Here is a 53,867-nt window from a genome sequence, read left to right on the forward strand (position 1 = left end):
GGCCGTGGTGAACCACCACGCCGCCGCCTTGGGCTTTGTGGAGTGAACACAGCGCATGCCACCCGCGTGCATTGCGTTCAATCCGACAAGGAGCATCCATGGCCATCTCATCACCCGGTCTTGCCAGCGGCCTCGACATCAAGGGCATCGTCTCCCAGCTCGTGGCGCTGGAGCGCGCGCCCCTGGCGCCCCTGCAGCAACAGGCCGCCGGCCTGCAGAGCAAGCTCTCCATCTACGGCACCATCAAGTCGATGGTGTCGGCCCTGGGTGACGCTGCGAAAAAACTCGCCGACCCCAAGGCCTGGGACCTCGTCAAGGGCGGCTCCACCGCACCCGACAAGGTCGGCATCTCCGTCACCGCCGGCACGGCGCCGACGTCCATGAGCATCGAGGTGCAGGCGTTGGCCCGGGCGCAGTCCACGGCTTCTTCGGCCTTGCCCACCGGCTCGACTGTCGGCGCGGGCACGCTGAACATCCAGGTGGGCAGCTGGGCTACGGGCGACTTCGTGGCAGGCACCGCCGCAGCGATCAATGTGGAAGTGACCGCCCAGGACACGCTCAGCAGCATCGCCACCAAGATCAACGCGGGCAACGGCGGCGTCTCGGCCACGGTGTTGCGCGACGCTTCCGGCGAGCGCCTGCTGGTGCGCTCCACACGCACCGGCGAAGACCTGGGCTTTCGCATCCAGGCCACCGACGGCGATGGCAACAACACCGATGCCGCGGGCCTGTCCCGCCTCGCCTACGACGGCACCGGCGGCAACTTCCACGGCATGACGCTCAGCCAGGCCGGCAGCAACGCCCGCGCCACGGTGAACAACGTGCCGATCACCTCGGCCAGCAACACGGTGTCGGACGCCCTGCCCGGCATCACGCTCAACCTGTCCGCGGTCACGACCACGCCGGTGGATCTCACCGTGTTCAACGACAAGGACGGGATGCGCAAGAACGTCCAGGCGTTTGTGGATGCCTACAACGCCATCAACTCCATGCTGTCCACCGCCACCAAGTACGACCCGGACACCAAGGTGGCCGGCTCCCTGCAGGGCGACAGCACCGCCGTGGGTCTGCAAAACGCGCTGCGCGGCATGATGCGCTCGGTCACACCGGGGGGCGATTTCACCCGCCTGCTCGACATCGGCATCGAGATCAAGAGCGGCGGCGTGATGAGCGTGGACGGCACCAAGCTCGACGCCGCGATGTCCGACCCGGCGGAGCTGAAGAACCTCTTTACCGCCGCCAGCACCGACCCCAGCGCCCAGGGCTTCGGCCTGAAGATGAGCGCCTTTGCCACGGGTTTGCTGGGCGTGAACGGCACGCTCACGGGGCGCTCCGAGGCGCTGCAGAACTCTGTGAAACGCAACACCAAGGAGCAGGACAAGGTGGTGGACCGCGCGGCCCGCGCCGAAGTGCGGTACCTGGCGCAGTACAACGCCATGGACAACGCCGTGGGCAAGCTCAGCGGCCTCAACGCCTTTGTGTCGCAACAGGTCACGCTCTGGAACAAGAGCACCGGCTGACCTTGTCCGGCCACACCAAGAGCCCGGGCACGGTGAACCCTGCCCGGCTTTTTCACGTCTGGAGTCCTAGATGAACCACAAGACGCCATCCCCCGTTTCGGCCGGTTTTTCACCGCATATCGTCCATTTCGCGCCTACAGTCCCCGCGACGCGTGCCGATACAGAAAGGCATCAGCCACAAGGAACCGATGCCATGTTTACCTCTGTGAATTCCCGCGCCGCCACCGCCTACAAACGCGTGTCCACCGACACCGGTGTGAGCACGGCCGACCCGCACCAGCTCGTCAGCCTGTTGTTTGAAGGTCTCATCCAGTCGCTCAACGCAGCGCGCGGTGCCATGGAGCGTGGCGAGGTGGAGGCCAAGGGCCGTGCCATCGGCAAGTCCGTTCGCATCATCGAAGAAGGCCTCAAGGCCGGTCTGAACCTGTCGCAAGGCGGGGAGATCGCCCACAACCTGCTGGGTGTCTACAGCTACGCGGTGCAGCGCCTGTCGTGGGCCAACCTGCGCAACGACCCCGCAGCTGTCCGCGAGGTGCTCAACCTCATCGAACCGCTGGCCGATTCCTGGAAACAGATCCGCACCGGCGCCCTGCAGGGAGCCTGACATGGAGCACCAACTCTTGGACTACTACAAAGCCATCGAGCGCACGAGCCAGCAGATGCTGGAGGCCGCACAGACCGAAAACTGGGATCAGGTGGTGCGCCTGGAAGGCGCCTGCGCCGTGCTGATCGCGCAGCTGCGCCACAAGTCAAAGACCGACGAACTCGGCCCGGAAGACCGCAAGGAAAAGAACCGGATCATGCAGCGCATCCTGCGCACCGACGCCGAGATCCGCTGCCTGGCCGAACCCTGGCTGAACGACCTGGCACAAATGTTCGACCGAGGTAGCCCCGCCCCCATGCATTGAAAGGCGCCCCCCGCGCCGGCCTGCGGCCGTCACCCCCCAGGGGGCGATGTCTGCGGTCTGGCAGAGCCAGTCCCGCGACATCCTGGACGGGTCACGCGCTCCGGAAAGGGAACTCAGACACTCATGTTCATGATGTCGCTGTAAGCCTGAACCATGCGGTTGCGCACGTGCAGCGTGGCCTGGAAGCCGATCTGGGACTTCTGCATGGCGAGCATGGTTTCTTCCAGGCTCACCTTGGGGTTGCCCAGCTGCACCTGGGTCTGCAGGCGAGAGGCTTCTTCCTGTGAGGCGCTCACTTCCTTCAGGGCGTTCTTGAAGTTCGCGGCAAAGCCGGACTCCACCCCGTTGGCCGCGCCGGGGCGCTTGAGGGCCGACTGGCCGATGCCGTTGAGGGCCTGGCTGGTGAGGGGAGAAATGCGCATGTCCATGGCGGACTCCTTCAACAAAAGATGACGCCCTGATGCTAGGGGGCGCACCGCCTGCAAGGGGCGGGAATAAGGGCACAAACGCCGGCCTTTTCACGGCTATGGCGCGGGCACCCGGACCGAATAATCGAACGCAACAGGGTGTCAATCCCTCTGCCATCGACCTTCTACCGAACCCCGAATGCCATGAGCACCACCGCCGTTGCCGAACTGGATGTCACACCGCCCGCCCGAGAGCGCAGCGCGTTCGGCGACGGGTTCGCCCGCATGGACCAGGCACAGAAGATCAAGCTCGGCCTGGGCGCCCTCGCCCTGCTGGCGATTGCGCTGGCGTTCTTCTTCATGGGCCGCCAGCCCGAGTGGCGCGTGCTCTACGCCAACCTCGGTGACAAAGACGGTGGCGCCATCGTGGCCCAGCTCTCGCAAATGAACGTGCCCTACAAGCACGCCGAGGGCGGCCAGGCCATCATGGTGCCGGCCGACAAGGTGCACGACACGCGCCTGCGCCTGGCCTCGCAAGGCCTGCCCAAAGGCTCGGTCACCGGTTTCGAAATGATGGAAGCCAACCGCTTCGGCATGACGCAGTTCCAGGAGCGCCTGACCTTCCAGCGCGGCCTGGAGGGCGAACTCACCCGTTCGATCCAGTCGCTGTCGTCGGTGCAGAGCGCACGCATTCACCTGGCCCTGCCCAACCAGAACGGTTTCTTTCGCGAACAGCAGAAGCCCAGCGCGTCGGTGCTGCTCACACTGCACCCCGGCCGCACACTGGACCGCGCCCAGGTGGCCGGCATCGTGCACCTGGTGGCCTCCAGCGTGCCCGAGATGAACCCCAAGGCGGTGAGCATCGTGGACGACGCGGGCAACCTGCTCTCCAACCCACCCGATGGCCAGGCCCAGGGCGCAGACACCCAGAAGCTGCAGTACGTGCAGCAGCTCGAACAGCTCTACACCCGCCGCATCATGGAGATGCTGGAGCCGCTGGTGGGCCGCAACAACGTGAAGGCGCAGGTGAGCGCCGAAGTCGACTTCTCGATGGTGGAGTCCACCAGCGAACAGCACCGCCCCAACCAGGGCCCCGACGCACCCGCGACCGTGCGCAGCCAGCAGACCGTGGAAGACGGCAGCGGCCCGCGCGCCCAGCCGTCGGGCGTGCCCGGCGCGGTGAGCAACCAGCCGCCGGCCACCGGCACCGCCCCCATCAACGGCGCCGCCGCACCCGTGGGTGTGAACAGCGCCCAGGGCACCGGCCAGGCCGGCAGCTCGCGCCGCGAGTCGGTGGTGAACTACGAGGTCGACAAAACGGTGAAGGTGGTGCGCGAATCCAGCGGCCAGGTCAAGCGCCTGAGCGCGGCGGTGGTGATCAACCACCGCACCACGGTGGACAAGGCCGGCAAGGAAACCACCACCGCCATTCCGCCGCAGCAGCTCGAACAAATGACCGCGCTGGTGCGCGAAACGATTGGCTTCAACAAGGAACGCGGCGACTCGGTCAACGTGGTCAACGCGGTGTTCAACGTCGAAAAGGCCGGCGAGGACGCTGCGGCCCTGCCCTGGTGGAAAGAGGCCGACAACCAGGAACTCATGCGCAGCCTGGCCTGGCCGCTGGGCATGGTGGGCCTGGGCCTGCTGGTGCTCATGGGCATGGTGCGCCCCGGCCTCAAGCTCATGAAGACGCCGGCCGCGCGCCGCCTGGAAACCACACCGGTGCAACCGCTCAACGCGGTGCTCAACGAATCGCCCGAGCGCCCCGGCCTGCCCATGCCGAGCAACGAACCGACCGCTGAAGCGCAACGCATCGCCGACGCCAAGCGCCTCGCGCTGGAGAACCCGATGGCGGTGGCGAACATCGTCAAGGGCTGGGTGAATGGTGAGGCGCCGGCATGAGCCGGCGCCACCCCCTGCGCCGCTGCGCGGCTTCCCCCTCTCTCGCCTTCGGCGGGAGGGGGACGGCATCTCGGGCCGGCGGAGCCGGACCCTTGATGCCCCTGGATGCGGGCGCGGGCGCTCGAGCGTTTCGTCTGAATTGCGTTGAAGGAATCTGAATCATGGAAGACCAGGGAATCCAGGACGCTGCCATCTTTCTCATGTCGCTGGGCGAAGAGGAAGCGGCCGAGGTGTTCAAGCACCTTTCGCCCAAGGAAGTGCAGAAGCTGGGCGAGACGATTGCCAAGACGCGTTCGGTGTCGCACGAGCGCGTGGACCAGGTGATGCAGAAGTTCACCACCGAGGCGTCTTCGCAGAGCCTGCTGGTGTCCGACACCGACAACTACGTGCGCGCCGTGCTCAAGCGCGCGCTGGGCGATGACAAGGCGTCGCTGCTGATCGACCGCATCTTGCAGGGCGGTGATGTCTCGGGCATTGAAAGCCTGAAGTGGATGGACCCGCTGTCCATTGCCGAGCTGCTGCGCAACGAGCACCCGCAGATCGTGGCCGCCATCCTGGTGCACCTGGAGTCGGACCAGACCGCCGGCGTGCTGAAGAACTTCAACGAGCGCACGCGCAACGAGGTGATGCTGCGCATCGCCACGCTCGAAGGCATCCAGCCCACGGCCCTGAAAGACCTCAACGAGGTGCTCTACAAGGTGCTCGCCGGTGGCGACAAGATCCGCAAGACCTCCATGGGCGGTGTGAAGACGGCCGCTGAAATCATCAACATGATGGGCACGCAGATCGAGACCTCGGTGATCGAGTCGATCCGCGAATTCGACAGCGACCTGGCCCAGAAGATCATGGACAAGATGTTCATCTTCGAAGACCTGCTCAAGCTCGACGGCAAGTCGATCCAGATGGTGCTGAAAGAAGTGGCCACCGATTCGCTGGTGATCGCGCTCAAGGGCGCCACCACCGAGCTGCGCGATCTGGTGCTGGGCAACATGTCCAGCCGCGCCGCCGAAGCGCTGCGCGAAGACCTCGAATCGCGCGGCCCGGTGCGCCTGTCCGAAGTGGAAGGCCAGCAGAAGGAAATCCTGAAGATCGTTCGCCGCCTCTCCGACGAAGGCCAGATCGTGATCATGGGCGGCGGCGAAGAAGAAGCGTTCGTCTGATCGACCGCCCATGCACAGACACACCATGGCCACCTCCAAACCCAACCCCCACTCCCGCTTCATCCCGCGCGAAGAAATCGACGGCGTGGCCGCCTGGCATTTCTCGGCGGTCGACGGCAGCGACGACCACGCCCACGCGGCCACCGCAGACGGCAGCTCCGGCGAAGGCGTGACCTCCGAGGTGCTGCAGGAAGCGCGCCAGCAGGCGTATGCCGATGGTTTTGCACGCGGCCACGACGCCGGCGGCCAGGAAGTGCGCGACGCGATGGAAGCCACGCTGCGCAAGACCGCCGAAGAAACCGCCGTGCGCATGGCGCAGCTGCTGCACAACACGCGCGACCACCTCAAGAAGAGCGAAGACCAGATCTCGCGCCACATCCTGGAGCTGGCCTGCGACCTGGCACGCCAGGTGGTGCGCCAGGAGATCAAGAGCGACCCGGCGCACCTCAGGCCCGTGATCGCCGAAGCGCTGGGCCAGCTCGTGGACGACGGCCAGGCCGCCACCGTGCGCATGAACCCGGGCGACCTCGCCATGATGAAAGGCGCCCTGCTGGAAAACATGGGCAGCCACCCCGCCGAGTTCGTGGCCGATGCCGCCATCAGCCCCGGCGGCTGCCTGATCGAGTCGGCCACCATGACGGTGGACGCCACCATTGAAAAACGCTGGTCGCGCGCCGTGGGCAACCTCGGCATGGACGCGGCCTGGAACCCAAAGGACACCGATGTCTGACAGCACGTTCGGAACGGAAAGCCGCTGGGGCCACTTCATGGAAGACGTGCGCGCCAACGCGGCGGTGAAAACGCCGCTGGAAGTGCGCGGCACGCTCACCCGCCTGGCGGGGCTCGTGCTGGAGGCTGTGGGCCTGAAGGTGCCGGTGGGCTCGCAGTGCCTGATCGAGAACGGCCACAAGGAGCCGGTGCTGGCCGAGGTGGTGGGCTTCTCCAACGACAAGGCCTACCTCATGCCCGCAGGCGACACGCACGGCCTCTCCAGCGGCGCGAGCGTCACGCCGCTGGCGCCCTACCGCACCGTGCCGCGCGTGGGCCATGCCAACAAGCCGCCTTCGCCCGACGACCGCGGCACGCTGCGCCTGCCCCTGGGCGCGGGCCTGCTGGGCCGCGTGGTCGACTCGCACGGCAACCCGCTGGACCACCAGGGCCCCATCACCCACGTGGACATCGAGCCGATGGACCGCGCGCCCCTCAACGCCATGGACCGTGACCCGGTGCGCACGCCGCTGGACACCGGTGTGCGCGCCATCAACGCGCTGCTCACCGTGGGACGCGGCCAGCGCATTGGCCTGTTTGCCGGCTCCGGCGTGGGCAAGAGCGTGCTGCTGGGCATGATGGCCCGCTACACCAAGGCCGACGTGATCGTGGTCGGGCTCATCGGCGAACGTGGCCGCGAGGTAAAGGAATTCATTGAAGACATCCTGGGCGCCGAGGGCCGCAAGCGCTCGGTGGTGGTGGCCGCTCCGGCCGACGCGCCGCCGCTGGTGCGCATGCAGGGCGCCGCGTATGCCACGGCCATTGCCGAGCGCTTCCGCGACGACGGGCTCGACGTGCTGCTGCTCATGGACTCGCTCACCCGCTACGCCATGGCGCAGCGCGAGATCGCGCTGGCCATTGGCGAGCCCCCGGCCACCAAGGGCTACCCGCCTTCGTGCTTTGCCAAGCTGCCGCAACTGGTGGAGCGCAGCGGCAACGGCCTCAATGGCAAGGGTTCGATCACGGCCTTCTATACCGTGCTCTCCGAAGGCGACGACCAGCAGGACCCGATTGCCGACGCGGCCCGCGCCATCCTGGACGGCCACATCGTGCTCTCGCGCGCGCTGGCCGAGTCGGGCCACTTCCCGGCCATCGATGTGGAGGCCTCGGCTTCCCGCGTGATGCACAACGTGGCCGGCGCGGTGCACCTGGAGCTGGCGCGCAAGTTCCGCAGCCTGTACTCGCGCTACCAGAAGAGCCGCGACCTGATCCAGCTGGGCGCCTACGTGGCCGGCAGCGACCCGGAAACCGACCGCGCCATCGTGCTCTACCCCGCCCTGCAGCGCTTCCTGATGCAGGACATGCACGAGGCCGCCACCTTGCCAGAGAGCCTGCGCCAGATGCAGACCGCGCTGCAGGACGACAAGGAAAAAGGCGCGCCGCAGCGCCAGTCCCGCCCGCACCACAACCCGTATGAAGGAAGCGCAGGATGACCGCGATACAGACGCTGCACAAAGTGGTGGATATCGCCGAAAAGCGCCGGGACGAAGCGCTCGGCGTGCTGGCCCAGATGCAGCGCGAGCTGCGCGTGGCGCAAGACCAGATGGACCAGCTGCAGGCCTACGCCCAGGAGGCCGAGGCACGCTGGACCGCACGCAGCGCCGTGGGCGTGGACACCGCGCTGCTCATGCACCACCGCCAGTTCATGCACAAGATTCACCACGCGCTGGAGTTCCAGAACGGCGTGCTCGCCGACCGCCAGCGCCATATCGACAACGCGCAGGAACAGGTGCACACCGCCGAGCGCGACCTGGCCGGCCTGCGCAAGTTCGCCCAGCGCAAGCAGCAGGCCATGGACCACAAGGCGCAACGCCAGGACCAGAAGTACACCGACGAGATGGCCCTGTCCATCCACCTGCGCCACCAGCTGGCCCAGGCGCAGGCCCGCAACTGATCCTTCGAAACTGACCCTTCGACCGCGACCCTCTCATGACCACCACGCACGCCAGCACCCAGGCCCCCAAGCCCACCGAAGCGGCCAAGCCCTCGCAGCACGGCCACGCGGCGCGCCCGCAAGGCGAAAAACCCGTGCCGGCCGACCTGTTTGCCAGCCTCCTGAGCCTGGTGAGCGACACCCACCTGGCGCCCACCGAGACCAGCCCGCTGGAGGGCGAAGCCATCGACGACAAGACGGCAGGCAAAGGGAAAGGCAAAGGCAAGGCCGACGACGCAGAAGCGAACCCGCTGGCTGTTTTGCTGGCCTGGGCCACGCCCGCCACAGCGGCCACATCGGCCACCACCGCCGGAGCCACCGCGCCCGATGCCAAGGCGGTGGCCGGTGCCGACACCCAGGCCGCCCTGCTCAAAACCGCTGGTGCGGAAGGCACGGGCAAAGACAGCGGCGTGGACATCAGCGGCATGACCCGCGTTGACGAACCCGCCCCCGCGCTGAGCGCACAGGCGCGCGCCGCCTCGCGCCCGGCCTTCAGCCCGCTCAGCCCGCAAGCCGCAGCCACGGTGGCCTCCACCGCCCAGAACCAGCGCGCGGGCGCCAGCGACAGCACCACCGCCCCTGGCAACGCACCGGCCCTGGTGTGGCAGCGCGGCGCGGTCTCCAGCACCGAAGCGCTGCAACAGCAGCACAGCGCCCAGTTCGCTCAGGTGCGCGCCACCGCTGCGATCAACGAGCGCCTCGGGCTGGTGGGCGCCCCCGCCGACACACCGGCAGGCCCCGCCCCGCTGCGCGAGTTCGCACTCGGCGCAGGCGGCAGCACCAGCAACGCCGCCCCAGGCGCGGGCACCACACAAGACGCCGGCCTGGCCGGTGCGGCCGGCGCCAGCGGCGCCGACACCGGCAGCAGCGGCGACAACAGCCCATCCAACACCTCGCCCGATGCGCAGCACGGCGACGGCCACCCCCACGCCAACACAGACGCCGACGCCCCGACCGTGAGCCACTGGGGCACCCAGCACCTGCGCCACGCCAGCCTGCGCGTGGGCGGCGAAGGCGGCAGCGACGCCATCGACATCCAGCTCGCCGTCAAAGGCCAGGAAGTGCAGGTCGCGTTCCAGACCGACAACGCCGAAGCCCGTGCCACCCTGCGCGAGAGCGCCGGCGCCTCGCTGGCCGACCTCATGCAGCGCAGCGGCATCCAGCTCGGCGGCGTGTCGGTGGGCTCGCAAGGCACGTCGCAGGGCGATGGCGGGCACTCAACACGCCCCGCAGGCCTGAGCACCGAAGCCCTGGGCCGCACCGCCCGCGCCACCGAACCCGCCAGCCGCCCTGCCCCGGCACCCCGCGCCGACGGCAGCCGTCCGCTGGACGTGTTTGCCTGACGCAGCCCGGCGGCGAAGCCCCGAATAGGCGCCTTTTACGGCGCTTATCTGGCGACCACCCAGGGGGGTGGCGCCCAATAATTCTTTCAACCCCACACGCTTTGGCCCGTGGGAAACGTTGAAGGAAGAACATGTCTGCTGCTGCCGCCACCGCCGATGCCACCGAAGCGCCCAAGAAGAAGAGCAAGAAACTGCTGTTCATCATTCTGGGTGTGGTGGTGCTTGCGCTGATCGGCGCTGGCGCCGCGCTGTTCATCCTGAAGAAGAACACCGCCCACGACGACGAGGAAGACGGCGACGCGCCGGTGGCCGTGGAGCACAGCAAGCCCAAGACGCCTCCCACGTTCCTGCCGCTGGAAAACATGGTCATCAACCTGGCCGATGCCGGTGGCAACCGCTTCGTGCAGGTGGGCCTGACGCTGCAACTGCAGGACACCGCGACCGAGACCGCCGTGAAGTCTTACCTGCCCAAGATCCGCAGCAACGTGCTGGTGCTGATCTCGCAGCGCACCGCCGACGAGATGCTGCAGGCCAAGGGCAAGGAAAAGCTCGCCAACGACATCATTGCCACCATCTCGCACGAGATGGGCTACGAAATGCCCGAGGCCGACGAAGCCGACGACCACGACGCCGCACCGCGCAAGAAGAAGAAAAAGTCGAAGGCGCCGCCCAACCCGGTGCAGGCGGTTCTGTTCTCCAGCTTCATCGTGCAGTAACCGGACGACACGCCATGGCCGAATCGTTTCTGTCCCAGGAAGAGATCGACGCCCTCCTCGAAGGCGTCACGGGCGAGAGCCAGAAGCTGGCAAAAGAGGAAGTGCCCACCGGCGGTGTGCGCGACTACAACCTCTCCAGCCAGGAACGCATTGTTCGTGGGCGCATGCCCACCATGGAAATCGTCAACGAGCGCTTCTCGCGCAACCTGCGCCTGGGCCTGTTCAACTTCATCCGCCGCAGCCCCGAGATTTCGGTGGGCGCCGTGCAGGTGCAGAAATACAGCGCCTTCCTGCGCGAGCTGGTGGTGCCGACCAACTTCAACATCATGGCCATCCGCCCGCTGCGCGGCAACGGGCTGGTGGTGTGCGAGCCCACGCTGCTGTTTGGCGTGATCGACAGCCTGTACGGCGGCAACGGCAAATTCCACACCCGCATTGAAGGCCGCGACTTCTCGCCCACCGAGCAGCGCGTGATCAACCGCCTGGTGGACGTGGTGGCCGAGGAATACAAGAAGGCCTGGCGCGGCGTGTACCCGATCGAGCTGGCCTACCAGCGCTCGGAAATGCAGCCGCAGTTCGCCACCATCGCCACCCCCAGCGAAATCGTGGTGTCCACCAGCTTCACGCTGGAGATTGGCGACATCGCCGGCTCGCTGCACATCTGCATTCCCTACGCCACGCTGGAACCCATTCGCGACGTGCTGTATTCCAGCGTGCAGGGCGATGCCATCGAGGTCGACCGCCGCTGGGTCAAGCTGCTCAGCCACGAGATCCAGGCCGCCGAGGTGACCATGGTCGCCGAGCTGGCGCAGACGGAAGCCACGGTGGAGCAGCTGCTGGCCATGCAGATCGGCGATTTCATCGAGCTGGACCGCCACCCCTCGATCAAGGCCCACGTGGATGGCGTGCCGGTTTTCGAATGCCAGTACGGCACCCACAAAGGCAAATACGCGCTGCGCGTGGAGCGCAACCTTCGCGGCATTGATATGAACTGGCTGGGAGATTCCTATGTCAACTGAGACCCCAAACACCATGAACGACGCTGTTGCAGACGATTGGGCCCAGGCCCTGGAAGAACAGGCCTCCACGGTCAATGTCAACGAGGACGGCGCGCCGGTCTTCGAGTCGGCCACCGCACCGGTGTCCGCTGCGGGCGCCACGGGCAACCCGATGCAGGACATCCAGATGGTGCTGGACATTCCCGTGCAGCTGTCGGTGGAACTGGGTCGCACGCGCGTGCCGATCAAGTACATCCTGCAGCTCGCGCAGGGCTCCATCGTCGAGCTCGACGCGCTGGCCGGCGAACCGATGGATGTGCTCATCAACGGCTACCTGATTGCCCAGGGCGAGGTGGTGGTGGTGAATGACAAGTTCGGCATCCGCCTCACCGACATCGTGACGCCTTCTGAGCGGATGCGCAGGGTCAGTCGGACGTGACCGCAGGTCACGTCACCCCCAGCGCCGCCTTCGGCGTCACCCCCCTGGGAGGGGGGCGATGCCTTGGGCCGGCGTAGCCGGACCCTCGGCATCTCTTGATTGAAGACATCTCACCCTGATACCCATGCTGCAAAACGCCCTCCCTGCCCTTGCGCTGCTGGCCATCATGGTGGCCATGGCGTTTGCCCTCAAATGGGCGCGCCGCCGCCTGCCGGGTGCGGTGGGCCACAGCGGGCCGCCGATGCAGTTGCTCTCGTCGCTGTCGCTGGGCCCGCAGCAACGCGTGGTCACGGTGCAGGTGGGCCAGGGCGATGAGGCGGTGTGCCTGGTGCTCGGTGTCTCGCCGGGTTCCGTGAACGCGCTGCACCACATGCCCCTGCCCGCCCATCTGCCGCAGACCGAGGCCCCCATCGTCACGCCCGCGTCCAGCTTCGCGGCGCGCCTGGCCCAACTCACCAAGGCTCCGAATGCGCCACGCTGACACCTTGCGCCGCGGCCTGCTGCTCGCCGCCGCTGCCTTGCTTGCCACCGGCGCCTGGGCCCAGGGCGCACCCGCTGCCCCCGCCGGCCCCACCCTGCCGCTCATGGTGGGCCAGGGCGCAGGCGGCACCAGCTATTCGGTGCCGATCCAGACGCTGCTCTTCTTCACCGCGCTGTCTTTCCTGCCGGCCGTGCTGCTGCTCATGACGGGCTTCACCCGCATCGTGATCGTGCTCTCGCTGCTGCGCCAGGCGCTGGGCACGCAGTCGGCCCCGCCCAATCAGGTGATCATCGGCCTGTCGCTGTTCCTCACGCTGTTCGTGATGGGCCCCACGCTGGACAAGGTGTACGCCGATGCCTACGAGCCCTACTCGCGCAACGCCATCACCTTCGACCAGGCGCTCGAACGCGGCCAGGCCCCCATGCGCGAGTTCATGCTCAAGCAGACGCGCCAGTCCGACTTCGAACTCTTCGCCAAGCTGGCCAAACTGCCCGCCGACGTGACCGCGCAGAACGCACCGTTTCGCGTGCTCGTGCCGGCCTTCGTCACCAGCGAGCTCAAGACCGCTTTCCAGATCGGCTTCATGATCTTCATCCCCTTCCTGGTGATCGACATGGTGGTGGCCAGCGTGCTGATGTCGCTGGGCATGATGATGCTGTCGCCCGTGCTGGTGGCGCTGCCGTTCAAGCTCATGCTGTTCGTGCTGGCCGATGGCTGGAATCTGCTCATCGGCTCTCTCGCCGCCTCTTTTGCACAGTAGGTAGAACATGGATCCGCAAGCCGCTCTCACGATGGCGCAGAACGCGCTGTTCATGTTGCTCATGATTGCTGCGCCGGTGCTCGGCGTGGTGCTGGCCGTGGGCCTGCTGGTGAGCCTGTTCCAGGCCATCACGCAGATCAACGAAGCCACGCTGGCGTTTGTGCCCAAGCTCATCGCGGCCATTGCGGTGTTTGCCATCGCCGGTCCCTGGATGATGACCACCATGGTCGAGTTCATCCGGAACACGATCCTCTCGATCCCGAACTACGCGATCTAGATGGAACACCCCTGCCGCGCTGCGCGCGACCCCCTCAAGGGGGCGGCACCTGAGGCCCGGCAGAGCCGGTTCCTCGGTGCCCTTGTTGGGGTCATTTCGCATTCGGCCGGCTGACCATGCCCACCTTCACCGAAGCCCAGGTCATGGCGCTGGTCTCGCCGGTGTTCTGGCCGTTCCTGCGCATCCTGGCGGTGTTCTCCAGCGCGCCCATCTTCTCGTCGCGCTCGGTGCCCATGCGCACGCGCGTGGCCCTGGCGATGCTGGTGGCGCTGTGCGCGCAGGCCGGCCTGCCCGACCAGCCCGTGGTCGCGCTCACCGATCCGGCCGCCTTTTCAGTGGTGATGCAACAGGTGGTCGTGGGCATTGCCATCGGCCTGGCGGTACGCATCGTGTTTGCCTCGGTGGAGCTGGCCGGTGAGCTCATCGGCCTGCAGATGGGGCTGAACTTCGCGGGCTTTTTCGACCCGTCGACCAACTCGCAATCGAGCACCGTGGGCCGCTTCTTCGGCAACACCACCATGCTGCTTTTCGTGGTGATGGGCGGGCACCTCATGCTGCTGCAGGCCGTGGTGGCCAGCTTCAACACCTTCCCCATCGGCGGCAGCGCGTTCGAGTCCATCAACCGCATGCAACTGCACGAACTCGGCGCGGTGGTGTTTCGCTACGGGCTGTGGATCGCCCTGCCCATGATCGGCATGCTGCTGTTCATCAACATCGTGCTGGGGTTCATCTCGCGCATTGCGCCGCAGATGAACGCCTTTGCCATCGGCTTTCCGCTCACGCTCTCCGCGGGCCTGGTGGGCATTGCCTTCACGCTGCCCATGCTGGACGCGCCCGTGGCCTCGCTCATGCGCCTGGCCACCGAAATCTTCACCGGCGGCTGAGGCCGCACCCCTGCCGCCCATCTGGCCGCACTACACCGCTGGGGTGTTGCGCCGATACAGGGGCTACGGACTGTTGCCGCTCCCCGGGCACAGCCGTTGTCTGGAGATCCTCATGAAACTTCGCACCCAGATCCTCTGCCTCGGCCTGGCCGGCGCCGCGCTGGTCTCCGCTGCGGGCGGCATCGGCTGGCTGGCCGTCTCGTCCATGGCCACCAAAGTCGAAGCTTCCGCCCGCGCAGGCCAGGCGCTTCAGGCCTCGCAAAGCGCGGACATGATGCACGACGCCGTGCGCGGCGACGCCCAGCGCGCGTTGCTGGCCGCCATGAAGGGCGATGCCGCCACCATCTCCGCGACCCGGACCGACCTGACCGATCACATCACCACCTTCGATGCCGCCCTCAAGAAGATCTCAGAGGCCGGGGTGGAGGCCGAAGCGCAGAAGGCACTCAGCGCCACGCTGCCGGTGGTCGCGCAATACACGCAGGCGGCGCAGGCGGTGATCGCCGCTTCGGCGCAGGGCGTGGCACAGGCCGAAGCCCAGATGCCCGCGCTGGACAAGGCGTTTGCGCAGCTGGAAGACGAACTCGAGAAGCTCTCGGGAATGATCGAGGAAGACGGCACCCGAATTTCGGCGGCGGCCGCAGCCAGTGTGGCGCAGTCGCTCTGGACCATCGCCGTCGCCGTGCTGGTGGCCACTGTGCTGCTGGTGCTCGGTGCCCTGTGGGTGGCCCGCCTCATGGCGGTGGCCATGGAGCAGGCCGTGGCCGCTGCGGACCACCTCGCTGATGGTGACCTCAGCCGCACGATCACACCGGTGGGCAACGACGACACGCGCCAGCTGCTGGGCGCCATGCGCACCATGCAGCAGCGCATGAGCGAAACGGTGAGCCATGTGCAGGACAACGCCGCCCTCGTCTCGGACGCGAGCGTGCAGATCGCCCAGGGCAACAACGACCTGTCCACCCGCACCGAGCAACAGGCCGCCGCACTGGAAGAAACCGCGGCGTCCATGGAAGAGCTGGGCAGCACCGTGCGCCAGACCGCCGACCACGCAGGCAAGGCCAACGAGCTGGCCCGAAGCGCCTCGAAGATCGCAGCCGAAGGGGGCGACGTGGTGGGCAAGGTGGTGCAGACGATGCGCGGCATCAACGACAGCTCGCGGCGCATCGCCGACATCATCGGCGTGATCGACAGCATTGCCTTCCAGACCAACATCCTGGCACTGAACGCCGCGGTGGAAGCCGCCCGCGCAGGCGAACAGGGCCGGGGCTTTGCGGTGGTGGCGGCCGAGGTGCGCAACCTCGCGCAGCGCAGCGCGCAGGCGGCCAAGGAAATCAAGGGACTGATCGACACCAGCGTCGAGCGTGTGGCCAGCGGCACCGTGCTGGCCGATCAGGCGGGTGTGACCATGGAGGGCGTGGTGGAGGCGATCCGCCGCGTGTCCGATCTGGTCAACGAGATCAGCAATGCCACCAGCGAGCAGAGCGCGGGCGTGGGTCAGGTGGGCGAGACCATCAGCCAGATGGACCGCGTGACACAACAGAACGCCGCGCTGGTGGAAGAAAGCGCGGCGGCGGCCGACAGCCTGCGGCAACAGGCCTTGCAACTGGTGCAGGCCGTGGCCGTCTTCAAGCTGGGCCGCTCGCCGAGCCGGGCGGCCCCGATGGCGGCCTGATCGCCGCGGCCCCCTCCAACACGAGCGGGGCGGCCTCGCGCATGGCCGCCACAAACTGCCGCAGGCGCGCCGGGTAAAACCGCGCGTAGGGGTAGATGAGGTACAGCGGCAGCGGTGGCGCCTGCCACTCGGGCGCCAGCCGCAGCAGCCGCCCGGCGGCCAGGTCGTCGGCCACCATCCAGGCCGAGACGATGCCCACGCCCAGGCCCGCCAGCGCGGCATTGCGCACCACATAGAGGCTGTCCGTGCTCAGGCGCGGCTTGATGGAAAACGGGTGCGCCTGCCCGGTGGCCGCGTGCGTGAGCACCACTTCGTTGCGGTAGTAGGTGCGCAGCGCCAGCCACGGCAGGCTCGCGAGTTCGTCGGCGTGCTGCGGCACGGGCGCGCCTTGCAGCACCTCGGGCGAGGCCACCACGATGCGCGGCACATCCACCAGCTTGATCGCCACCGCCGCCGGGTCGCGCACCTCGCCCACGTGCAGTGCGCAGTCAATCCCCTCGCCAATGAGGTCTTGCGTGTCGTCGCGCAGCAGCCACTCGACATTCACCAGCGGGTGGCGCTGCAAGAACGCCGCCAGCGGTCGCACGAACTGCTCCTGCCCGAACGCGTGGGGCGCGAGCACGCGCAGCGCGCCTTTGGGCTCGTCGCCCACGCCGCGCACGTCGGCCTCGAACGACTCCCAGCTCTCCAGCAAGGCCTTGGCCCGCTCGAAGCAGCGCTCGCCGTCTTCCGTCAGGCGCATGGCGCGGGTGGAGCGCTGCAGCAGGCGCAGGCCCAGCGTGCGCTCCAGCGCCTGCAGGCGCCGGCTCACGGTGGGCTGGGTGGTGTTGAGCCGCGCGGCAGCGCCCGAGAGGCTGCCCGCCTCGACGATGCGCACGAAGGTCTGCATCAGGTCCAGGCGGTCGCCGCTGACACCGGCGGCATCGGACGGTACGGCAAGAGGCGCGGGCTTTTTCATGCGCGAATCGTATATCTGAAGTGCTCGGCAGGCCACTACCGCCGCCGCCCCAAGGGTGGGAGACTCGCGGCTCGTTGTCAATTCACAGGGTTTACCCCATGTCAGCCATCCGCTCCACGAATAGCTTGAACACCCCCCACGCGGGCCTGTCGCGCAGCCTCACGCTGCTGCTGGCCACCAGCGCAGGCGTCGGCGTGGCCGCGCTGTATTACAGCCAGCCCATGCTCGGTGTGCTGGGCGAAGACACCGGCGCCAGCACACAGGCCCTGGGCCTGGTGCCCACGCTCACGCAGCTCGGCTACGCGCTGGGCATGCTGTTCACCGCGCCGCTGGGCGACCGCCACGACCGGCGCCAGCTCATCCTGTGGAAGGTGGCCATGCTCGTGGCCAGCCTGCTGGCGGCTGCGTGGGCGCCTTCGGTGGGCCTGCTGCTGGCCGCCAGCCTGGCCATGGGCGTGGCCGCGTCGCTGGCGCAGGACATCGTGCCGGCCGCCGCCACGCTGGCGCCCGAAGCGCAGCGCGGGCAGGTGGTCGGCACCGTCATGACCGGGCTGTTGCTGGGCATCCTGCTCTCGCGCGTGGTGAGCGGCTTCACGGCGGAGCACCTGGGCTGGCGCACGATGTTCATGGCCGCCGCGCTGGCCACGGCCCTGCTGGGTGTGGCCCTGTGGCGCTCGCTGCCGCACTTCAAGCCCACCACCACGCTCGCCTACGGCGCGCTGCTGGGCTCGCTGCTCACGCTCTGGCGCCAGCACCCCGCGCTGCGCCGCGCCATGGTGGCGCAGAGCCTGCTGGGGGTGGGCTTCAGCGCGGTGTGGTCCACGCTGGCCATCTGGCTGCACGGCGCGCCGTTTCACCTGGGGGCGGGCGCGGCGGGTGCCTTCGGGCTGGCCGGGGCGGCTGGCGCCGTGGCCGCGCCCGTGTTTGGCCGCCTGGCCGACCGGCACGGCCCGCACGCCATCACCCTGCTGGGCGCCGGCATCGCTGCCGTGTCGTTTGCGGCCATGCCGCTGGCGCCGTGGCTGCCGCGCGAGCTGCAGCTGTGGTGGCTCGCGGCCACGGTGCTGGGCTTCGACCTGGGCTTTCAGTCGGCGCTGGTCGCCCACCAGACGCTCATCTACAGCATCGACCCCGGCGCGCGCAGCCGCCTCAACGCCATGCTGTTCGTCTCGATGTTCAGCGCCATGGCGCTGGGCGCGGCACTGGCCAGCCTGCTGTTTGCGCACTGGGGCTGGGTGGCGGTGAGCGCCCTGGCCACCGGAGCGGCCTTGCTGGCTGCAGTGGTGCGCTGGCTGCCGGCGCGCGGCGCCGTGCCGCAGCGCGCCTGAGCTTCAGGCCGACAGCAGGCGCGGCACGGCCGACACCAGCATGGCCAGCCCCGAGAGGCCAAGCAGCGCCAGCACCAGGCGGCGAAACGCGACCTCGCTCAAGCCGAAGTAGAGCCGCGCCCCGAGCAGCGAGGGCACGAGCAGGGACACCGCCACCAGCGGCATGAGAGGCCACATGTCGCGCGTCACGGTGCCGGCCCACACATAACCCAGCATCGTGAACGCCAGCGCCGCGAGGTTGAAGTTCTGGACGATGGCGCGCTGCGCGTCTTTCTCCATGCCGCGCAACGTGCACCACAGCGTGGGCATCACACCCGTGAAGCCGCCAATGCCGCCCATGAAGCCGCCGGCTGCGCCCACCACGCCGTCGGCCAGCCGCCCGCCGCGCGTCACCCGGGGCAGGCGCGACGACAGCAGCATCACCGGGCACCACACCACCAGCACACTTCCCAGCACCAGCTTGAACACATCGGGATTGAGGTGCGGCAGCACGGCAATGCCCAGCGGAATGCCAAGCGCACCGCCCGCAAGGAACGGCAGCAGCGCCGACCAGCGCCACGCCCGGCGCACCGAGAACACGGCCACGAGCTGGCCGGTGAGCGAGCCAAACACCGCCATCACCGCCGCCACGCGGGGCTCGATGCCCCAGACCCAGAACGACATGGCCACCATGCCGAACGCAAAGCCCGAGAGCCCCTGCACAAACCCGGCCACCGCTGCGCCCGCCACGAGCAGCCAGAGTTCGGGGCCCATGGGCTTCAGCGCTCCGCGATGTAGTGCGACATGCGGGCGCTTTCGCCGTCGGCCAGAAAGGCGCGCACCTCGGTCTCGATGGCGCGGTCGGCCACGGTGGCGCGGGCGCGCTGGTGCAGGTAGTCGGCCCACGAGGTGACGATGAAGCGCTCCACGTAGCGCGACGGTTCACCCATGTCTTTGTAGACGCGCCAGAAGGTGGCGCCGTCGCGCCGGCGCGGGGCCTTCATCTGCGCGATGGTGTCCAGAAAGGCCTGGTCCACACCGGTGCGAATGCGGTAGCCCACCTCCACCGCGATCGGGCCGGCCTCGGGGTTGGGTTCGGCCTCGATGAACAGCTCGTCCCAGGGCGTGCCCTGCGTGACTTCATGGTCGGCCCCCACGCGCAGCGGAAAGGGCCGCGCCAGCAGCAGCCCCGCCGCCATGAGCACGGCAGCGGCCAGCAGTGCGGCGGTGAGGCCGGCGATGTCGGACACCGCGCCCCAGAACGCCGAGCCGATGGCAAACGCCCCCAGCGCCGAGACGATGTGCAGCGCCACGGCGCGCGAGCGCACCCACGGCGGCGCGCTGGCCTGGGTGGCGGTGTTGAAGGTGGACATGGTGGCCATCCAGGCCGCGCCGCCGAAGGCCATGGCGATGTACACCACCCACGGCACCCGCACCCACGCCGCCAGCCCCATGACGGTGGCAAACACCACGCAGCTCACGGCCACGATGGCGTCCAGCTCGAAGCGCGCGCGCAGCCGCCCGATCACCAGACCCGACGCCACCGCCCCGGTGCCCAGGCAACCCATGAGCAGGCCAAAGCCCTCGGCCCCGGTGCCCAGCTGGCGCTGCGCAATCACCGGCAGCAGCGCCCACAGCGCCGAGCCGGCTGCGCTGAAGGCCATCACCCGCACCAGCTGCGCCAGGATCAGGCGCGAGTGCCACGCAAAGCGCAGGCCGCTGAGCGTGCCGCCCCACAAGCGCTCGGGCGGCAGGCTCGAAGGCGGGTGCGCGCGCGGCGGCCAGCGGCGAATGGACTCCCACATGACCACCGTGGTGAGCACCGTGACCACAAACACCCAGCCCGCGCCCAGCCGCGCAAACAGCAGGCCGGCCAGCGTGGGGCCGATGGCGCGCGCGGCGTTGTAGGCAATGCCGATGGCGGTGATCGCCTGCGGCCATTCGGCGCGCGGCACCGGGTCCACCACCGAGGAGTTCCACGCCGGCGTGAGCACCGCCGTGCAGCAACCGCACACGAACACCAGAAACAGCACCGAAGCCGGCCCACCCCAGCCGCCCAGCACGAGCAACGCGAGCAACACACACGCGCCCACCTGGGCCAGGAGCGCGCCGGAAATCAGGCGGCGGCGGTCGGTGGTGTCGGCCAGCACGCCCGCCGGCAAGGCCAGCAGGAACATGGGCAGGAACACCGCCGTCTGCACCAGCGCGGCGAGAAACGACGAGCCGGTGAGCTCCACCATGAGCCAGGCCGCCGCCATGGTCTGCATGCCGGCGCCAATGAAGAAGATGGCGCCGCAGATCCACAGGCCCCGGAAGGCGGGTTGACGCAGGGGGCTCCAGATGGAGGTGGACGCTGGGGGCATGGCGCATTATTCCGCAGTACCCCCAAGGGGTATGCGGCGCGCAGCGATGGCTCAGCGCGGCGTGAGGCCGTAGGTGATGGAGAGCACCGAGCCCGAGCGCAGGCGCACCGTGGCCCACAGCTGGCCCGGGCCCCGGTCGTACAGCCATTCTTCGGTGGGCTGGCAGGGCACGATGCGGCTGGCGTACGGCTCGGGCACGGGGTAGGCCGACGAACCCTGGTACACCGGCGCGCAGTAGGTGTCGCTCAGCACTGGCGGGCCGCACTTGGCCACCAGCGCCAGGCGCGAGTCGCCTTCCGAGGCAATGCCACCCGTGCAGCGCAGCGACTCCGCCTGCGCGGGCGCGGCACCGCCCAGCCACGATGCCAGCACCAGCGCCGCTCCCCACACCCCCGCGCGAACGGTGGGCCACTGCGCAGGGAAGAAGGCGGCGGGCATGGCGGGCTACACGATGCCGTTGCGGATCGCGTAGACGGTGAGCTCGGCGTTGTTCGCCAGGTGCAGCTTTTCGAGCACGCGCGCGCGGTACACGCTCACGGTCTTGGGGCTGAGCATGAGCTCTTCGGCGATGTCGGAGAGTTTTTTGCCCGAGGCGATCTTCTGCAGCGTCTGCAGCTCGCGCTCGGACAGGCTGGCGTGCAGCTCTTCGGTTTCCGGGGCATTGAGCGTGTCCACCAGCATCTGCGCCACATCGGCCGTGACGTACTTGCGCCCCTGCATCACGGTGCGGATGGCGGCCACCAGCTCGGCCGGCTCACCGGCCTTGTTGAGGTAGCCGCGTGCCCCGGCGCGCAGGCAGCGGATGGCGTACTGGTCTTCCGGGTACATGGACACCACCAGCGTCTTGACGGTGGAGCCCTCTTCCTTGAGCGTGCCCAGCACCTCCAGGCCGCCGCGCCCGGGCATGTTGAGGTCGAGCACGAGCACGTCGCACGAGACCTTGCGCATCAGGTCGCGCAGTTCGGGATAGCTGCTGGCTTCGCCGACCACCTGGATGTCGGTGGCTTCCGAAATGGTGTCGCGGATGCCGCGCCGCACCATGGCGTGGTCGTCACACAAAATCACCTTGATCATGGGGTTCCTCGTCGGCGTTGGCCGCATTGTCCGGGTTGCTGGAAGACGTCAGGGGCACCGACAGAATGACCGATGTGCCCCGGGGAGATGAGCTCACATCGAGCCAGCCGCCGACCTTGGCGGCACGCTCGCGCAGGCCGAGCAGGCCAAACGACTTGGCCTTGCGCAGGGCTTGTGCGTCCAGCCCCTGACCGTTGTCGGAGACTTCGAGCGTCAGCACGCCTTCGCGGTCGCTCAGGTCGATGTCGACCGCGCTGGCCTGCGCATGTTTGCTCACGTTGGTGAGCGCTTCCTGCGCGGTGCGGTACGCCACCAGCTGGATCTCGCGCGGCACGTCCAGCTGCTCGGAAGAGCGGCGCACCACCACGCGCAGGCCGGTGCGCCGCTCGAAGCCGGCGGCCAGCCAGAGCACGGCGGCCACCAGCCCCTGGTCCAGGATGGGGGGGCGCAGGTTCATCATGATCCGCTGGCTCGCGCCCAGCGCGTGCTGCAGCATCTCCATGGCCGACCCGAGGTGGCGCTGGATGTCGTCCTGCTGGGCGTGCCGGCCCACCCAGGCGAGGTCGAGCTTGACCGCCGCCAGCGCGCCGCCAATGTCGTCGTGGATCTCGCGCGCGATGTCGGCGCGCTCCTGCTCGATGCTGGTCTGCAGGTGTTCGGCCAGCTCGGCGAGGCGGCGGCGCGACTCGGCCAGCTCCGCGTCGGCCGCTGCCTTGGCGCGCCGGGTTTCGCTGATCTCGATGGCGCGCTCGATCACGTGCGAGAGCCGGTGCATGCTGTCCTTGAGCAAGTAGTCGCTCACCCCCCGGTGCATCGCATCCACCGCCGCGGTTTCGCCGATGGCGCCCGACAGGATGACGAAGGGAATCTCCATCGGCATCGCCCGCACCATGTCCCAGGCGTCCATGCCGGTGAAGCCGGGCAGGTGGTAGTCGGCCAGCACGATGTCGTAGTGCGCCGTCTCCAGCTCGCGGCGCAGGTCGTCCAGCGTGTCGACCAGCGTCACCTCGCTGGCCAGCTGGCTGCGTTGCAGCGCGAACTTCACCAGGGCATGGTCCACGCGGGAGTCCTCCAGATGGAGGATGCGGACAAAGCGCTTGTCCGTGGTGTCAGGCGGTGCGCTCATGGGCTTGTTGTGTGGGGCTGAAACGCCTTGCGCCCTCGGGCCGGGACCGCAACGCAGAAATTGGTACTGAATTCGGCCCGTTATCTGTCGATACAGAGACGACCAGCTGTCGAAAATTGTAATACCCGAGCAACCGCCGAGCCCCTCTGAGCACCACCATGGAACTACCGACGATGCAGCAGACCCCGCCGTCTGTCTCCCTGCCCGTGAATCTGGTGGCCGACCTCCAGGATTCGCTGTTGATGGCGATGACCGACCTCCAGCGCCTGGAAGGCCTGCTCGACCACGCCACCAGCAACCTGCTGGAGCGCTTCGGCTCGGCCAACCAGGCCCTGGGCCAGCTGGGCGTGACACGCGCCGAAGAGCTCGGCCCCATTCAACACACCTTGCACCAGGCCGTGACGGAATTGCAGTTTCACGACATGGCCACCCAACTCATCGTGCACACCGGCAAGGTGCTGCAGAGCTGCGCCTGGCGCCTGGCCGACCAGGCCATGGAGCCCGATGAAGGCGAAGTACCTCTCAATCTGGACCCGATGCCCGAGCGACCCAGCCCGGTCACGCAAAGCGAGATGGACGCCGGCTCCATCGATCTGTTCTGAGCACGGGCCGATTCAAGCCATCGCCCCAATTGCCGATATTTGACAAAACACGGAGTAAGCCATGCGATCGATTCTTGCCGTAGATGACTCGGCGTCCATGCGGAAAATGGTGGCCTTCACACTCACCGGGGCGGGCTTTCATGTGGTCGAGGCGGTGGACGGGCAAGACGCCTGGGAAAAGGCCCAGACGCACAGCATCGACCTAGTGCTCACCGACCAGAACATGCCCAACCTGGACGGGCTGGGGCTCACGCGCAAGCTGCGCGAGCACTCCAAGTTCAAGACCATTCCCATCCTGATCCTGACCACCGAGTCCAGCGATCAGATGAAGCAGCTCGGCCGCAGTGCCGGTGCGACCGGTTGGCTGGTCAAGCCGTTCGATCCGGGTCGCCTGATCGAAGTCATCCAGAAAGTCATTCGATGAAACCGGCGCCCTGCGCCATTCCCCCAGCAGCCAAGGAGTTTCACCATGGGTGAAATGATGAACGAGGGCCAGAACCTCGGCGACAACATCGACCTGAGCCAGTTCTATCAAATCTTCTTTGAAGAAGCCGGCGAGAACCTCGACCAGATGGAGCAGATGCTGCTCGCGCTGGACCTGGACAAAGCCGACGACGAAGAGCTCAACGCGATCTTCCGTTGCGCACACTCCATCAAGGGCGGCGCCGCCACCTTCGGCTTTGCCGACGTGGCCGAACTCACGCACCAGATGGAGTCGCTGCTGGACAAGCTGCGCCGCCACGAACTGAGCCCCACCTCGGCCATGGTGGACGTGCTGCTCGAATCTTCCGACGCGCTGCGCGGCCTGCTGGGCAACCACCAGGGCCGCGGCGGCGAGCCGCCTGCCACGGGCGATCTCGTGGCCCGCATCAGCGTGCTGGCCAACGGCGAAGATGCCGAACCCGCAGCGCCCGCCCCCGCGCCGGTGGTGGCCGCACCCGTGCCGTCGCCCGCACCGGCACCCGCACGCAAGGCGGCGGCCAAGGCCGAGCGCGACCTCGAAATCCACATCGGTCCGCTGGAGAACCCGGCGCAGGCCGACGGCATCGCCGAGCTGTTCCGCGACATCCCGGGCCTGGGCACGGTGGAAGCCCTGCCCTGCGACCTCAACACCAAGCGCGTCTGGCGCGCCCGCACCAGCGCCAGCGATGGCGACCTGATGGACCTGTTCACCTTCCACGTGGGCAAGGACGACATCCGCATCGTGGACAACACCGTGAGCGAACCGGTGGCCGCCGTTGCGGCCGTGACCCTCGGCGCCGATGGCGGCGAGGTGCTCGTGGGCACAGGCTTCCCGAACCCCACCACCGAAGGCCGCGACTACGGCTTCTTTGAAGGCGCTCCCGGCGTGCCCGAGCGCGCCACGGCCGCCACGGCAGCCACCGACGGCACCCCCGCACCCAAGGCGGCCCCCAAGGCGGAAGCCCGCGCACCGGCCGGCGCTGGCCTGGAATCGAGCACGCTGCGCGTCTCGGTCAGCAAGGTCGACCAGCTCATCAACCTGGTGGGCGAACTCGTCATCACCCAGGCCATGCTCGCGCAGAAGAGCCGCGAACTCGACGACGGCGCCAACCAACCGCTGCTGGCGGGCCTGGCCGACCTGGACCGCAACACCCGCGACCTGCAGGAAGCGGTGATGTCGATCCGCATGATTCCGATGTCGGTGGTGTTCAACCGCTTCCCGCGCATGCTGCGCGACCTCGCCAGCAAGCTGGGCAAGAAGGTCGAGCTCGTCACGCAGGGCGAGTCCACCGAGCTCGACAAGGGCCTGGTGGAGAAGATCACCGATCCGCTCACCCACCTGATCCGCAACAGCTGCGACCACGGCATTGAAATGCCCGAAGACCGCCGCGCCAAAGGCAAGACCGAACACGGCACGATCACGCTGTCGGCCACGCACGAAGGCGGCTCGATCCTGATCGAGGTGCGCGACGACGGCAAAGGCCTCTCGCGCGAGAAGCTGCTGAAAAAGGCCCGCGAGAAAGGCATCGACGCGCCCGACTCGATGACCGACAGCGAGGTCTGGAACCTGATCTTTGCCCCCGGCTTCTCGACCGCCGAAGAGGTCACCGACGTCTCCGGGCGCGGGGTCGGCATGGACGTGGTCAAGAAGAACATCGCCGCGCTCAACGGCACGGTGGAAATCGATTCGGCCGAAGGCTTCGGCATGCGCGTCTCGGTGCGCCTGCCGCTCACGCTGGCCATCATGGACGGCATGTCCGTGCGCGTCAGCGACGAGGTGTACATCCTGCCGCTGTCCAGCGTGATCGAGTCGTTCCAGATCAAACCCACCGACATCAACACCATGGGCCAGGGCGCCCAGGTGGTGAAGGTGCGCGACGAGTACATGCCCGTGGTCGAACTGGAGCGCGTGTTCCAGGTCCCGCGCTTCGAGTTCAACGGCACCAGCCCCATCATGGTGGTGGTGGAAGCCGAAGGCTCTCGCGTGGCGCTCATGGTCGACGAACTGCTCGGCCAGCAACAGGTGGTGATCAAGAACCTGGAGTCCAACTACCGCAAGGTGCCCAACGTCTCGGGCGCCACGATCCTGGGCGACGGCAAGGTGGCGCTGATCCTGGACACGTCTGGACTGGTGCGCCGTTCGCGCCACTGAACACCCGGGTCCACGCCCCTTCCTGGCGCCCCACGCATCTCCACAGTCAGGACACCATGCTGCTGCAAACCCCCTCCCCGAAGCGCTCCAGCCTGCCCACGGGCCGGGTGAGCGCACCCGCTGGCGACGACGGCCCGCTCACCGAAGGTCGCGAGTTCGTCTGGTCCGACGCCGACTTCTCGCGCATCAAGGCCCTCATCTACAAGAAGGCGGGCATCAGCCTGCACGACGGCAAGCACGCCATGGTCTACAGCCGCGTCTCGCGGCGCCTGCGCGAAACCGGCTACGACAGCTTCAAGAGCTACCTCGACTGGCTCGAGCAGCACGACGGCGCCGAGTGGCAGGAATTCATCAACGCGCTGACCACCAACCTCACCGCGTTCTTTCGCGAGCAGCACCACTTCGGCATCCTGCACGACCTGCTGGCCACCAAACGCACGCAGGCCTGGCGCATCTGGTGCTCGGCCGCGTCCACCGGCGAAGAGCCGTACTCGATCGCCATGACGGCCACCGAAGCCCTCGGCACGTCGGGCTCGTTCCAGATCGTCAACAGCGACATCGACACCAAGGTGCTGGCCACCGCGCAGCGCGGCGTCTACAAGGCCGATGGCGTCAAGGGCCTGAGCCCGGAGCGCCTGCAGCGCTTCTTCATGCGCGGCAAGGGCAGCAACTCCGGCCTCATGCGCGTGAAGCCCGAGTTGCAGAAGCACATGGAGTTCCAGAGCGTCAACCTGATCGAGAACCTGCCGTTTCGCGAGCCGTTCGACGTCGTGTTCTGCCGCAACGTGATGATCTATTTCGATGCCGGCACGCAGCGCGCGGTGCTCGAGCGCATCCACCGCGTGATGAAGCCCGGCGGCATGCTGTTTGTGGGCCACGCCGAGAATTTCAGCGACGCCCGCAACCTCTTCGCCCTTCGCGGAAAGACCGTGTATGAGCGCATTTGACGTTGCCCCTGCCCGGGCCCCGGTGCGCACCTCGCGCCTGGACGCCCTCAAGGCGCGCCCACCCAAGCCGGGCGAGGCCAGCTTTTTCTACCACGACCACCACTTCAAGCACGACGCCGTGAAGGTGCTGCCCGGCGAGTACTACGTGACCGCCGAAGACCTGATGGTGATGACCGTGCTGGGCTCGTGCATTGCGGCCTGCATCTGGGACCCGCGCGTGCGCGTGGGTGGCATGAACCACTTCATGCTGCCCGATGGCGGCAGCGACACCAGCGGGCGCTACGGCTCCTACGCCATGGAATTGCTGATCAACGAAATGATCAAGCTCGGTGCGCGGCGCGAGCACATGCAGGCCAAGGTGTTTGGGGGCGGCCAGGTGATGCACACCTTCACCACCATGAACGTGGGCGAACGCAACACCGCCTTTGTGCTGGACTACCTGCAGACCGAGCGCATTGCCGTCATTTCCAAGGACGTGCTCGACATCCATCCGCGCAAGGTCTGCTACTTCCCGGCCACCGGCAAGGCCATGGTCAAGCGCCTGGCGCATTCGCACCCCGAGACACTGGAGACGCAGGAACGCAAGAGCAGCGCCGTGGTGGCTGCGAAGGCCGTGGCAGGTGGCTCGGTCGATCTGTTCTGAGGGAGACAACAACATGGCAAAAATCAAAGTGGTGGTGGTGGACGACTCGGCGCTCGTGCGCAGCCTGCTCACCGAAATCATCAACCGCCAGCACGACATGGTCTGCATCGGCGCGGCCAGCGACCCGCTGGTGGCGCGCGAGATGATCCGCGAGCTCAACCCGGACGTGATCACGCTGGACGTGGAAATGCCGCGCATGGACGGCCTGGAATTCCTGTCGCGCCTGATGCGCCTGCGCCCGATGCCGGTGGTGATGGTCTCCACCCTCACCGAGCAGGGTGCCGAGATCACGCTGCGCGCACTCGAAATGGGCGCGGTCGACTTCGTCGCCAAGCCGCGCATTGGCGTGAGCAGTGGCCTGAACGAGCTCGCGGGCGACATCGTCGACAAGATCCGCGTGGCCGCCGCCGCGCACGTGAAGCGCCTGCCCGGCGGCCCCGCCCCCAGCGCGGCGCCTGTGGCCAGCGGCGCACCCGCTGCACCGCGCGCGCCGCTGCCGCGCGTGTCCACCGAAAAGATCATCTGCATCGGCTCCTCCACCGGCGGCACCGAGGCGATACGCGAAGTGCTGGTGCCCATGCCCGCTGACGCGCCCGCCATCGTGATCACCCAGCACATGCCGCCGGGCTTCACCACCAGCTTTGCCAACCGCCTGGATTCGCTCTGCCGCATCCGGGTGGCCGAGGCGCGCGATGGCGAGCGCATCCTGCCCGGCCACGCCTACATTGCGCCCGGCGGTCGCCAGTTCCGCATCGACCGCAGCGGCTCGAACTACGTGGCGGTGGTGGAAGACACCGAGCCCGTCAACCGCCACCGCCCGTCGGTCGAGGTGCTGTTCAAGTCGGCCGCTCGCATACTGGGTCCCAATGCTTTGGGCATCATGCTCACCGGCATGGGTGCCGATGGCGCCCAGGCCATGCGCGAGATGAAAGACGCCGGCAGCTACAACTACGTCCAGGACGAAGCCAGCTGCGTGGTGTTCGGCATGCCGCGCATGGCCATTCAACACGGGGCTGCCCACGAGGTGCTGCCCCTGAACCAAATTGCGCCGGCGGTGTTGGCCCGCCTCGCCAATGCCCCCGCCGGTGTGAGACACCGGATATGACGCCAACGGTCATCGCTTCGGAGTTTTCATGTCTTTCTCCCTGATCTCCCGCCGCGCGCTCCTGCTGGGCGCGGGCCTGGCACTGTCTGCGCTGTCCCTGTCCGCTGCGGCAGACGGCCTGTCCGCCCCCAAGGGTCGCGTCATCCTCACCGTTTCGGGCCAGCTGGGCGCGACCAACCGGGCCAGCGAAGCCGTGTTCGACATGGCCATGCTCGAAGCCTTGCCACAGCACAGCTTCACCACGCGCACCCCCTGGTACGACCGCCCCGTGAAGTTCACCGGCCCGCTGCTCTCCGACCTGCTGGCCGCCGTCAAGGCGAAGGGCAAGACCATCAACGCCACGGCCATCAACGACTACACCATCCGCATTCCGTTCGACGACGCCCAGGAACACGGTGTGATCGTCGCGCGCCTGCTCGACGACCAGCCCATGGCGGTGCGCGACAAGGGGCCGCTGTTCGTGGTCTATCCCTTTGACAGCAAGGCCGCGCTGCGCTCCTCGGTCTACTACGAACGCTCGATCTGGCAACTCAAGCGCATGAGCATCGAATGAACAAAAAACCCTCCGGCTTCGCCGCCTGGCGTCCCAGACACTGGACGCTGGCGATCACCGTCCTGCTGCTCGTCACGCTCACTCCGCTGGGCTGGCTGCAGTGGCGGCAGTGGCAGATGCTGCAGGACACCGATGCACGGCAGGTGGACTCCATCATGTGGCAGGCCTACCAGCTCGAGCGCGAGCTGGGCCACCTCGAACAGGTGGTGCTGGAAGCGGACAAGCCCAACTCACGCATGGCCCCCGAAGACCTGCAGGAGCGGTATGAAATTTTTCTCAGCCGCATCAACCTGCTGCGGGACATTCCACGCCGCGACCTGCTCGAAGCCTGGGGCGGTTTTGACGCCACGCTGCGGCAGATTGACGAATTCAAGAACCTGACCGACCCGATGTTCCGCGACCCGAGCCGGCTGATGGCCGACCGCGCCGCGCTGGCCAGCGTGCACGCCGCGGCAGATGCCATCGCGCCGGCCTTGAGCGAACTCACCCGCGAGGCCAACCGCGCGGTGGCGCGCTTCGTGGACGAGCGCAACAACCAGCTGCGCCGCCAGGGGATGTTGCTGATCGCGCTGGCGACGATCCAGGTCATCGCCATGCTGCTGTTCGTCACGCTCCTGGTGCGCCAGATCCGCCAGCAATGGCGCCAGTACGCCAACCTGCAGACCCTGAGCAAGGAGCTCGCGCGCGCACGCGACCAGGCCGAAGCCGCCAACCAGGCCAAGAGCGTCTTCCTGGCGAACATGAGCCATGAAATCCGCACGCCATTCCAGGGCATGCTGGGCATGCTCAAGCTGCTGGAAGACACGCGCCTGAGCAGCGAACAGCGCGACTACATCCAGACTGCCAGCGACTCGGCCCAGCACCTGCTGGGTGTGGTCAACGACATCCTGGACGTCTCCACCATCGAGTCCGGCACGCTCACGCCCGGGCCGGTCAACCTGGCGGCCATGGCGCACGAGGTGACCAACGTGCTCGAACCCCTGGCCAGCGACAAGGGCGTGAAGATGAGCTGCCTGTGCGAAGACGGCCTGCCGGCCTGGGTGCTGGCCGACCCGACGCGCGTGCGCCAGATTCTGTACAACCTCGTGAGCAACGCCATGAAGTTCACGCAGCAAGGCAGCATCGAGGTGATCCTGGAGCCCGACCGCGCGCGCAAGGACGGCATCCGCATGACGGTGCAGGACAGCGGCATCGGCATGGACGCGGCCACCGTCGCCAACCTGTTCACCCGCTTCTACCAGGCCGACAACACGCTGCGCCGGCGCATTGGCGGCTCGGGCCTCGGGCTGGAGATTTCGCGCACCCTCGCCCGCATGATGGACGGCGACATCACCGTCTCGAGCACGCCGGGCAAGGGTTCCATTTTTGTGGTGACGCTGCGCCTGCCGCCCACCACCGCGCCCGCGGTCGACGCCATCCTGCAGCTGGACGACGAGGCCTGGGAGCGCCGGCGCACGCCCACGCGCCGGCTGCGCCTGCTGGTGGCCGAAGATCACCCGGTCAACCTCAAGTACCTCAACCTGTTGATCAACCGCATGGGCCACGAGGCCGTGTTCTGCGAGAACGGTTTTGAAGCCCTGCAGATGCTCAACCGCGAGACCTTTGACGCGGTGCTGCTGGACTACCACATGCCCGTGCTGGACGGCATCGCCACGGCCGCCGAGATCCGCCTGCTGCCCTCGCCCGCCGGGCAGGTGCCGATCATCATGGTGACGGCCGATGTGGTGAACGACACCAAGGAAAAAGCCCTGGCCGCCGGTGTCACGCAATTCGCGCCCAAGCCCATGCAGGAAGCCGACCTGCGCCGCGCGCTGCGGCGCTGCGGTCTGCTCGAAGGCAGCGCCGACACCTTGCCCGCGCCGCTGGAAATGCCCGCGCGCCCCACGCGCAACGTGCAGCAGCTCGTCGATGCCCAGGTGCACGCCGAGCTCATGGAAATGATGCCGCGCGAGATGTTCGAGCAGCTGCTGGACATGCTTTTCAAGGGCCCGGAGGGCACCGCGCTGGTGCTGCAACAAGCCCTGGTCGATGAAGACCTGGAGGCCATCGTCTACCAGGCGCACCGCCTGAAGGGTTCGTGCATGTTGATGGGTTTGCGTGCGCTGGTGGCGGTGGCCGCGGACATCGAGAAATCGGGTCAGGCCGGCGACATGCGCACGCTGCGCGACTTGCGCGAAACGCTCAACGTGGACATTCGCGACACCATGGCGGTCTTGCCCGGCCTGCTGCGCAACGCGGCGCCAGCCGCTGCCTGAACGAGGACGGCGGCGCGCCGCCCAGGCGGGCGATCAGACGCGTTCGCTGATCAGGCTGCCGGCTTCCAGGGGTGCCAGGCTGCTGTTGCCATGTTCGTCGTAGGCCACCACCTGTTCGGCGGCCATCGGTTCGGCCATGGCCACGGCATCGGACTGGACGGCCTCGGCACCCCCACCAACTTGCGACTGGCCGGGAAGATCTGGCAGCGGCAACGGCTGTGGTGCGCTGCGCGAGGCCCGCTCGGGCACCGGCAGTTTGCGCGGGATCAGGGAAGCGGCCACGGCCGACAGATCGGGGGCGGTGTCGCTCTGCGTGCCGGGCAGCTCGCTGCCTTTGGGCGGCTCGATGCCCAGCGCATTGCCCACCACGGCCGCGCTGGCTTCCCACATGCGCGAGAGCACGCTCTGCAAGTGCTCCACCGCCTGTTTGTCCTTCGCCCTGGCCTGCTCGGCGGCCTGCGCCGCCTCCTGCTTGAGCTTGCGCTGCGCGACCGGATCTTGCGGCGCGGGCGCGCCGGCCGCTTCAGCGGGCAGGGAAGGCGCTCCGTCGGCCGCCGCGCGCTGCGACGAGCCTGCCGCCGCATCGGGGGTGTGCGGCTGCGCGGCCCGGCCGTCGCGGCCAAAGCCCATCTGGGTCTTGGCGTCGTTGCCACCCGCCTGGACGGGCTGCACGGCAGACACCGGTGACACCGGCGCGACCGCAGTCGACACCGGGGTCGGCCAGGACACGGGCGTGGTGCTTGAGATGTTCAGCATGGGCTTCCCCTTAAGGCAGCCACCGGGCAGAAACAGGCCCGGTGTTCTTGTTCGGGTTTTCGGCGCCCTGCTGGAGAACTTGAGCGCTATTTTTCAACCCCCGCCGCGCGCGGGCAGGCGGTCGGCTTCAGACCCCGCCGGTGGGGTGGGTGGGGTCGACCCAGAGCACCTGCTCGGGCTTCTCGACCGGCTCGATGTCCAGGTTCACGGCCACCGCCTGGCCGTCGCTGCGGCACAGCACGCACTCCAGCACCTCGGTCGGGCTGGCGTTGATTTCCTGGTGGGGCACGAAAGGCGGCACATAAATGAAGTCGCCCGGGCCGGCCTCGGCGGTGAACTCCAGGTGTTCGCCCCAGCGCATGCGCGCGCGGCCTTTCACCACATAGATCACGCTCTCCAGCGGGCCATGGTGGTGGGCTCCCGTCTTGGCGTTGGCGTGGATGGTCACGGTCCCGGCCCAGAGCTTTTGTGCACCCACGCGCGCGAAGTTGATGGCGGCCTTGCGGTCCATGCCGGGGGTGGATGGCACGTTGCCATCGAGCTGGTTGCCGGGGACCACGCGCACGCCGTCGTGCTTCCAGGCGGGCGCAGGCCCGTGCCCTTCGTGGTGGTGGTCGTCGTCGTGATGCGGGTGGTCGTGGGCCATGTGGTCGGTCTCCTGGGTCGTGGTGGGCGGCGCCAGTGGCCGCCCGCAGCGCGTGCGTGCATTCGTGCACGTTCGTCACACCTATTCTCACGCCGTCGTTCAAGTTTGAACTGGAGCGGGCGATGACAGGATCACGAAAACCCTCGTTCGCCCATAAAACATGGGCTCCCTGCGTCTCGTCGACCCCACAGGATCATGCTCAAAAACATCAAGATCTCCACACGCCTGGCAGGCACCCTGGCGTTGTTGCTCGCAACGATGGTCGCCACCGTGGCCATCGCGCTCCTCCAGATGGGCTCCATGCGGGCCGACACCCAGACCATCACCGACAACTGGCTGCCCAGCGTCGAACTCGTCAACCAGATGAACACGCAGAGCTCGGACTTTCGCGCCGAGGAGTTTCACCACGTGGTCGCGACCGACGCCCAGTCCATGGATCGCATCGAAAAATCAATGGCCTCTTCCCTGGCGGCGTTTGACAAGGAACACAAAGGCTATGTGGCGCTCATCAGCAGCGACGAAGAACAGCGCCTGCACGATGCCTTCCAGAGCGAGTGGAAGAAATACCTCGAGGTGCACGATCGCATGCTCGCCCTGTCTCGCGCCAACGAGAACGAAAAGGCCCGGGCGCTGCTGGAGGGCGAGTCGCAGACCGCCTTCGACAACGCCAGCGCGGGCCTTGTGAAGCTGGTGCAGCTGAACAGCCAGGGTGCCCACGACGCCGCCACAAGCGCGGAGCAGTCGTACCTGCACGCGCGCAACACCCTGGCCGTTGCGCTGGTGGTGGCGGTGGCCGTGGCGGTCGCCGCGGGCATGTGGCTCATGCGCTCGATCACGGCACCGTTGAACCAGGCCCTCGCGGTGGCCGAGCGGGTGGCCCAGGGCGACCTCACCAGCAGCATCGCCATCCATTCCAGCGACGAAATCGGCCAGGTGCTGCAGGCCCTGCAGCGCATGCAGGACTCGCTCGTCAAGGTCGTCTCCACCGTTCGCATGGGCTCCGAGTCCGTGTCGACCGCCAGCGTGCAGATCTCCGAAGGCAACCACGACCTGAGCGCTCGCACCGAAAGCCAGGCCAGCGCGCTGGAGCAGACGGCGGCCTCCATGGAAGAGCTGTCGTCCACCGTGCGCCAGAACGCCGACAACGCGGCGCAGGCCAACCAGCTGGCGCAAAGCGCCTCCAGCGTGGCGGTCGAGGGCGGCCAGGTGGTGAGCCAGGTGGTGGACACCATGCGTGGCATCAATGAGAGCTCGCGCAAGATCGCCGACATCATCAACGTCATCGACGGCATTGCCTTTCAGACCAACATCCTCGCGCTCAATGCAGCGGTGGAAGCGGCCCGGGCCGGCGAGCAGGGCCGAGGCTTCGCCGTGGTGGCCGGTGAGGTGCGCAACCTCGCCCAGCGCAGCGCGCAGGCGGCCAAGGAAATCAAGCAGCTGATCAACGACAGCGTGGACCGCGTGGAGATCGGCAATGCACTGGTGGACAAGGCCGGTGCCACGATGCACCAGCTGGTGGACAGCGTGCGGCGCGTGACCGACATCATGGGCGAGATCAGCGCAGCCAGCAAAGAGCAGAGCGATGGCGTGAGCCAGATCGGCGAAGCCGTCACCCAGATGGACCAGGTGACCCAGCAGAACGCCGCGCTGGTGGAAGAAATGTCGGCCGCCGCCAGCAGCCTGAAAACGCAGGCCTCCGATCTGGTGCAGACGGTGTCCGTGTTCCGGATCTCGGGCCACACGCAGCAGGCCACACCCCGCACCTACAGCCCACCCGCTGCGCCCCCCGCGCGCACGGTGGCGGCCAAGCCCGTCACACCGCCGGCGCCCGGCACCGCACCCAGGAAAGCTGCGCCGCAGGCCGCTTCCAGGCCTGCCAAGCCCGCGCCAGCGCGCACCGAAGTGGCCATCGCCGGTGGCAGCGACGACTGGGAATCCTTTTGACCCCGGAGCACACCATGCGACACGACCACACGCGCAGCACCCGCAGCGGCTCACACACCGCCGAATTCCTCAGCTTTCGCCTGGGCAGCGAGGCCTATGGCATCGACATCCTGAAGGTGCAGGAGATCCGCGGTTATGAACAGCCCACGCGCCTGGCCAACGCGCCCGACTACCTGCGCGGCGTGCTCAACCTGCGCGGCGTGATCGTGCCCGTGATCGACCTGCGCGTGAAGTTCGGCATGACCGATGTGCCCTTCAACACCCACACCGTGACCATCGTGCTGACGGTGCTGGGGCGCGTGGTGGGCGTGGTGGTGGATTCGGTGTCCGACGTGATCGAGCTCGACCCGGGCCAGATCCGTCCCGCGCCCGAATTCACCGATGCGGCGTGCGTCGAACACGTGGTCGGCATGGCCAGCCCCGATGCCAGCCACCCCGAGCAGATGATCATCCTGATGGACATCGAAAAGCTCATGGGCAGCGCCGACATGGGCTTGCTGGAGCAGACACCCGCCGCCGAGCTGGCCGAAGCGGCCTGAGCGGCCTTGCCGCCCCGCCAGGGCGTGCCCCGGATTCTGCCCATGTCTCCCGGCCAGCGAAGGCCGGGAGCGCCACCCATCACCCGGGTGGACTCAGCACCGCGCCATACACCAGGCCGCGCATGAGCGAGCGGTAGTGCACCCGCTGGTTGGGCGCCTGCGCCATGAAGATGGCGAAGAGCGCCTGCGACGGGTCGACAAAGAAGTGCGTGCCCCCGATGCCGCTCCAGTGGTAGGTGCCCACCGAGCCCGGCACGGGCGAGACGCCTGCGGCCGTGCGCACCGCAAAGCCCAGCCCGAAGCCATGGCCGGGCGGCAGCAGCGGGTTGTTGGCATGGGCCACGGCGCTGCCCAGGTGGTCGGCGGTCATCCAGGCCACGGTGTGGGGCGAGAGCAGGCGCTCGCCCTGCAGCTCACCGCCGTTGCACAGGCATTGCAGGAAGCGCGCGTAGTCGTGCAGGGTGGACATGAGCCCCCCGCCGCCCATCTCCAGCGCGGGCACTTCGCGCGGATCGTGCATGGGCATCTGGGTGCCGCCGTCGGGGTCGTGCTCAAACGCTTCGGCAATGCGGTGGTGCTGCGCCGGCGGCACAAAGAAGCCGGTCTCGTGCATGCCCAGGGGTTGCAGGATGGCTTCCCGCAGAAAGGTGCCCAGCGGCTGGCCGGTCACCACTTCGATCACGCGGCCCAGCACGTCGGTGGCGCGGCTGTAGGCCCAGGTGGTGCCGGGCTGGTGCGCCAGCGGCAGCGCGGCCAGGCGTTCGCACAGCTCGGCATTGGTCTGCTGGCGGCTGCCCAGGCCGGCTCGGGCGTAGAGCGCGTTCACATGGCCGTTGCCGGTGAACTCGTAGGTGAGGCCGGCGGTGTGGCGCAGCAGGTCTTGCACGGTGCTGGGTTGCGCAGCGGGCACCAGCGCCACGCCATGCGGCCCGGGCACCGCCACCTGCTGCTGCAGGAAGCCGGGCACATACAGGCCCACCGGGTCGCTCAGCAGCAGCCTGCCCTGCTCCACCAGCATGAGCGCGGCCACCGAGACGATGGGCTTGGTCATGGAGTAGATGCGGAAGATCGCATCGGTGCCCATGGCGTCATCTTGCGCGGGGTCGCGCCGGCCCACGGCGGCGTCCAGCACCACGCGGCCATGCCTTGCCACCAGCACGGCCGCGCCAGGCAGGCGGCCCCGGTCCACGTCGCGCTGGAGCGCCTGCACGATGCGCTGCGTGCGTTCAGGGCACAGCCCCACGTCGGCGGGTGCGGCGGTGGGCAGGCCGTGCATGCTCAGCTGCCGTAGCGCTGGCGCGCCAGTGCGGCGCCCTGGGCCAGCGCTTCGAGCTTGGCCATGGCCACTTCGCGGCTCATGGGCGCCAGGCCGCAGTTGGTGCAGGCAATGAGCTTGTCCTTCGCCACGTACTGCAGCGCCAGGCCAATGGTGTCGGCCACCTGTTCGGGCGTTTCCACCACGTCGCTGGCCACATCGATCACGCCCACCATCACCTGCTTGCCTTCGAGCAGCTTCATGAGCTCGGGCGGCACATGGGATTGGAAGCACTCCAGGCTCACCTGGTCGATGCGGCTCTTGGCCAGCGCGGGGAACACCTGTTCGTACTGGCGCCACTGGTCGCCCAGAGTTTCCTTCCACTTCACGTTGGCTTCAATGCCGTAGCCGTAGCAGATGTGCACGGCGGTGGTGCAGGTCAGGCCCTGTGCGGCCCGCTCCAGCGCGGCCACGCCCCAGTCGGCCGCCTCGGCCATGTAGACGTTGAAGGCGGGTTCGTCGAACTGGATGATGTCCACGCCGTCGGCCTGCAGGGCCAGCGCTTCCTGGTTGAGCAGTTCGGCAAAGGCCATGGCCATCTTGACCTTGTCGCCGTAGAAGCGGTCGGCCACGGTGTCGACGATGGTCATGGGCCCGGGCAAGGTGAACTTGAGCTTCTTCTTCGTGTGCTGGCGCGCCAGCTGCGCTTCGAAGGCGTGCACGCGCCCTTTCAGGCGCAGCGGTGCCACCACTTGCGGCACTTGCGCGTCGTAGCGGTTGTTGCGGATGCCCATGGTGACCTTGTTGACGAAGTCGATGCCTTCGACGTGCTCCACAAAGCCGTGCACGAAGTGCTGGCGCGCCTGCTCGCCGTCGCCGATCACGTCCAGCCCGGCGTCTTCCTGCGCCTTGATCCACAGCAGCGTGGCGTCGGCCTTGGCTTGCAGCAGTTCAGCGCCTTGCGCTTTCCATTGCGGCCAAAGTTTTTGCGTTTCGGCCAGCCAGGCGGGTTTGGGCAGGCTGCCTGCAATCGCGGTGTCAAACATGGGGTCTCCTGTGGGGTTCTGAAGGGCCGGGGCATCTTAGCCACGCAGGCCACACAGCGTGCGCTGCGGGTGAATTCACCCGGGCACGCGCACCAGCGTGACCGGCACCGGCGAGCGTTGCACGATCTCTTGCGACACCGAACCCAGCACCGCCGAGCGCAGACCACCGCCATGCGTGCTCATGAAGACGGCGTCACAGCCGTGTCGCTCGATGATCTCGGCGAGCTGCTGCGCGGCGTCGCCACTCGCCATGGCCGACTCCACCTGCACGCCGGCCGCGCTCAGCAGGGCCACGGCCGGGCGCAAGAGATCGCGCGCGGCCGATTCGCTCACCTTCTGCAAGACGCCCGGATCGTGCGCCACCACCATTTCATAGAGGTTGGCCGACGCCTGCACATTGGCCACCACGAAGCGCGCCTTCAGGCCAGCGCCCACCAGCCGCAAGGCGTGGTGCACGGCCAGCAGCGCGTGCGAAGAGCCGTCGATGGGGATGAGGATTTTCAGCATGGGAACTCCATATAGAAAGTGGCACCCTGACCGGGCTGGCTCTCGGCCCACACGCGCCCACCCATGCGCTGCACGGCCTTGGCCACCAGCGCCAGGCCCACGCCAGTGCCCGCGTAGTCCTCGGCGCGCTGCAGGCGCTGAAAGATGCCGAAGATGCGGTCGTGGTACTTCATGTCGAACCCCACGCCGTTGTCGCGCACCCAGAGCAAGCGCCGCTCGGGCTCGCTGCGCGCGCCGATTTCCACCTGCGGCTGCGCCTGGCTCTGGCTGAACTTGATGGCGTTGCCCACCAGGTTGCGCAGCGCCACCGCCAGCCCTTCGCGGTCCAGCTGCAGCGTCATGGGTTCGAGCCGTTGCGTGACCACGGTGCGTGAGGCGGTGATGTCGGCCGCGTGGCCTTCGAGCACCAGCTCCACCAGCTGCTGCAGGTCCACCTGCTGCTGCTCCATGGTGCGCCGCTCCATGCGCGAGTAGTCCAGCAGGTCGGAGATCAGTGCACCCATCTGCTGCACACCACGGCGAATGCGGTGGATGAACTGGCGGCCTTCTTCGTCCAGCCGCGCGCCATGCTCTTCCTGGAGCAGCTGGCTGTAGCCATCGATGCCGCGCAGCGGCGCCTTCAGGTCGTGCGAGACGGTGTACGAAAACGCCTCGAGCTCGCGGTTGGCCGCGCTCAGCTGTTCGGTGCGCTCGACCACGCGCTGCTCCAGCCGGGCGTTGATGCGCTCCAGGTTGGTCTGCGCGTGCCGCAGCTGCGTGATGTCCAGCAGGATGCCGCTGTAGTGGAAGCCGGCGCCATCGGGCAAGGCGCGGCATTCCACGCTGCCCCGGAACCAGCGCTCCGGGCCCAGCGCGGGATGGCGGCGGAACTCGGCATGGCGGCGCCCGGCGCGCGCCGGCCCGGTGCGCATGAAACGATCGGCCCGCTCGCGGTCTTCGGGGTGCAGGCAGTCGAGGTACGCCTTCAGGTCGGGCGGCGGGCCCAGCGCTTCGTCGCGGCCGATGTTGCGGTACATCTGGCGCGACCACCACACGTGCCGGGTGTGCGTGTCGTACAGCCAGCTGCCCAGCCCGGCCATGGCCTCGGCCTGCTCGAGCAGCCGCTTCTGGTCGCTCAGTGCCTGGCTGGTCTGCAGGCGCTCGGTGATGTCCTGCACGGTGGCAAACAGGTGCTTGAGCGTGCCGTCGGGGTCGCGCACCGCGCGCACATGGATCTCGGTGTGCACCAGACTGCCGTCCATGCGCCAGTAGCGCTTCTGCATCTGGTAGCTGTCGATCTCTCCAGCCTTCATCTGCTCGAACAGCACGAGGTTGCGCTCCAGATCCGGCGCTGGCGTCATCTCGCTCCAGGTCATCTTCAGGAGTTGCTCGCGCGGGTAGCCCATGATCTCGCACAGCCGGTCATTGACCTGCATCCACCGCGTGCTGTGCGGTGACGAGATGGCCATGCCGATCAGGGGCAGTTCGTAGAACAGCCGCTGGAACTCGGCCTGCTCGCGCTGGGCGATCTGCGCCTCTTTCTGCACGGTGATGTCGAGCAACACACCGCTGATGCCGGTGACCCGTCCCTGCGCATCGCGCGTGAGCGAGCTGCGGTCGTCGATCCAGATCCAGCGGCCGTCGGCACAGCGCAGGCGGTATTCCTGGCGGTAGTGGTCGGGTCCGTGGTCGATGTAGTGGTCGATCTCGCGGTTGACCTGGGCGACATCGTCGGGGTGGATCAGGTCGTCGTAGGTCATGCGCCCCTGCAACAGCGGCTCGGGCGCGTAACCCCATTGGGCAATCGACGGGCTCACATAGTGAATGGGGCAGCCCACCACGTTGAACCACTCGATGACCACCAGCGGCGAGCGGTCCACCACGTCGTTGAGGCGCTGGAGCTGGGCGTGGCTGGCCTGCAGGCGCTCGGCCATGCGGTCGGCCGCCGCGCCGATCAGCGCCAGCTCGTCACGGCCCTGCAGCCCGGTGCGCGCCTGCAGGTGGCCTTCGCCCATGGTCGTGAGGGCACGGGCCAGCTGTTCGGCGCGGCGGAACCACACCCGGTGCAGCAACAGGGCCAGCAGGCCCACCAGCACCGCCAGCACCACGCCTTCGTTCACCACCTGCCTGCGCAGGCCCGCCAGCCGCACGGCCATGGGTTGGCTCAGGTCGACCACCGTGACCAGCTCTCGCCCCGGCTCCAGCGCCGCGCGCCCGAACAGCAGCGACGAGCCCGGGGGACGCACCACCTGCAAGGTCGCCCCCGTCGTCGCCCCCTCCCACAAGGCCTGCATGCCCTGGAGCTCCGGGTGGAGGCTCTGCACATCGGTGAAGGCCATGCCGATGTCGGTGCGCTTGAGCGAGGCCAGCACCACGCCCTTGTCGTCGACCAGATGGGCGTGCTGCATGCCGCTGTACAGACCCAGGCTGCCCACCAGCCGGCGCACCAGCATCGGGTTGGCATTGCCGCCTTCGGCACTCAGGCGGCTTTGCTCGGCGCCCAGGCGTTCGCGCAGGCGCCGCGATTCGTTCTCGGTCACCTGCTGATCCACCTGGCGCCATTGAAAGCCCAGGTTGACGGCGGTGGTGGTGAGCGCGAATGCCGCCAGCAGCAACGGTGCAAGCCAGCGCGCGGGCAATGAGAGCAGGCGCGCCACCGGCTTCATGGCAGTGGTTGGGCGTCGCGCGCCCGCACTGCGGGCCCGGTGTCAATCAGGTTCGCCCAGTTCGGCGGCTCGCGCAGCAGGCCCAGCTCCTGCAGCAGCTGGGCCATGTCGCTGCTTTGCTGCGCCAGCAGCGGCGGCTGGCCGCTGAGCAGCGCCAACGATTCGGCAGGCGAGTAGAAACGCAGGCCTTGCTGCACCGACTGGTACTGCGCGGGGGTCAGCTCAGCCCCGGGGGCCATGGAGGCGGCCGCGCCCTGCGGGTCGAGCTGCATCACATTCAGGCCGGCGGCCCACACGCCCATGAGCGCGTCCACCGCCTCGGGGCGCTCCTCCAGCACCTCGTTGCGCACCACCAGCACGTCCACGATCTGGCCGGGCATCTCGCGGCTGTCAAAGATGGGGCGGTAGCCGAGCGCCTGGATCGGGCCGTTCATGGGTGCGTAGCTCACCGCAGCGGCCACGCGGTCGCTCAGCAGCGCCGTCAGGTGCTGCGTGGCGTCCATGCGCACCACGGTCACATCGTCCTGGCGCAGGCGGGCCTTGCGCAGCAGGCGCTCCAGCATGAGGGTGGCCACGGTGGCGTCTTCCGCCGCAATGGCCTCGCCACGCAGCTGCTGCAGGCTGGTGATGCGCGGTGCGGCCACCACCATGTCGGCTCCGGCCGAGGTGTCCAGCAGGGCGACGATGCGCACCCCGAACCCGCTGTCGACCAGCCGCAGGGCTTCGTCCAGCGTGAGGCCGGCGGCGTCCAGCAGGCCGTTGCGCAGATGGCGCACCGCCTCGGCGCTGGACACCAGCTCCACCACCTTGACCTTCAGCGCATCGATCGCCTCGCGGTCGCGGGCCAGCACCAGCGGGTCATACCCCACCCAGGTATTGACCCCCACCATCAGCGGCGGCTGCGCGGGCTCGCTGCAGGCCAGCGCACCCAGCGCCACCACAAGGGACAGCCAGCGCAGGCTCCGGCGGGCGCGCGCCATCCACGGCCGCCCGCTCACGCTGCGTCCGCCTGGCATTGCGCCGGATTCATCTCTCGCTCTCGCCCCATCGCTCATGAAAACATTCTGGCAGCTTCAGGGGGCTTTTCCGCAGTGGAAACTGCCAATGTTGACAACATTCCCGCTGCGCACCCCATACCCCCGTCCCCATAAGAGCGGCAGGCAATGAACTTTTCCCGGCTTTTCAAACCCCACGGCGCATGATTGAAATCACCGGCCTGTCCATGCATTACCAGCTGGGTGACGCACGCATTGACGTGTTGCGCTCGGTCCACCTGTCTGTCGCGCCTGGCCAGAGCGTGGCCATCACCGGGCCGTCGGGCTCGGGCAAGACGTCGCTCCTGCTCCTGCTCTCGGGGCTGGAGCGGCCGGCCCAGGGCCGTGTGGTGGTGAATGGCACCGAGCTGGGCCAGCTGGATGCCGATGGACTGGCCGACCTGCGGCGCGACCATGTGGGCATCGTCTTCCAGTCGTTCCACCTGCTGCCCAGCCTGAGCGCGCTGGACAACGTGGCCCTGCCCCTGCAGATGGCCGGCCAGCGCGATGCCCACGCCCGCGCCGCCGCCTTGCTGCAGCGCGTGGGCCTGGGCGGGCGGCAACACCACGACCCGAGCCAGCTCTCGGGCGGCGAGCAGCAGCGCGTGGCGATTGCGCGCGCGCTGGTGCACCGGCCCCGCCTGCTGCTGGCCGACGAGCCCACCGGCAACCTGGACGACCACACCGGCGAATCGATCCGCGAGCTGTTGTTCGAGCTCAACCGCGAGAGCGGCACCACGCTGGTGCTCGTGACGCACGACCCCGACTTTGCCGCCCGCTGCGACCGCGTGCTGCGCCTGCACGATGGCCAGCTGCACGACATCACCCCGACACCCGCCCCGACCGATGCGCTTCCTGCTTGACCTGGCCTGGCGCGACCTGCGCGCCAGCGGCCGGCACCTCTGGATCTTCTGCGCCTGTCTGGTGCTGGGTGTGGCGCTGGTGGCCGCTGGCGGCGGCCTGTACCGCCAGGTGGCCGACTCGCTGCAGAACGACGCACGCCAGCTGTTTGGCGGCGACCTCAACATTGAGAACAGCCAGCCCCTGAGCCCCGAGGTGCTGGCCTGGATGGGCGAGCGCGGCACGGTGTCGCGCGTGGTGGAGTTGCGCACCATGCTGCGCGTGGCCGATGGCCGCGCCCAGCTCATCGAGCTGCAAAGCGCGGACGCGCGCTACCCGCTCTACGGCACCGTGGAGCTGGCCCCGGCCGGCGACCTCGCCAGCACCCTGGCCCAGCGCGACGGGCAATGGGGTGCAGCACTGGACGGCGCCCTCGCACAGCGCCTGGGCCTGGCGGTCGGCGACCGCGTGGAGGTGGGCGACCTCACACTGACGGTGCGCGCCGTGGTGCAGCGCCAGCCCGACCGCAGCCTGCGCGCCGACTGGAGCGGCGCGCCCGTGCTGGTGGCCGATGGCGCGCTGCAGGCCACCGGCCTGGTGCAGCCGCTCAGCCGGGTCGAGTACCAGTACCGCGTGCGCACCGGACTGGCGCCCGCCGTGTGGCGCGACGCCTTCGTCGCGGCTTTCCCCACGCTCGATGCCGAGGTGCGCACGTTTGAAGAGCGCAGCGAACGCATGGCCGAGGTGCTGGGGCAGGTCGGCTCGGGCCTGCTGCTGATCGGCTTCTCGGCCTTGTTCATTGGCGGCCTGGGCGTGTTCAACAGCGTGCAGGCCTACCTGCAGGGCAAGCTCGGCACCCTCGCCACGCTGCGCGCGCTCGGCCTGCGCGACCGCCGGCTGGCCGCCCTGGTGCTGCTGCAGGTGCTCATGCTCGCGCTGCTCTCCAGCGGCGTGGGCGTGCTGGTGGGCAATGCGCTGGCGCTGGCCGGCACCTGGGCCGCGGCGCAGCGCCTGCCGCTGGCACCGCTGTGGCAGGCGCTGTGGCTGCCATCGCTGGTGGCACTGGGTTTCGGGGTGTTGACCGCGCTGGCGTTTGCCTTGCCTGCGCTGGGGCGCGCGCTCTCGGTGTCACCGGCCGCGCTCTTTCGCGGGCTGGACGGCAGCGGCCTGCGCACGCCCAGGCGCGCCTGGGCGCTGACCGCGCTGGCCGCCGGCACGGTGGCCGCGCTGCTGGTGGCCAGCGTGCCCGATGCGCGGTTTGGCCTGGCATTTGTGGCGGCCACGGTGGTGCTGCTCGCGCTGCTCGACGGCCTCACGCGGCTGCTGCGCCGCGGTGCACGCGCCCTGCTCGCACGGCCCGGCGCGCCGCTGCCGCTGGCGCTGCGCATGGCCCTGGCCGGTCTGCAGCGCGCCGATTCGCCGCTGCGCGCCGCCCTGCTCTCGCTGGGCGCGGCGCTCGCGCTGCTCGTGGCCTGCACGCTCGTGGTGGCTTCGCTGCTGCGCGCCGTGAACGAAACCGTGCCCGACAACGCCCCCGCGCTGGTCTTCTACGACGTGCAGACAGAGCAGATCCCGCTGCTGCAAGCCACGCTGCGGGCCCAGCCCGGCCCGAGCCGGCTCACCACCGCGCCGCTGGTGCTGGGCCGCCTGGTGGAAGTGAATGGCGAAGCGCTGCGCGACAGCGCCGAAGGCGCGCGCGTGCGCGAGGCGCGTGACGAACAGAAGCTGAGCAACCGCGCCGGCAACATCGACGACGTGGTGATTCGCGATGGCGCCTGGTGGCCCGAGAACCACACCGGTGCCCCGCTGGTGGCCATGGAAGACCGCGAAGCCGACGAGCTGGGCCTGCAGGTGGGCGACCGCCTGGTGTTTGACGTGCTGGGGGCACCCGTGCAGGCCGAGCTGGCGGCCATCTACACGCAGCGCCGCATGCAGGCGCGCCTGTGGCTCGAAGCCATCTTCAGCGACGGTGTGCTGGACCCGCACATCACGCGCCACGTGGGCGCGGCCTACCTCGGCGCCGACGGCGCCCTCGCCGCGCAGGACGCGCTGGCCGCTGCCGCGCCCAACATCGCCACCGTGCGCACCGAATCGCTGCTGCGCGAAACGCGGGCGCTGATGGCGCGCGCCAGCGGCGGGCTGGCGCTGGTGGCCGGTGTGTGCCTGGCCGCCAGCCTGCTGGTGCTCGCCAGCGTGGTCGCCAGCAGCCGCACGCGGCAGGTGTACGACGCCACCGTGATGCACGCGCTGGGCGCACGGCACGGCACGCTGCGCCAGGTGCTTTGCTGGGAATACGCGCTGCTCGCGCTGGTGACCGCCGGCTTTGCCATGCTGGCCGGCGGCGCGCTGGCCACCGGCTTGCTGCGCTGGCGCCTGGACCTTGACCCCACTGGCCTGTACTGGACGGGCGCGCTCACCGCGCTGGGTGTGTCGGCCATCAGCCTCGGGCTGGGAGCGCGCTACCTGCTGGCGCACATGCGCCTGAGCCCGGCGCTGCTGCTGCGCAGCGGGGCGTGAGGCACCGCCGCGCCGCTTACTTCTTCACGGTCATGCCGTCCTGCACGCGCTGCACGCCTTGAACGGCCTTGGCGAGCTCCACCGCGCGGTCGGCCTGCATCTTGTTGTCGACCACACCGGCGAGCTGCACCTCGCCGCCCACGGTGGTGACCGAAATGTCGGTGCCCTTGACCGCCTCGTCGGCCAGCAGCGCGGTCTTCACCTTGGTGGTGATCACAGTGTCGTCGACCTTCTCGCCCAGGGTGGTGGTGGCCGGCGCGTTGGGCGCTGGGATGGCCGCCGGGGCTTCGGCCGGCGCCGCCACGGGCGGTGGCGAGGGCGGGGCATCCATCGGCGTTTCTTTCTTGCCGCAGGCGACCAGGGCGGTCAGGGCGAGCGCGACCGCCAAAGCGCCGATCGCTCGATCAGGTTGTGATGTGCGCATGTGACTTCTCCTGAAGAGGTCCCCCGAAAGTAGGGACCCGGCGTCCACTGTCGCGCCTGGGCGCCAGCGCGTCGGTTCGCCAGCGCACACAAGGCCGGCGCGCACCCCACGGAACAATGCGACACTGCCCCATGACCAGGCCCCCCATCTCCCCCGCACCCGCCGCCCCGCGGATGCCCGCTGCGCGCAGCACCGCACCCGTGGACCCCCTCTTCCTGGCCGCACCCCGCGTGTCCACCTTTCACGGCACGCAGCCCCTCACCAACGCGAGCGGCTTCTACTTTGCGCGCGACGAGCGCCTGTTTCTCGTGACCAGCCGGCACGTGGTGATCGACGAAGACAGCCAGCACTTCCCCGACCGCCTGGAGCTGGAGCTGCACATGGACGGCGCCAACCTCACGCAGTCCACCGGCTTCTCGATCCCGCTGTACGCCGACGGTGCCGCCGTGTGGCGCCAGGGCCGCGACAGCGGCGGCGAGATCGATGTGGCCGTGGTCGAGATCGACCGCAGCGCACTGCCCGGGGCCGCGGTGTTCCAGGCCTTCACGCCGGCCCACCTGCAAACCGCCTTTGATGACGTGCTGCCCGGCCAGCCGCTGCTGGTGGTGGGCTTCCCGCTGGGCTTTCACGATGCGCTGCACCACCTGCCGGTGCTGCGGTACGCGGTGATCGCCTCACCCTACGGCATCCGCTTCCAGGGGCAGGGCTACTTCCTGACCGATGCCCGCACCCACCGGGGCACCAGTGGTGCTGCCGTGGTGATGCGCGATTCCAGCCCCACCAGCGACACCGCCGCGCTGCCCTGGAAGCTGCTCGGCGTGCATTCCGCGCGCATGGACATGGGCGACCGCGACCTCGTGCTCGACGAATCGCTGGGCCTGAACTGCGCCTGGTACGCCGACATCCTGCTCACGCTCACGGCGGCACCCGCTCCCCAGGAAGAGGCGGGCGCGCCCGGGGCCGACCCCGTCTGAGCCTGCCCCGGGCGTTTGCCCGGACAATGGCCGCATGCCCGACTTGCCCATCCGCCCGGCCGTGCTGGCCAGCCCCGACTACCCGTTCTCCGCCGTCACGGCCCCCGTCAAGCTCGACCAGAACGAGTCCTTCGAGGACTTCCCCGCCGAGCTCAAAGACCTCGCGCTGGAGCGCCTGCGCCAGCTGCCCTGGCACCGCTACACCGACCTCAACGCAGAAGCCCTGTGCGAGGCCGTGGCACAGCACGACGGCTGGGCGCCCGCGGGCACCGTGGTCACCACCGGCAGCAACGTGCTGATTGCCTTGCTGATCCAGCTCAGCGCGCTGGGCGGTGGGCGCGTGCTCACCGTCAAGCCCAACTTCGCGCTCTACGGGCTGGACGCCCGCCTGCTGGGCGCCGGGCTCACCGAAGTGCCGCTGCGCGATGACCAGTCCATCGACTTCGAAGCGCTCATCGCCGCACTGGGCCAGGCCAGCGGCACCGCACCGCATGGCGTCATTTACCTGCCGCGCCCGCACGCGCCCACCGGCTCGCTCAGCGCCCTGGGCGACGTGGAGCGCCTGGCCCGGGCCAGCGCGGGCTGGCTGCTGGTGATCGACGAGGCGTACCACCACTTCATGGACAGCGAAGACGCCCGCGCCCTCGCGCGCCGCCACCCCCACGTGGTGTTGCTGCGCACGCTCTCCAAAGCCTGGGGCCTGGCCGGCCTGCGCATCGGCTACGCACTCACCAGCGATGGGGTGGCGCGCCAGCTGCGCAAGCTCGTGCCGCCGTTTGGTGTGTCGGTGCTGCAGACCGTGTGCACATTGGTGGCGCTCGAACACCCGGGCTACGTGCAGGCGCGCGTGGCGCACACGCTGCGCGAACGCGAGCGGCTCTTCACCGCGCTGCAGCGCCACCCCCACTGGCAGCCCCTGCCTTCACACGCCAACTTTCTGCTGGTGCGCACACCCGACGCCGCGCAGGCCCACGCGCAGTTGCTGGCCGGTGGCGTGCTCGTGCGCCGGCAAGACAGCCTGCCCGGCCTGCAGGGCTGCCTGCGCGTGACCGTGGGCACCACGGAAGAGAACGACGCCTTCCTGCGCGCCGCAGGGCTGAGCGGCGCTCAGTAAACCGTTTCGCGCGCTTCCACCACCAGCGACAACACCCGGCACCCCTTGCAGGCCGCCTTGGCGCGCACGCGGCAGTCGGCGTCGGCCTCGATGGTGAGGCGGTGGTGGTATTCGAGGTTGTCGGTGTCGCCCGGTTGGTGGGTGGGTATGCGCCGGGACCACAGGCGCTTGCCGTCCACCTCCACGGTGAGTTCAAGCCAACCCTCGGGCGACCCTGCCGGCACCTGCACAAGCAGCATGGCGTCGAGGTCAAAGGTGCGCGTGCGGGCCAGCGCCGCGGGGATCACCATGGCGGCCACCGAATCGGTGCCCGCGTCATACTTCCAATGTTCCAGCGTCATGCGAAAAGTCTAAGCCCACACCACCGCCCACACGCATGCCCACGTTCCGTATCCGGGTTGACGGTCAGGTCACCGAAGGCGAGGCCGACAGCGAGACCAGCCTGTTTGCCGCCCTCTCTCGCGCCGGCATTGCGTGGCCGGTGTCGTGCCGCAACGGCACCTGCCGCACCTGCATCGCCCGCCTCTTGCAGGGCCGGGTGCGCTACGACATTGCCTGGCCTGGCCTCAGCGCCGAAGAAAAAGAAGAGGGCTACTGCCTGCCCTGCATTGCGCGGCCGCTGGCCGACGTGGTGATCACGCGGGGGTGAGGTGCGCGGCTGTGTTCGGGCGCGCTGCTTCAATCGCGCCCGGAAAAAGCCTGGCCGGCCTCAAGGATGCGGGGGCAGGTAGACCGGGCGCGTTGCCGTCAGCCCCTGCCGGATCTGCTGGGTGAGCGCATCGGCCAGCACCTCGTCCGCGCCCGCTTCCAGGCCATCGAGTGCGCGCAGCACGATGTCTTCGGCGCTGGTTTTGGGCACCTCGAATCCGCGCGTCAGATCGGTGTCGACATACGCCATGTGCAGGCCCAGCACCTGGGTCTTCTGCGCCGCCAGCTCGTGACGCAGCGCGTTGGTGAGCGACCATGCCGCCGACTTGCTCGCCGAGTACGCCGCCAGCTCACCGCCATTCACCCACGACGCCACCGACAGCACGTTGAGCAACGCCCCACCGCCGTTGGCTTTGAGCACCGGTGCAAAGGCCGTGCTCATGTTGAGCACCCCAAAGAAATTGGTCTCGAAGAGGCGGCGCGCCACGGCGTCGCTGTCTGGCGCCAGGAAGCCGCCCGGTTGGGCAATGCCCGCGTTGTTGATCAGCAGCGTGACGTCAGCGGCTTGCTGCACGGCCGCCGCGATGTGGTCGGCGCGGGTGACGTCCAGGCGCATGGCCTGGACCCCTGGCAAGGTGACGGTGGCGGGATCGCGTGCGGCGGCGTAGACCTTGCGTGCGCCGCGCGCCAGCAGCTCGCGTGTGAAGGCCAGACCGATGCCGCGGTTGGCACCGGTGACGAGGACGACAGCGTTTTCAATCTTCATGGGGAGCTCCTGAAAGGGGTTTGCGAACCTGGATCACCACCTTGCCCTTGGCCCGTCCGCTTTCGAGGTAGGCCATGGCTTCGTTGGTGGATTCAAAAGGGAACACCTGGTCGATCACCGGGCGAATGGCGCCCGACTCGATCAGCGACGTGATCTGCTGCAACTGGCTGCCACTGGCCTTCATGAAGAGGAAGGCATAGCCCACCTGAAGTCGCCGGGCCTGCCTGCGGGCGCCCCAGCTCAGGGCGTGCATGACCTGCCTGACCACCCATGGCGCGCGGCTCTCGCCGGCAAACGCGGGATCTGGCGGGCCCGAGATGGAGATCAACCGCCCGCCTGGCTTGAGCACGCCCAGCGACTTCTTCAGGGTCTCGCCGTCCTGGCTGTGCAACACCACGTCGTAGCCGCTCAGCCGGTCTTCAAAACGGTCGTTCCTGTAGTCGATGACCACATCGGCCCCCAGGCGCTTGACGAGTGCGGCATTGCCCGCGCTCGTGGTGGTGGCCACGGTGGCACCCAGGTGTTTGGCCAGCTGGATGGCCAACGTACCCACCCCACCCGAGCCCGCCTGGATGAACACCTTCTGCCCCGGCTGGAGTCGGGCTTTTTCGACCAGCGCCTGCCAGGCCGTCAGGCCCACGAGCGGGATGGAGGCGGCCTCCTCCATGGAGATGTTTTTGGGCTTGAGGGCCACCGCGGTGGCCTTCACGGCAACCCGCTCGGCGAACGTGCCAATGCGCATGTCCTCAGGGCGGGCATAGACCTCGTCGCCCACCTGAAACTGGCGCACGCGTGCGCCGACACGCGCCACCACACCAGCCACGTCGTGCCCCAGCACAAAGGGCGTGCGGTAAGGCAGGATGAGCTTGAACTCCCCGTTGCGCACCTTGGCGTCGAGCAGGTTGAGCGCCGTGGCGTGCACGTCGATCAACACCTCGTCTTCGCGCAGCTCGGGCTCCGGCACATCGGCTGCGCGAAGCGCTTCCTTCTTTCCGTAGCGTTCGACGACAAATGCTTTCATGGGGTTTCCTTGATCAAGCGCAGGCCACGACCGATGCCACACAGCGGCGGAATGCCGCATTTGACATGATGATCATCATACTTATGGACAAAAAAAAGGACCCTGCGGGTCATGCCCCGGCCGGGGCGAGGTGCTTCGATCCGGCGCGGCACAGCGACTCGGACAGCACAGGATCGTCAACGGCGCGGGCCAGCATCAACGTGCCGACCATCGTGGCCACCGTCACCAGGGCCCTTTCGTGGGCACCCGGCTTCCCCCAATCCGGCGACTGGCGAGCCACCAGATCGATCATTTCCTTGATGCGGTTCGTGGCCGCGCGGCGCACTTCGGGTGACTGGCGGGGCATTTCGGACGCCAGGGCCGCCACGGGGCAGCCCGTCTCGATGGTGGCGAGGTGCTCTTCGGACAGGTAGGCCCGCACCAGCGCCTGCAAGGCCTGCTCAGGCGGGGCGGCCGCCACCACGCGGCTCGCCAGGGCGTTCGACTCCGCTCCCGCACGGTCTGCTGCCTCGGCCAGCATGGCCTCGCGAGACTCGAAATGGGCATAGAACGCACCGTGCGTCAAACCCGCCTCTTTCATGATGTCGGCCACACCCGTGCCGTGGTAACCACTGCGCCGGATGGCGCGGGCGGCGGCCTGCACGATGCGCTCATGAGAGGCGTCTTTGGCAGCGGCGCGGATGCTGTCGGTCTTGTTTCGCATGACGTTCATCATGCGCAATTTCCGCACTTGTGACAACCACCGGGCTCACTCAGGGATTCCCCGAATGCCATCAAGTCCTATAGAGGACTATATTTCCGGCCATGAACACACCGCTTCGCTTAGTCGCGACCACGGAGCCCGGCATGAGCCGCTACGCCACGCTGGCCCATGCCCTGCGTGCACGAGTGGTGGCGGGCGAATGGTCGCCAGGCTCTGCCCTGCCCGCAGAGAGCCAGTTGGCCAAAGAGCACAGCGTGGCCCTGGGCACCATGCGCCGTGCGCTGGAACTGCTGGTGGAGCAAGGTTTCATCGAACGCATTCATGGCCGCGGCACCTTCGTGCGTCAAGGGTTGGCCGGCGCATCCATGTTGCGGTTTTTCCGCTTCGACAGCGGCACGGGCGAGGTACCCGCCTCGCGCATACTGCAGCGCAGCCGGGTGAGCGCGCCCGTTGCCGTCTCGCGTGCACTGGGCATCGGCAGTGGCGAACAGGTGCTGCGCCTGCACCGACTGCGCCTCATGGGCGGCATGCCGCGCCTGCTCGAAGAGCTGTGGCTTCCGCTCGATCTGTTTGCGCCACTGGCCGACGACGAGCTCAGCACCTGGGACGACCTGCTCTACCCCATGTTTGCGCGCAAGCTCCAGGTGCACATCCACCGCGCCCTGGACGACATCGGCTTTGGGCAACTCAGTGCCATCCAGGCGCGCCACCTGGGCCTGCCCGTGGGGCATCCGTGCGCACAGGTGCAACGCACGGCATACGACCTCTCGGGCCGCTGCGTCGAGCTGCGGACCACGCGCGGCGACGCCCACGCCTTTCACTACACCGTCAACATCACCTGAAGGAAGCCCCATGACACATCTCTTCCCCAGCGCCGGCGGGTGGACCCCGACACGCCGCCACCTGATAGCGGCCACCGGCTCCATGCTGGCCGCTCCATGGGTGGGCACCCATGCTCAAGGCAAGGTCGCGGGTGGCAAGCCGATCACCCTGATCGTGTCGTACCCGCCGGGTGGTGGTGCCGACCTCATGGCCCGCACCATCGCGCCCAAACTCGAGGCGGCACTGGGCCAGACCGTGGTGGTGGAGAACAAGGCCGGCGCCAGCGGCCAGCTGGCTGCGGGCCAGGTGGCACGGGCCGCCGCTGATGGCAGCGTGCTGCTGCTCGATGCCTCGTCCTTTGCGGTCAATCCTTCGCTGTTTCCGAAGTTGCCTTACGACAGCGCAACCGCCTTCACACCACTGGCGGTGCTCGCCACATTCCCCAACGTGCTGGTGTGCACGCCCAGTTTTGAAGCCAAGAGCGTGAAAGACGTGATCCGCCTTTCCAAGGAGAAGGCGCTGAACTACGCCTCTTCCGGCAACGGCTCGGCGCAGCATCTGGCCGGAGCGTTGTTCGAGCAGCGCGCGGGTGTGAACCTCACGCATGTGGCCTACCGGGGCGGTGGCCCCGCCATGAACGACGTGATGGGCGGCCAGGTGCCGCTGTTCTTTGCCAACGTCGCGTCGTCGCTGGGGCACATCAAGGCGGGCAAACTGCGCCCACTGGCGGTCACCAGCGCGCTTCGCGCCCGCTCGTTGCCCGACGTGCCCACCATGGCCGAGGCCGGTGTCAGCGGCTACGAAGTGCTGGAGTGGAACCCGATCCTCGGTCCGGCGGGTTTGCCCGCCGACGTGAAAGCCACGCTGGTCGCCGCCATCCGAAAGGCGCTGGAAGACGCCGAGGTGCTCGGGCGCATCCGCCAGCTGGGCGGCGACGTGTTCGCCGACGCCAGCCAACAGAGTGCAGGCAAATTCATCGCCACCCAGCAAGCGTTGTGGGCCAAGGTGATCAAGGACCGCCAGATCACCACCGGATGAACACAGCCCCACACTCCGTCCCGCCCGGCTGGGACTGCCATGTGCATGTGTTCGACCCGGCGCACCCGGCGCAGGCCGGTCACTACCAACCGGCGCTGCGCGATCTGCCGGACATCGAACAGACGGCCGAGCAGCACGGAGTGGGTCACCTCGTGCTGGTGCAACCCAGCGTGTACGGCACCGACAACCACCTGATCTTGCGGGCACTCGCCAGCGAGCCAGGGCGGCACCGGGGCGTCGCCGTGGTGGACTCCGCCGTCTCAGAACACGAGCTCGACGAGATGCACGCACTGGGCGTGCGCGGCGTGCGCTTCAACCTGGTGTCTCCAGTGGGCAACGGCCCCGAAGCCTTTCGAGCCCTCGCACCCCGACTGAAGGCACGCGGCTGGCATGTTCAGTGGTACGCCAGAGCCAACCAGCTCGACGCCATCGCCTCGCTCCACGCGGGCAGCGGCCTCACTGCCGTGCTCGACCACCTCGCGGGACTTCACGCGGGCATCGGTGCCACCGATCCCGCCTGGGCCTCCCTGCAGCGCCTGGCTGACCAAGGCTCGTGGGTGAAGCTCTCTGGCTGGTATCGCTTGCACGACACCGTCCCCTACGACCGGCTGGGTGTGCACATCCAGCGCGTGGCGGAGACCTTGGGTGATCGCCTGATCTGGGGGTCTGACTGGCCACACACGACCTTCAACCCCGACGCGCTTCCCGCCTACGCCAGCCTGTGGCAACCCGTGGTGCAGGCGCTGGGCGAGACCCGCGCCCAGGCGGTGCGCGGGGCGGGCGCGGTGCTCTATTCGGGCACGCGCTAGCGCGTCCTTTTCGAGCTGCGGCCCGGCTGGCCCAGCGCTGGGTAACCCTCCCTCAGCGCGTGCGCAGCAAGGCGCGCTGAAACGACATCACGTGCTCCCGC

At 68.2% G+C, this 53,867-nt stretch carries 56 protein-coding genes (1 of these 56 running past the window's edge); 36 read left to right on the forward strand and 20 right to left on the reverse strand.

Going from position 1 to position 53,867, the window contains the following annotated elements:
- Nucleotides 1-98: 98 nt before the first annotated feature.
- The 3 genes from fliD to KXJ60_RS04060 all read left to right on the forward strand — a co-directional run bounded on the left by fliD (nucleotide 99) and on the right by KXJ60_RS04060 (nucleotide 2,428).
- A complete protein-coding gene (gene fliD, locus KXJ60_RS04050; protein WP_291124339.1) occupies nucleotides 99-1,520 on the forward strand; it encodes a flagellar filament capping protein FliD in 1,422 nt (473 codons plus the stop codon).
- A 193-nt stretch (nucleotides 1,521-1,713) separates the two neighbouring features.
- Nucleotides 1,714-2,124 (forward strand): flagellar export chaperone FliS, encoded by a 411-nt coding sequence (gene fliS, locus KXJ60_RS04055; protein ID WP_291124341.1) that lies wholly within the window; start codon nucleotides 1,714-1,716, stop codon nucleotides 2,122-2,124.
- A gap of 1 nt (nucleotide 2,125) precedes the next feature.
- Complete coding sequence (locus KXJ60_RS04060) at nucleotides 2,126-2,428, forward strand: flagellar protein FliT (RefSeq protein WP_291124343.1); 303 nt, start codon at nucleotides 2,126-2,128, stop codon at nucleotides 2,426-2,428.
- Nucleotides 2,429-2,541: 113 nt separating this feature from the next.
- Here KXJ60_RS04060 and fliE read toward each other — a convergent pair whose 3' ends face one another.
- Nucleotides 2,542-2,856: a flagellar hook-basal body complex protein FliE gene (gene fliE, locus KXJ60_RS04065; protein WP_291124344.1), complete on the reverse strand. Its 315-nt coding sequence runs from the start codon at nucleotides 2,854-2,856 to the stop codon at nucleotides 2,542-2,544.
- 183 nt (nucleotides 2,857-3,039) lie between these two features.
- Here fliE and fliF point away from each other — a divergent pair, with 183 nt between their 5' ends.
- The 14 genes from fliF (at nucleotide 3,040) to KXJ60_RS04135 (ending at nucleotide 16,171) form a co-directional block, all read left to right on the forward strand.
- Complete coding sequence (gene fliF, locus KXJ60_RS04070; protein WP_291124346.1) at nucleotides 3,040-4,737, forward strand: flagellar basal-body MS-ring/collar protein FliF; 1,698 nt, start codon at nucleotides 3,040-3,042, stop codon at nucleotides 4,735-4,737.
- A gap of 161 nt (nucleotides 4,738-4,898) precedes the next feature.
- Nucleotides 4,899-5,897 (forward strand): flagellar motor switch protein FliG, encoded by a 999-nt coding sequence (fliG, locus tag KXJ60_RS04075; protein ID WP_291124347.1) that lies wholly within the window; start codon nucleotides 4,899-4,901, stop codon nucleotides 5,895-5,897.
- 25 nt (nucleotides 5,898-5,922) lie between these two features.
- Nucleotides 5,923-6,627: a flagellar assembly protein FliH gene (locus KXJ60_RS04080; RefSeq protein ID WP_291124349.1), complete on the forward strand. Its 705-nt coding sequence runs from the start codon at nucleotides 5,923-5,925 to the stop codon at nucleotides 6,625-6,627.
- Nucleotides 6,628-6,664: 37 nt separating this feature from the next.
- Nucleotides 6,665-8,098, forward strand: a complete 1,434-nt coding sequence (fliI, locus tag KXJ60_RS04085; RefSeq protein WP_291124496.1) for a flagellar protein export ATPase FliI — start codon at nucleotides 6,665-6,667, stop codon at nucleotides 8,096-8,098.
- On the forward strand, nucleotides 8,095-8,559 hold the full coding sequence (gene fliJ, locus KXJ60_RS04090; RefSeq protein WP_291124351.1) for a flagellar export protein FliJ: 465 nt from the start codon (nucleotides 8,095-8,097) through the stop codon (nucleotides 8,557-8,559). Before fliI ends, fliJ begins: the two co-directional genes overlap by 4 nt.
- Nucleotides 8,560-8,594: 35 nt before the next feature.
- Nucleotides 8,595-9,941, forward strand: coding sequence for a flagellar hook-length control protein FliK (locus KXJ60_RS04095; protein WP_291124353.1), 1,347 nt, complete (start codon nucleotides 8,595-8,597; stop codon nucleotides 9,939-9,941).
- A 131-nt stretch (nucleotides 9,942-10,072) separates the two neighbouring features.
- Nucleotides 10,073-10,657, forward strand: coding sequence for a flagellar basal body-associated FliL family protein (locus KXJ60_RS04100; protein ID WP_291124354.1), 585 nt, complete (start codon nucleotides 10,073-10,075; stop codon nucleotides 10,655-10,657).
- A 14-nt stretch (nucleotides 10,658-10,671) separates the two neighbouring features.
- Nucleotides 10,672-11,676, forward strand: a complete 1,005-nt coding sequence (fliM, locus tag KXJ60_RS04105; RefSeq protein ID WP_291124355.1) for a flagellar motor switch protein FliM — start codon at nucleotides 10,672-10,674, stop codon at nucleotides 11,674-11,676.
- Nucleotides 11,666-12,094, forward strand: a complete 429-nt coding sequence (fliN, locus tag KXJ60_RS04110; RefSeq protein WP_291124357.1) for a flagellar motor switch protein FliN — start codon at nucleotides 11,666-11,668, stop codon at nucleotides 12,092-12,094. Before fliM ends, fliN begins: the two co-directional genes overlap by 11 nt.
- A gap of 124 nt (nucleotides 12,095-12,218) precedes the next feature.
- Nucleotides 12,219-12,575: a flagellar biosynthetic protein FliO gene (locus KXJ60_RS04115; RefSeq protein WP_291124358.1), complete on the forward strand. Its 357-nt coding sequence runs from the start codon at nucleotides 12,219-12,221 to the stop codon at nucleotides 12,573-12,575.
- Nucleotides 12,562-13,335, forward strand: a complete 774-nt coding sequence (gene fliP / locus KXJ60_RS04120) for a flagellar type III secretion system pore protein FliP (protein ID WP_291124360.1) — start codon at nucleotides 12,562-12,564, stop codon at nucleotides 13,333-13,335. The genes KXJ60_RS04115 and fliP overlap by 14 nt, the downstream gene beginning before the upstream one ends.
- A gap of 7 nt (nucleotides 13,336-13,342) precedes the next feature.
- Complete coding sequence (gene fliQ / locus KXJ60_RS04125) at nucleotides 13,343-13,612, forward strand: flagellar biosynthesis protein FliQ (protein ID WP_291124362.1); 270 nt, start codon at nucleotides 13,343-13,345, stop codon at nucleotides 13,610-13,612.
- A 116-nt stretch (nucleotides 13,613-13,728) separates the two neighbouring features.
- Nucleotides 13,729-14,496, forward strand: coding sequence for a flagellar biosynthetic protein FliR (fliR, locus tag KXJ60_RS04130; RefSeq protein ID WP_291124364.1), 768 nt, complete (start codon nucleotides 13,729-13,731; stop codon nucleotides 14,494-14,496).
- Nucleotides 14,497-14,608: 112 nt separating this feature from the next.
- Nucleotides 14,609-16,171: a methyl-accepting chemotaxis protein gene (locus tag KXJ60_RS04135; protein WP_291124366.1), complete on the forward strand. Its 1,563-nt coding sequence runs from the start codon at nucleotides 14,609-14,611 to the stop codon at nucleotides 16,169-16,171.
- Here KXJ60_RS04135 and KXJ60_RS04140 read toward each other — a convergent pair.
- Nucleotides 16,125-17,129, reverse strand: a complete 1,005-nt coding sequence (locus tag KXJ60_RS04140; RefSeq protein WP_291124368.1) for a LysR family transcriptional regulator — start codon at nucleotides 17,127-17,129, stop codon at nucleotides 16,125-16,127. The genes KXJ60_RS04135 and KXJ60_RS04140 overlap by 47 nt on opposite strands.
- A 98-nt stretch (nucleotides 17,130-17,227) precedes the next feature.
- On the opposite strand from KXJ60_RS04140, the gene KXJ60_RS04145 reads away from it, so the two are divergent.
- Nucleotides 17,228-18,457: an MFS transporter gene (locus tag KXJ60_RS04145; protein ID WP_291124370.1), complete on the forward strand. Its 1,230-nt coding sequence runs from the start codon at nucleotides 17,228-17,230 to the stop codon at nucleotides 18,455-18,457.
- 3 nt (nucleotides 18,458-18,460) lie between these two features.
- Here the strand turns inward: KXJ60_RS04145 and KXJ60_RS04150 are convergent, their stop codons facing one another.
- The 5 genes from KXJ60_RS04150 to KXJ60_RS04170 are packed head-to-tail and all read right to left on the reverse strand — an operon-like array spanning nucleotide 18,461 to nucleotide 22,999.
- Nucleotides 18,461-19,210 carry a sulfite exporter TauE/SafE family protein gene (locus KXJ60_RS04150; protein ID WP_291124372.1) on the reverse strand — a complete coding sequence of 250 codons (750 nt, stop codon included), beginning with the start codon at nucleotides 19,208-19,210 and terminating at the stop codon, nucleotides 18,461-18,463.
- Between the two features lie 5 nt (nucleotides 19,211-19,215).
- Nucleotides 19,216-20,799 (reverse strand): MFS transporter, encoded by a 1,584-nt coding sequence (locus KXJ60_RS04155; protein WP_291124374.1) that lies wholly within the window; start codon nucleotides 20,797-20,799, stop codon nucleotides 19,216-19,218.
- Nucleotides 20,800-20,850: 51 nt separating this feature from the next.
- Nucleotides 20,851-21,237 carry a DUF2845 domain-containing protein gene (locus tag KXJ60_RS04160; protein WP_291124376.1) on the reverse strand — a complete coding sequence of 129 codons (387 nt, stop codon included), beginning with the start codon at nucleotides 21,235-21,237 and terminating at the stop codon, nucleotides 20,851-20,853.
- 6 nt (nucleotides 21,238-21,243) lie between these two features.
- Nucleotides 21,244-21,873: a response regulator transcription factor gene (locus KXJ60_RS04165; protein WP_291124378.1), complete on the reverse strand. Its 630-nt coding sequence runs from the start codon at nucleotides 21,871-21,873 to the stop codon at nucleotides 21,244-21,246.
- Complete coding sequence (locus KXJ60_RS04170; RefSeq protein WP_291124379.1) at nucleotides 21,851-22,999, reverse strand: response regulator; 1,149 nt, start codon at nucleotides 22,997-22,999, stop codon at nucleotides 21,851-21,853. Before KXJ60_RS04170 ends, KXJ60_RS04165 begins: the two co-directional genes overlap by 23 nt.
- 158 nt (nucleotides 23,000-23,157) lie before the next feature.
- On the opposite strand from KXJ60_RS04170, the gene KXJ60_RS04175 reads away from it, so the two are divergent.
- From KXJ60_RS04175 to KXJ60_RS04210, 8 genes are all read left to right on the forward strand, one after another.
- The gene (locus tag KXJ60_RS04175) at nucleotides 23,158-23,601 is read left to right on the forward strand and encodes a hypothetical protein (protein ID WP_291124381.1); all 444 of its coding nucleotides are present in this window, start codon (nucleotides 23,158-23,160) and stop codon (nucleotides 23,599-23,601) included.
- Between the two features lie 61 nt (nucleotides 23,602-23,662).
- On the forward strand, nucleotides 23,663-24,025 hold the full coding sequence (locus KXJ60_RS04180) for a response regulator (protein WP_291124382.1): 363 nt from the start codon (nucleotides 23,663-23,665) through the stop codon (nucleotides 24,023-24,025).
- A 45-nt stretch (nucleotides 24,026-24,070) separates the two neighbouring features.
- Nucleotides 24,071-26,215, forward strand: a complete 2,145-nt coding sequence (locus KXJ60_RS04185; protein WP_291124384.1) for a chemotaxis protein CheW — start codon at nucleotides 24,071-24,073, stop codon at nucleotides 26,213-26,215.
- 56 nt (nucleotides 26,216-26,271) lie between these two features.
- A complete protein-coding gene (locus KXJ60_RS04190) occupies nucleotides 26,272-27,162 on the forward strand; it encodes a CheR family methyltransferase (RefSeq protein ID WP_291124386.1) in 891 nt (296 codons plus the stop codon).
- A complete protein-coding gene (gene cheD, locus KXJ60_RS04195) occupies nucleotides 27,149-27,805 on the forward strand; it encodes a chemoreceptor glutamine deamidase CheD (RefSeq protein WP_291124388.1) in 657 nt (218 codons plus the stop codon). The genes KXJ60_RS04190 and cheD overlap by 14 nt, the downstream gene beginning before the upstream one ends.
- Nucleotides 27,806-27,818: 13 nt before the next feature.
- A complete protein-coding gene (locus tag KXJ60_RS04200) occupies nucleotides 27,819-28,910 on the forward strand; it encodes a chemotaxis response regulator protein-glutamate methylesterase (RefSeq protein WP_291124390.1) in 1,092 nt (363 codons plus the stop codon).
- 28 nt (nucleotides 28,911-28,938) lie between these two features.
- Nucleotides 28,939-29,463: a hypothetical protein gene (locus tag KXJ60_RS04205; protein ID WP_291124391.1), complete on the forward strand. Its 525-nt coding sequence runs from the start codon at nucleotides 28,939-28,941 to the stop codon at nucleotides 29,461-29,463.
- Nucleotides 29,460-31,718, forward strand: a complete 2,259-nt coding sequence (locus tag KXJ60_RS04210; protein ID WP_291124393.1) for an ATP-binding protein — start codon at nucleotides 29,460-29,462, stop codon at nucleotides 31,716-31,718. Before KXJ60_RS04205 ends, KXJ60_RS04210 begins: the two co-directional genes overlap by 4 nt.
- Before the next feature lie 33 nt (nucleotides 31,719-31,751).
- Here the strand turns inward: KXJ60_RS04210 and KXJ60_RS04215 are convergent, their stop codons facing one another.
- Both KXJ60_RS04215 and KXJ60_RS04220 read right to left on the reverse strand, forming a co-directional pair.
- On the reverse strand, nucleotides 31,752-32,474 hold the full coding sequence (locus tag KXJ60_RS04215; protein ID WP_291124395.1) for a hypothetical protein: 723 nt from the start codon (nucleotides 32,472-32,474) through the stop codon (nucleotides 31,752-31,754).
- Between the two features lie 127 nt (nucleotides 32,475-32,601).
- A complete protein-coding gene (locus tag KXJ60_RS04220; protein ID WP_291124397.1) occupies nucleotides 32,602-33,120 on the reverse strand; it encodes a cupin domain-containing protein in 519 nt (172 codons plus the stop codon).
- 195 nt (nucleotides 33,121-33,315) lie between these two features.
- Between KXJ60_RS04220 and KXJ60_RS04225 the strand changes: the two genes are divergently transcribed.
- Both KXJ60_RS04225 and KXJ60_RS04230 read left to right on the forward strand, forming a co-directional pair.
- The gene (locus tag KXJ60_RS04225) at nucleotides 33,316-35,064 is read left to right on the forward strand and encodes a methyl-accepting chemotaxis protein (protein ID WP_291124399.1); all 1,749 of its coding nucleotides are present in this window, start codon (nucleotides 33,316-33,318) and stop codon (nucleotides 35,062-35,064) included.
- Nucleotides 35,065-35,078: 14 nt separating this feature from the next.
- Entirely contained in the window at nucleotides 35,079-35,603 is a 525-nt protein-coding gene (locus KXJ60_RS04230) for a chemotaxis protein CheW (RefSeq protein ID WP_291124401.1), read from the forward strand.
- Nucleotides 35,604-35,682: 79 nt separating this feature from the next.
- Here the strand turns inward: KXJ60_RS04230 and KXJ60_RS04235 are convergent, their stop codons facing one another.
- From KXJ60_RS04235 to KXJ60_RS04255, 5 genes are all read right to left on the reverse strand, one after another.
- Nucleotides 35,683-36,879, reverse strand: a complete 1,197-nt coding sequence (locus KXJ60_RS04235; RefSeq protein ID WP_291124402.1) for a serine hydrolase domain-containing protein — start codon at nucleotides 36,877-36,879, stop codon at nucleotides 35,683-35,685.
- A gap of 2 nt (nucleotides 36,880-36,881) precedes the next feature.
- A complete protein-coding gene (locus KXJ60_RS04240) occupies nucleotides 36,882-37,904 on the reverse strand; it encodes a methionine synthase (RefSeq protein ID WP_291124404.1) in 1,023 nt (340 codons plus the stop codon).
- 75 nt (nucleotides 37,905-37,979) lie between these two features.
- On the reverse strand, nucleotides 37,980-38,411 hold the full coding sequence (locus KXJ60_RS04245) for a universal stress protein (RefSeq protein ID WP_291124406.1): 432 nt from the start codon (nucleotides 38,409-38,411) through the stop codon (nucleotides 37,980-37,982).
- On the reverse strand, nucleotides 38,405-41,056 hold the full coding sequence (locus tag KXJ60_RS04250) for a PAS domain S-box protein (RefSeq protein WP_291124407.1): 2,652 nt from the start codon (nucleotides 41,054-41,056) through the stop codon (nucleotides 38,405-38,407). The genes KXJ60_RS04245 and KXJ60_RS04250 overlap by 7 nt, the downstream gene beginning before the upstream one ends.
- Complete coding sequence (locus KXJ60_RS04255; RefSeq protein ID WP_291124409.1) at nucleotides 41,053-42,072, reverse strand: ABC transporter substrate-binding protein; 1,020 nt, start codon at nucleotides 42,070-42,072, stop codon at nucleotides 41,053-41,055. Before KXJ60_RS04255 ends, KXJ60_RS04250 begins: the two co-directional genes overlap by 4 nt.
- A 182-nt stretch (nucleotides 42,073-42,254) precedes the next feature.
- On the opposite strand from KXJ60_RS04255, the gene KXJ60_RS04260 reads away from it, so the two are divergent.
- Both KXJ60_RS04260 and KXJ60_RS04265 read left to right on the forward strand, forming a co-directional pair.
- Nucleotides 42,255-42,953: an ABC transporter ATP-binding protein gene (locus tag KXJ60_RS04260; RefSeq protein ID WP_291124411.1), complete on the forward strand. Its 699-nt coding sequence runs from the start codon at nucleotides 42,255-42,257 to the stop codon at nucleotides 42,951-42,953.
- Nucleotides 42,937-45,447, forward strand: coding sequence for an FtsX-like permease family protein (locus tag KXJ60_RS04265; RefSeq protein WP_291124413.1), 2,511 nt, complete (start codon nucleotides 42,937-42,939; stop codon nucleotides 45,445-45,447). Before KXJ60_RS04260 ends, KXJ60_RS04265 begins: the two co-directional genes overlap by 17 nt.
- Before the next feature lie 16 nt (nucleotides 45,448-45,463).
- Here KXJ60_RS04265 and KXJ60_RS04270 read toward each other — a convergent pair whose 3' ends face one another.
- On the reverse strand, nucleotides 45,464-45,871 hold the full coding sequence (locus KXJ60_RS04270) for a BON domain-containing protein (RefSeq protein ID WP_291124415.1): 408 nt from the start codon (nucleotides 45,869-45,871) through the stop codon (nucleotides 45,464-45,466).
- Nucleotides 45,872-46,044: 173 nt separating this feature from the next.
- Here KXJ60_RS04270 and KXJ60_RS04275 point away from each other — a divergent pair, with 173 nt between their 5' ends.
- Both KXJ60_RS04275 and KXJ60_RS04280 read left to right on the forward strand, forming a co-directional pair.
- The gene (locus KXJ60_RS04275; protein WP_291124498.1) at nucleotides 46,045-46,845 is read left to right on the forward strand and encodes a serine protease; all 801 of its coding nucleotides are present in this window, start codon (nucleotides 46,045-46,047) and stop codon (nucleotides 46,843-46,845) included.
- 34 nt (nucleotides 46,846-46,879) lie between these two features.
- On the forward strand, nucleotides 46,880-47,959 hold the full coding sequence (locus tag KXJ60_RS04280; protein WP_291124417.1) for a histidinol-phosphate transaminase: 1,080 nt from the start codon (nucleotides 46,880-46,882) through the stop codon (nucleotides 47,957-47,959).
- On the opposite strand, the gene KXJ60_RS04285 is transcribed toward KXJ60_RS04280, so the two are convergent.
- Complete coding sequence (locus tag KXJ60_RS04285; RefSeq protein WP_291124419.1) at nucleotides 47,953-48,300, reverse strand: hypothetical protein; 348 nt, start codon at nucleotides 48,298-48,300, stop codon at nucleotides 47,953-47,955. The genes KXJ60_RS04280 and KXJ60_RS04285 overlap by 7 nt on opposite strands.
- Nucleotides 48,301-48,335: 35 nt before the next feature.
- Here KXJ60_RS04285 and KXJ60_RS04290 point away from each other — a divergent pair, with 35 nt between their 5' ends.
- Nucleotides 48,336-48,608, forward strand: a complete 273-nt coding sequence (locus KXJ60_RS04290) for a 2Fe-2S iron-sulfur cluster-binding protein (protein WP_291124421.1) — start codon at nucleotides 48,336-48,338, stop codon at nucleotides 48,606-48,608.
- 60 nt (nucleotides 48,609-48,668) lie between these two features.
- On the opposite strand, the gene KXJ60_RS04295 is transcribed toward KXJ60_RS04290, so the two are convergent.
- From KXJ60_RS04295 to KXJ60_RS04305, 3 genes are all read right to left on the reverse strand, one after another.
- On the reverse strand, nucleotides 48,669-49,373 hold the full coding sequence (locus tag KXJ60_RS04295; RefSeq protein ID WP_291124423.1) for an SDR family oxidoreductase: 705 nt from the start codon (nucleotides 49,371-49,373) through the stop codon (nucleotides 48,669-48,671).
- Complete coding sequence (locus tag KXJ60_RS04300) at nucleotides 49,363-50,394, reverse strand: NADP-dependent oxidoreductase (RefSeq protein ID WP_291124425.1); 1,032 nt, start codon at nucleotides 50,392-50,394, stop codon at nucleotides 49,363-49,365. Before KXJ60_RS04300 ends, KXJ60_RS04295 begins: the two co-directional genes overlap by 11 nt.
- Nucleotides 50,395-50,503: 109 nt before the next feature.
- On the reverse strand, nucleotides 50,504-51,109 hold the full coding sequence (locus KXJ60_RS04305; protein ID WP_291124427.1) for a TetR/AcrR family transcriptional regulator: 606 nt from the start codon (nucleotides 51,107-51,109) through the stop codon (nucleotides 50,504-50,506).
- 89 nt (nucleotides 51,110-51,198) lie between these two features.
- Here KXJ60_RS04305 and KXJ60_RS04310 point away from each other — a divergent pair, with 89 nt between their 5' ends.
- From KXJ60_RS04310 to KXJ60_RS04320, 3 genes are all read left to right on the forward strand, one after another.
- Entirely contained in the window at nucleotides 51,199-51,939 is a 741-nt protein-coding gene (locus KXJ60_RS04310; protein WP_291124429.1) for a GntR family transcriptional regulator, read from the forward strand.
- An 82-nt stretch (nucleotides 51,940-52,021) separates the two neighbouring features.
- Nucleotides 52,022-52,957 (forward strand): tripartite tricarboxylate transporter substrate binding protein, encoded by a 936-nt coding sequence (locus KXJ60_RS04315; RefSeq protein WP_291124500.1) that lies wholly within the window; start codon nucleotides 52,022-52,024, stop codon nucleotides 52,955-52,957.
- Nucleotides 52,954-53,766, forward strand: coding sequence for an amidohydrolase family protein (locus KXJ60_RS04320; protein ID WP_291124431.1), 813 nt, complete (start codon nucleotides 52,954-52,956; stop codon nucleotides 53,764-53,766). The genes KXJ60_RS04315 and KXJ60_RS04320 overlap by 4 nt, the downstream gene beginning before the upstream one ends.
- Before the next feature lie 52 nt (nucleotides 53,767-53,818).
- On the opposite strand, the gene KXJ60_RS04325 is transcribed toward KXJ60_RS04320, so the two are convergent.
- Nucleotides 53,819-53,867: the 3' portion of a GntR family transcriptional regulator gene (locus KXJ60_RS04325; RefSeq protein WP_291124433.1), read on the reverse strand. The gene runs 665 nt beyond the window's last position; only the last 49 of its 714 coding nucleotides appear in the window; the start codon falls outside the window, past its right edge; it ends in the stop codon at nucleotides 53,819-53,821.

It is taken from the genome of Hydrogenophaga sp., from assembly GCF_019264445.1.
Classification (GTDB): domain Bacteria; phylum Pseudomonadota; class Gammaproteobacteria; order Burkholderiales; family Burkholderiaceae_C; genus Hydrogenophaga.

What these genes read in the sequence shown, in the direction of transcription:
- KXJ60_RS04140 (WP_291124368.1), bottom strand. Translation starts at nt 17,129, where the DNA reads ATGAAAAAGCCCGCGCCTCTTGCCGTACCGTCCGATGCCGCCGGTGTC.
- KXJ60_RS04115 (WP_291124358.1), top strand. Translation starts at nt 12,219, where the DNA reads ATGCTGCAAAACGCCCTCCCTGCCCTTGCGCTGCTGGCCATCATGGTG.
- KXJ60_RS04210 (WP_291124393.1), top strand. Translation starts at nt 29,460, where the DNA reads ATGAACAAAAAACCCTCCGGCTTCGCCGCCTGGCGTCCCAGACACTGG.
- fliQ (WP_291124362.1), top strand. Translation starts at nt 13,343, where the DNA reads ATGGATCCGCAAGCCGCTCTCACGATGGCGCAGAACGCGCTGTTCATG.
- KXJ60_RS04240 (WP_291124404.1), bottom strand. Translation starts at nt 37,904, where the DNA reads ATGTTTGACACCGCGATTGCAGGCAGCCTGCCCAAACCCGCCTGGCTG.
- KXJ60_RS04150 (WP_291124372.1), bottom strand. Translation starts at nt 19,210, where the DNA reads ATGGGCCCCGAACTCTGGCTGCTCGTGGCGGGCGCAGCGGTGGCCGGG.
- KXJ60_RS04095 (WP_291124353.1), top strand. Translation starts at nt 8,595, where the DNA reads ATGACCACCACGCACGCCAGCACCCAGGCCCCCAAGCCCACCGAAGCG.
- KXJ60_RS04230 (WP_291124401.1), top strand. Translation starts at nt 35,079, where the DNA reads ATGCGACACGACCACACGCGCAGCACCCGCAGCGGCTCACACACCGCC.
- KXJ60_RS04225 (WP_291124399.1), top strand. Translation starts at nt 33,316, where the DNA reads ATGCTCAAAAACATCAAGATCTCCACACGCCTGGCAGGCACCCTGGCG.
- fliD (WP_291124339.1), top strand. Translation starts at nt 99, where the DNA reads ATGGCCATCTCATCACCCGGTCTTGCCAGCGGCCTCGACATCAAGGGC.
- KXJ60_RS04060 (WP_291124343.1), top strand. Translation starts at nt 2,126, where the DNA reads ATGGAGCACCAACTCTTGGACTACTACAAAGCCATCGAGCGCACGAGC.
- KXJ60_RS04280 (WP_291124417.1), top strand. Translation starts at nt 46,880, where the DNA reads ATGCCCGACTTGCCCATCCGCCCGGCCGTGCTGGCCAGCCCCGACTAC.
- KXJ60_RS04190 (WP_291124386.1), top strand. Translation starts at nt 26,272, where the DNA reads ATGCTGCTGCAAACCCCCTCCCCGAAGCGCTCCAGCCTGCCCACGGGC.
- fliF (WP_291124346.1), top strand. Translation starts at nt 3,040, where the DNA reads ATGAGCACCACCGCCGTTGCCGAACTGGATGTCACACCGCCCGCCCGA.
- fliE (WP_291124344.1), bottom strand. Translation starts at nt 2,856, where the DNA reads ATGGACATGCGCATTTCTCCCCTCACCAGCCAGGCCCTCAACGGCATC.
- KXJ60_RS04220 (WP_291124397.1), bottom strand. Translation starts at nt 33,120, where the DNA reads ATGGCCCACGACCACCCGCATCACGACGACGACCACCACCACGAAGGG.
- KXJ60_RS04290 (WP_291124421.1), top strand. Translation starts at nt 48,336, where the DNA reads ATGCCCACGTTCCGTATCCGGGTTGACGGTCAGGTCACCGAAGGCGAG.
- KXJ60_RS04160 (WP_291124376.1), bottom strand. Translation starts at nt 21,237, where the DNA reads ATGCCCGCCGCCTTCTTCCCTGCGCAGTGGCCCACCGTTCGCGCGGGG.
- KXJ60_RS04180 (WP_291124382.1), top strand. Translation starts at nt 23,663, where the DNA reads ATGCGATCGATTCTTGCCGTAGATGACTCGGCGTCCATGCGGAAAATG.
- KXJ60_RS04265 (WP_291124413.1), top strand. Translation starts at nt 42,937, where the DNA reads ATGCGCTTCCTGCTTGACCTGGCCTGGCGCGACCTGCGCGCCAGCGGC.
- KXJ60_RS04155 (WP_291124374.1), bottom strand. Translation starts at nt 20,799, where the DNA reads ATGCCCCCAGCGTCCACCTCCATCTGGAGCCCCCTGCGTCAACCCGCC.
- KXJ60_RS04145 (WP_291124370.1), top strand. Translation starts at nt 17,228, where the DNA reads ATGTCAGCCATCCGCTCCACGAATAGCTTGAACACCCCCCACGCGGGC.
- fliS (WP_291124341.1), top strand. Translation starts at nt 1,714, where the DNA reads ATGTTTACCTCTGTGAATTCCCGCGCCGCCACCGCCTACAAACGCGTG.
- fliM (WP_291124355.1), top strand. Translation starts at nt 10,672, where the DNA reads ATGGCCGAATCGTTTCTGTCCCAGGAAGAGATCGACGCCCTCCTCGAA.
- KXJ60_RS04270 (WP_291124415.1), bottom strand. Translation starts at nt 45,871, where the DNA reads ATGCGCACATCACAACCTGATCGAGCGATCGGCGCTTTGGCGGTCGCG.
- fliP (WP_291124360.1), top strand. Translation starts at nt 12,562, where the DNA reads ATGCGCCACGCTGACACCTTGCGCCGCGGCCTGCTGCTCGCCGCCGCT.
- KXJ60_RS04235 (WP_291124402.1), bottom strand. Translation starts at nt 36,879, where the DNA reads ATGCACGGCCTGCCCACCGCCGCACCCGCCGACGTGGGGCTGTGCCCT.
- KXJ60_RS04295 (WP_291124423.1), bottom strand. Translation starts at nt 49,373, where the DNA reads ATGAAGATTGAAAACGCTGTCGTCCTCGTCACCGGTGCCAACCGCGGC.
- KXJ60_RS04165 (WP_291124378.1), bottom strand. Translation starts at nt 21,873, where the DNA reads ATGATCAAGGTGATTTTGTGTGACGACCACGCCATGGTGCGGCGCGGC.
- KXJ60_RS04320 (WP_291124431.1), top strand. Translation starts at nt 52,954, where the DNA reads ATGAACACAGCCCCACACTCCGTCCCGCCCGGCTGGGACTGCCATGTG.
- KXJ60_RS04205 (WP_291124391.1), top strand. Translation starts at nt 28,939, where the DNA reads ATGTCTTTCTCCCTGATCTCCCGCCGCGCGCTCCTGCTGGGCGCGGGC.
- KXJ60_RS04135 (WP_291124366.1), top strand. Translation starts at nt 14,609, where the DNA reads ATGAAACTTCGCACCCAGATCCTCTGCCTCGGCCTGGCCGGCGCCGCG.
- fliN (WP_291124357.1), top strand. Translation starts at nt 11,666, where the DNA reads ATGTCAACTGAGACCCCAAACACCATGAACGACGCTGTTGCAGACGAT.
- fliR (WP_291124364.1), top strand. Translation starts at nt 13,729, where the DNA reads ATGCCCACCTTCACCGAAGCCCAGGTCATGGCGCTGGTCTCGCCGGTG.
- KXJ60_RS04315 (WP_291124500.1), top strand. Translation starts at nt 52,022, where the DNA reads ATGCTGGCCGCTCCATGGGTGGGCACCCATGCTCAAGGCAAGGTCGCG.
- cheD (WP_291124388.1), top strand. Translation starts at nt 27,149, where the DNA reads ATGAGCGCATTTGACGTTGCCCCTGCCCGGGCCCCGGTGCGCACCTCG.
- fliJ (WP_291124351.1), top strand. Translation starts at nt 8,095, where the DNA reads ATGACCGCGATACAGACGCTGCACAAAGTGGTGGATATCGCCGAAAAG.
- fliI (WP_291124496.1), top strand. Translation starts at nt 6,665, where the DNA reads ATGGAAGACGTGCGCGCCAACGCGGCGGTGAAAACGCCGCTGGAAGTG.
- KXJ60_RS04250 (WP_291124407.1), bottom strand. Translation starts at nt 41,056, where the DNA reads ATGAAGCCGGTGGCGCGCCTGCTCTCATTGCCCGCGCGCTGGCTTGCA.
- KXJ60_RS04200 (WP_291124390.1), top strand. Translation starts at nt 27,819, where the DNA reads ATGGCAAAAATCAAAGTGGTGGTGGTGGACGACTCGGCGCTCGTGCGC.
- KXJ60_RS04255 (WP_291124409.1), bottom strand. Translation starts at nt 42,072, where the DNA reads ATGCCAGGCGGACGCAGCGTGAGCGGGCGGCCGTGGATGGCGCGCGCC.
- KXJ60_RS04300 (WP_291124425.1), bottom strand. Translation starts at nt 50,394, where the DNA reads ATGAAAGCATTTGTCGTCGAACGCTACGGAAAGAAGGAAGCGCTTCGC.
- KXJ60_RS04310 (WP_291124429.1), top strand. Translation starts at nt 51,199, where the DNA reads ATGAACACACCGCTTCGCTTAGTCGCGACCACGGAGCCCGGCATGAGC.
- KXJ60_RS04285 (WP_291124419.1), bottom strand. Translation starts at nt 48,300, where the DNA reads ATGACGCTGGAACATTGGAAGTATGACGCGGGCACCGATTCGGTGGCC.
- KXJ60_RS04080 (WP_291124349.1), top strand. Translation starts at nt 5,923, where the DNA reads ATGGCCACCTCCAAACCCAACCCCCACTCCCGCTTCATCCCGCGCGAA.
- KXJ60_RS04100 (WP_291124354.1), top strand. Translation starts at nt 10,073, where the DNA reads ATGTCTGCTGCTGCCGCCACCGCCGATGCCACCGAAGCGCCCAAGAAG.
- KXJ60_RS04175 (WP_291124381.1), top strand. Translation starts at nt 23,158, where the DNA reads ATGGAACTACCGACGATGCAGCAGACCCCGCCGTCTGTCTCCCTGCCC.
- KXJ60_RS04260 (WP_291124411.1), top strand. Translation starts at nt 42,255, where the DNA reads ATGATTGAAATCACCGGCCTGTCCATGCATTACCAGCTGGGTGACGCA.
- fliG (WP_291124347.1), top strand. Translation starts at nt 4,899, where the DNA reads ATGGAAGACCAGGGAATCCAGGACGCTGCCATCTTTCTCATGTCGCTG.
- KXJ60_RS04245 (WP_291124406.1), bottom strand. Translation starts at nt 38,411, where the DNA reads ATGCTGAAAATCCTCATCCCCATCGACGGCTCTTCGCACGCGCTGCTG.
- KXJ60_RS04170 (WP_291124379.1), bottom strand. Translation starts at nt 22,999, where the DNA reads ATGAGCGCACCGCCTGACACCACGGACAAGCGCTTTGTCCGCATCCTC.
- KXJ60_RS04275 (WP_291124498.1), top strand. Translation starts at nt 46,045, where the DNA reads ATGCCCGCTGCGCGCAGCACCGCACCCGTGGACCCCCTCTTCCTGGCC.
- KXJ60_RS04185 (WP_291124384.1), top strand. Translation starts at nt 24,071, where the DNA reads ATGGGTGAAATGATGAACGAGGGCCAGAACCTCGGCGACAACATCGAC.
- KXJ60_RS04305 (WP_291124427.1), bottom strand. Translation starts at nt 51,109, where the DNA reads ATGATGAACGTCATGCGAAACAAGACCGACAGCATCCGCGCCGCTGCC.
- KXJ60_RS04215 (WP_291124395.1), bottom strand. Translation starts at nt 32,474, where the DNA reads ATGCTGAACATCTCAAGCACCACGCCCGTGTCCTGGCCGACCCCGGTG.